The sequence below is a fragment of the Paenibacillus glycinis genome, from assembly GCF_009909185.1.
GTDB lineage: Bacteria > Bacillota > Bacilli > Paenibacillales > Paenibacillaceae > Paenibacillus_Z > Paenibacillus_Z glycinis.
The window spans coordinates 1-57,671 of sequence record NZ_JAAAMV010000033.1; the positions used below are offsets into that span (position 1 = coordinate 1).

The 57,671-nt window shown below is 59.8% G+C and carries 51 protein-coding genes and 1 other annotated feature (1 of these 52 running past the window's edge); of the genes, 18 read left to right on the plus strand and 33 right to left on the minus strand.

Translation table 11 applies throughout. The features are described 5' to 3' along the window. Window positions 1-177: 177 nt before the first annotated feature. Window positions 178-1,551 carry an FAD-dependent oxidoreductase gene (locus GT019_RS32580; protein ID WP_161746930.1) on the minus strand — a complete coding sequence of 458 codons (1,374 nt, stop codon included), beginning with the start codon at window positions 1,549-1,551 and terminating at the stop codon, window positions 178-180. Between the two features lie 253 nt (window positions 1,552-1,804). On the opposite strand from GT019_RS32580, the gene spoVB reads away from it, so the two are divergent. Beyond that, window positions 1,805-3,358 carry a stage V sporulation protein B gene (gene spoVB, locus GT019_RS28925; protein ID WP_161746931.1) on the plus strand — a complete coding sequence of 518 codons (1,554 nt, stop codon included), beginning with the start codon at window positions 1,805-1,807 and terminating at the stop codon, window positions 3,356-3,358. Between the two features lie 88 nt (window positions 3,359-3,446). Here the strand turns inward: spoVB and GT019_RS28930 are convergent, their stop codons facing one another. The 3 genes from GT019_RS28930 to GT019_RS28940 form a co-directional block, all read right to left on the minus strand. Then, window positions 3,447-4,265 (minus strand): methyl-accepting chemotaxis protein, encoded by an 819-nt coding sequence (locus GT019_RS28930; RefSeq protein WP_161746932.1) that lies wholly within the window; start codon window positions 4,263-4,265, stop codon window positions 3,447-3,449. Between the two features lie 264 nt (window positions 4,266-4,529). After that, window positions 4,530-5,735: a multidrug efflux MFS transporter gene (locus GT019_RS28935; RefSeq protein WP_161746933.1), complete on the minus strand. Its 1,206-nt coding sequence runs from the start codon at window positions 5,733-5,735 to the stop codon at window positions 4,530-4,532. A 4-nt stretch (window positions 5,736-5,739) separates the two neighbouring features. After that, complete coding sequence (locus GT019_RS28940; RefSeq protein WP_161746934.1) at window positions 5,740-6,309, minus strand: cysteine hydrolase family protein; 570 nt, start codon at window positions 6,307-6,309, stop codon at window positions 5,740-5,742. Between the two features lie 125 nt (window positions 6,310-6,434). Here GT019_RS28940 and GT019_RS28945 point away from each other — a divergent pair, with 125 nt between their 5' ends. Next, the gene (locus tag GT019_RS28945; protein ID WP_235949583.1) at window positions 6,435-7,058 is read left to right on the plus strand and encodes a TetR/AcrR family transcriptional regulator; all 624 of its coding nucleotides are present in this window, start codon (window positions 6,435-6,437) and stop codon (window positions 7,056-7,058) included. An 83-nt stretch (window positions 7,059-7,141) separates the two neighbouring features. On the opposite strand, the gene GT019_RS28950 is transcribed toward GT019_RS28945, so the two are convergent. Then, on the minus strand, window positions 7,142-7,579 hold the full coding sequence (locus GT019_RS28950; RefSeq protein WP_161746935.1) for an Lrp/AsnC family transcriptional regulator: 438 nt from the start codon (window positions 7,577-7,579) through the stop codon (window positions 7,142-7,144). 166 nt (window positions 7,580-7,745) lie between these two features. On the opposite strand from GT019_RS28950, the gene GT019_RS28955 reads away from it, so the two are divergent. The 8 genes from GT019_RS28955 (at window position 7,746) to GT019_RS28990 (ending at window position 15,094) form a co-directional block, all read left to right on the plus strand. Further along, window positions 7,746-8,378, plus strand: a complete 633-nt coding sequence (locus tag GT019_RS28955) for a YitT family protein (protein WP_161746936.1) — start codon at window positions 7,746-7,748, stop codon at window positions 8,376-8,378. Between the two features lie 389 nt (window positions 8,379-8,767). Further along, window positions 8,768-9,055: a hypothetical protein gene (locus tag GT019_RS28960; RefSeq protein ID WP_161746937.1), complete on the plus strand. Its 288-nt coding sequence runs from the start codon at window positions 8,768-8,770 to the stop codon at window positions 9,053-9,055. 31 nt (window positions 9,056-9,086) lie between these two features. Next, complete coding sequence (gene thpR, locus GT019_RS28965; RefSeq protein WP_161746938.1) at window positions 9,087-9,827, plus strand: RNA 2',3'-cyclic phosphodiesterase; 741 nt, start codon at window positions 9,087-9,089, stop codon at window positions 9,825-9,827. A 252-nt stretch (window positions 9,828-10,079) separates the two neighbouring features. After that, entirely contained in the window at window positions 10,080-10,793 is a 714-nt protein-coding gene (locus GT019_RS28970; protein WP_161746939.1) for a cytochrome c biogenesis CcdA family protein, read from the plus strand. Between the two features lie 28 nt (window positions 10,794-10,821). Continuing rightward, complete coding sequence (locus tag GT019_RS28975; RefSeq protein WP_161746940.1) at window positions 10,822-11,385, plus strand: TlpA family protein disulfide reductase; 564 nt, start codon at window positions 10,822-10,824, stop codon at window positions 11,383-11,385. Between the two features lie 44 nt (window positions 11,386-11,429). Continuing rightward, complete coding sequence (msrB, locus tag GT019_RS28980; RefSeq protein ID WP_161746941.1) at window positions 11,430-12,587, plus strand: peptide-methionine (R)-S-oxide reductase MsrB; 1,158 nt, start codon at window positions 11,430-11,432, stop codon at window positions 12,585-12,587. A gap of 21 nt (window positions 12,588-12,608) precedes the next feature. After that, entirely contained in the window at window positions 12,609-13,379 is a 771-nt protein-coding gene (locus GT019_RS28985; RefSeq protein WP_161746942.1) for a response regulator transcription factor, read from the plus strand. Next, window positions 13,376-15,094, plus strand: coding sequence for a sensor histidine kinase (locus GT019_RS28990; protein WP_161746943.1), 1,719 nt, complete (start codon window positions 13,376-13,378; stop codon window positions 15,092-15,094). The genes GT019_RS28985 and GT019_RS28990 overlap by 4 nt, the downstream gene beginning before the upstream one ends. Window positions 15,095-15,184: 90 nt before the next feature. Here the strand turns inward: GT019_RS28990 and sigJ are convergent, their stop codons facing one another. The 5 genes from sigJ to GT019_RS29015 form a co-directional block, all read right to left on the minus strand. Beyond that, entirely contained in the window at window positions 15,185-16,048 is an 864-nt protein-coding gene (sigJ, locus tag GT019_RS28995) for an RNA polymerase sigma factor SigJ (RefSeq protein WP_161746944.1), read from the minus strand. A 222-nt stretch (window positions 16,049-16,270) separates the two neighbouring features. Then, entirely contained in the window at window positions 16,271-17,032 is a 762-nt protein-coding gene (locus tag GT019_RS29000; protein ID WP_161746945.1) for an SDR family oxidoreductase, read from the minus strand. A 94-nt stretch (window positions 17,033-17,126) separates the two neighbouring features. Further along, entirely contained in the window at window positions 17,127-17,606 is a 480-nt protein-coding gene (locus tag GT019_RS29005) for a carboxymuconolactone decarboxylase family protein (protein ID WP_161746946.1), read from the minus strand. A 118-nt stretch (window positions 17,607-17,724) separates the two neighbouring features. Continuing rightward, complete coding sequence (locus GT019_RS29010) at window positions 17,725-18,204, minus strand: carboxymuconolactone decarboxylase family protein (protein ID WP_161746947.1); 480 nt, start codon at window positions 18,202-18,204, stop codon at window positions 17,725-17,727. Then, window positions 18,201-18,341, minus strand: coding sequence for a hypothetical protein (locus GT019_RS29015; RefSeq protein ID WP_161746948.1), 141 nt, complete (start codon window positions 18,339-18,341; stop codon window positions 18,201-18,203). Before GT019_RS29015 ends, GT019_RS29010 begins: the two co-directional genes overlap by 4 nt. Before the next feature lie 60 nt (window positions 18,342-18,401). On the opposite strand from GT019_RS29015, the gene GT019_RS29020 reads away from it, so the two are divergent. From GT019_RS29020 to GT019_RS29030, 3 genes are read left to right on the plus strand one after another with little or no spacing between them, the layout of a single operon-like run. Then, on the plus strand, window positions 18,402-19,850 hold the full coding sequence (locus GT019_RS29020) for a spore germination protein (protein ID WP_161746949.1): 1,449 nt from the start codon (window positions 18,402-18,404) through the stop codon (window positions 19,848-19,850). Beyond that, window positions 19,847-20,998, plus strand: coding sequence for a Ger(x)C family spore germination protein (locus tag GT019_RS29025; RefSeq protein ID WP_161746950.1), 1,152 nt, complete (start codon window positions 19,847-19,849; stop codon window positions 20,996-20,998). The genes GT019_RS29020 and GT019_RS29025 overlap by 4 nt, the downstream gene beginning before the upstream one ends. Before the next feature lie 24 nt (window positions 20,999-21,022). Continuing rightward, window positions 21,023-22,126 carry a GerAB/ArcD/ProY family transporter gene (locus GT019_RS29030; RefSeq protein WP_161746951.1) on the plus strand — a complete coding sequence of 368 codons (1,104 nt, stop codon included), beginning with the start codon at window positions 21,023-21,025 and terminating at the stop codon, window positions 22,124-22,126. 207 nt (window positions 22,127-22,333) lie between these two features. Here the strand turns inward: GT019_RS29030 and GT019_RS29035 are convergent, their stop codons facing one another. Further along, window positions 22,334-23,278, minus strand: coding sequence for a helix-turn-helix transcriptional regulator (locus GT019_RS29035; protein WP_161746952.1), 945 nt, complete (start codon window positions 23,276-23,278; stop codon window positions 22,334-22,336). A 113-nt stretch (window positions 23,279-23,391) separates the two neighbouring features. Here GT019_RS29035 and GT019_RS29040 point away from each other — a divergent pair, with 113 nt between their 5' ends. Then, entirely contained in the window at window positions 23,392-24,597 is a 1,206-nt protein-coding gene (locus GT019_RS29040; protein WP_161746953.1) for an MFS transporter, read from the plus strand. Window positions 24,598-24,690: 93 nt separating this feature from the next. Here GT019_RS29040 and GT019_RS29045 read toward each other — a convergent pair whose 3' ends face one another. The 3 genes from GT019_RS29045 to GT019_RS29055 form a co-directional block, all read right to left on the minus strand. After that, on the minus strand, window positions 24,691-26,169 hold the full coding sequence (locus GT019_RS29045) for an ABC transporter substrate-binding protein (RefSeq protein WP_161746954.1): 1,479 nt from the start codon (window positions 26,167-26,169) through the stop codon (window positions 24,691-24,693). 390 nt (window positions 26,170-26,559) lie between these two features. Beyond that, window positions 26,560-27,984, minus strand: coding sequence for an MFS transporter (locus GT019_RS29050; RefSeq protein ID WP_201755642.1), 1,425 nt, complete (start codon window positions 27,982-27,984; stop codon window positions 26,560-26,562). Between the two features lie 443 nt (window positions 27,985-28,427). Next, window positions 28,428-29,504, minus strand: a complete 1,077-nt coding sequence (locus tag GT019_RS29055; RefSeq protein WP_161746955.1) for a branched-chain amino acid aminotransferase — start codon at window positions 29,502-29,504, stop codon at window positions 28,428-28,430. A gap of 124 nt (window positions 29,505-29,628) precedes the next feature. Between GT019_RS29055 and GT019_RS29060 the strand changes: the two genes are divergently transcribed. Then, window positions 29,629-30,558, plus strand: coding sequence for a LysR family transcriptional regulator (locus tag GT019_RS29060; RefSeq protein WP_161746956.1), 930 nt, complete (start codon window positions 29,629-29,631; stop codon window positions 30,556-30,558). Here the strand turns inward: GT019_RS29060 and GT019_RS29065 are convergent. After that, window positions 30,534-31,706 (minus strand): aminotransferase class I/II-fold pyridoxal phosphate-dependent enzyme, encoded by a 1,173-nt coding sequence (locus GT019_RS29065; RefSeq protein ID WP_161746957.1) that lies wholly within the window; start codon window positions 31,704-31,706, stop codon window positions 30,534-30,536. The genes GT019_RS29060 and GT019_RS29065 overlap by 25 nt on opposite strands. Before the next feature lie 59 nt (window positions 31,707-31,765). After that, window positions 31,766-32,007 (minus strand) — a binding site (T-box leader). Between the two features lie 461 nt (window positions 32,008-32,468). Here GT019_RS29065 and GT019_RS29070 point away from each other — a divergent pair. Beyond that, on the plus strand, window positions 32,469-33,254 hold the full coding sequence (locus tag GT019_RS29070) for an SDR family NAD(P)-dependent oxidoreductase (protein ID WP_161746958.1): 786 nt from the start codon (window positions 32,469-32,471) through the stop codon (window positions 33,252-33,254). Window positions 33,255-33,348: 94 nt separating this feature from the next. Next, complete coding sequence (locus tag GT019_RS29075) at window positions 33,349-34,149, plus strand: class I SAM-dependent methyltransferase (protein WP_161746959.1); 801 nt, start codon at window positions 33,349-33,351, stop codon at window positions 34,147-34,149. A gap of 131 nt (window positions 34,150-34,280) precedes the next feature. Here GT019_RS29075 and GT019_RS29080 read toward each other — a convergent pair whose 3' ends face one another. The 7 genes from GT019_RS29080 to GT019_RS29110 all read right to left on the minus strand — a co-directional run bounded on the left by GT019_RS29080 (window position 34,281) and on the right by GT019_RS29110 (window position 40,379). After that, window positions 34,281-35,045 carry an SDR family oxidoreductase gene (locus tag GT019_RS29080; RefSeq protein WP_161746960.1) on the minus strand — a complete coding sequence of 255 codons (765 nt, stop codon included), beginning with the start codon at window positions 35,043-35,045 and terminating at the stop codon, window positions 34,281-34,283. A 191-nt stretch (window positions 35,046-35,236) separates the two neighbouring features. Then, window positions 35,237-35,587, minus strand: coding sequence for a cytochrome o ubiquinol oxidase subunit IV (gene cyoD / locus GT019_RS29085; protein WP_161746961.1), 351 nt, complete (start codon window positions 35,585-35,587; stop codon window positions 35,237-35,239). After that, a complete protein-coding gene (cyoC, locus tag GT019_RS29090) occupies window positions 35,588-36,211 on the minus strand; it encodes a cytochrome o ubiquinol oxidase subunit III (protein ID WP_161746962.1) in 624 nt (207 codons plus the stop codon). A gap of 1 nt (window position 36,212) precedes the next feature. Next, window positions 36,213-38,186, minus strand: a complete 1,974-nt coding sequence (locus GT019_RS29095) for a cbb3-type cytochrome c oxidase subunit I (protein WP_161746963.1) — start codon at window positions 38,184-38,186, stop codon at window positions 36,213-36,215. Window positions 38,187-38,207: 21 nt separating this feature from the next. Then, a complete protein-coding gene (locus tag GT019_RS29100; RefSeq protein ID WP_161746964.1) occupies window positions 38,208-39,221 on the minus strand; it encodes a ubiquinol oxidase subunit II in 1,014 nt (337 codons plus the stop codon). 330 nt (window positions 39,222-39,551) lie between these two features. After that, on the minus strand, window positions 39,552-39,857 hold the full coding sequence (locus GT019_RS29105) for a hypothetical protein (RefSeq protein WP_161746965.1): 306 nt from the start codon (window positions 39,855-39,857) through the stop codon (window positions 39,552-39,554). A 99-nt stretch (window positions 39,858-39,956) separates the two neighbouring features. Continuing rightward, entirely contained in the window at window positions 39,957-40,379 is a 423-nt protein-coding gene (locus GT019_RS29110; protein ID WP_161746966.1) for a MarR family winged helix-turn-helix transcriptional regulator, read from the minus strand. Between the two features lie 321 nt (window positions 40,380-40,700). Here GT019_RS29110 and GT019_RS29115 point away from each other — a divergent pair, with 321 nt between their 5' ends. Then, window positions 40,701-45,077 (plus strand): sulfite reductase subunit alpha, encoded by a 4,377-nt coding sequence (locus GT019_RS29115; protein WP_161746967.1) that lies wholly within the window; start codon window positions 40,701-40,703, stop codon window positions 45,075-45,077. Window positions 45,078-45,156: 79 nt separating this feature from the next. Here GT019_RS29115 and GT019_RS29120 read toward each other — a convergent pair whose 3' ends face one another. From GT019_RS29120 to GT019_RS29170, 11 genes are all read right to left on the minus strand, one after another. Further along, window positions 45,157-45,759 carry a hypothetical protein gene (locus tag GT019_RS29120; protein WP_161746968.1) on the minus strand — a complete coding sequence of 201 codons (603 nt, stop codon included), beginning with the start codon at window positions 45,757-45,759 and terminating at the stop codon, window positions 45,157-45,159. Window positions 45,760-45,774: 15 nt separating this feature from the next. Then, entirely contained in the window at window positions 45,775-46,872 is a 1,098-nt protein-coding gene (locus tag GT019_RS29125; protein WP_161746969.1) for a hypothetical protein, read from the minus strand. 255 nt (window positions 46,873-47,127) lie between these two features. Further along, a complete protein-coding gene (locus GT019_RS29130; protein ID WP_161746970.1) occupies window positions 47,128-49,050 on the minus strand; it encodes an FtsX-like permease family protein in 1,923 nt (640 codons plus the stop codon). Then, the gene (locus tag GT019_RS29135; RefSeq protein WP_161746971.1) at window positions 49,022-49,795 is read right to left on the minus strand and encodes an ABC transporter ATP-binding protein; all 774 of its coding nucleotides are present in this window, start codon (window positions 49,793-49,795) and stop codon (window positions 49,022-49,024) included. The genes GT019_RS29130 and GT019_RS29135 overlap by 29 nt, the downstream gene beginning before the upstream one ends. 82 nt (window positions 49,796-49,877) lie before the next feature. Next, complete coding sequence (locus GT019_RS29140; RefSeq protein ID WP_161746972.1) at window positions 49,878-50,870, minus strand: sensor histidine kinase; 993 nt, start codon at window positions 50,868-50,870, stop codon at window positions 49,878-49,880. After that, entirely contained in the window at window positions 50,867-51,571 is a 705-nt protein-coding gene (locus GT019_RS29145; protein ID WP_161746973.1) for a response regulator transcription factor, read from the minus strand. The genes GT019_RS29140 and GT019_RS29145 overlap by 4 nt, the downstream gene beginning before the upstream one ends. Window positions 51,572-51,583: 12 nt before the next feature. Then, the gene (vanT, locus tag GT019_RS29150; RefSeq protein ID WP_161746974.1) at window positions 51,584-53,797 is read right to left on the minus strand and encodes a serine racemase VanT catalytic subunit; all 2,214 of its coding nucleotides are present in this window, start codon (window positions 53,795-53,797) and stop codon (window positions 51,584-51,586) included. Continuing rightward, complete coding sequence (locus GT019_RS29155; protein ID WP_161746975.1) at window positions 53,787-54,671, minus strand: D-alanyl-D-alanine carboxypeptidase family protein; 885 nt, start codon at window positions 54,669-54,671, stop codon at window positions 53,787-53,789. The genes vanT and GT019_RS29155 overlap by 11 nt, the downstream gene beginning before the upstream one ends. Before the next feature lie 52 nt (window positions 54,672-54,723). After that, on the minus strand, window positions 54,724-55,830 hold the full coding sequence (gene vanG / locus GT019_RS29160; RefSeq protein WP_161746976.1) for a D-alanine--D-serine ligase VanG: 1,107 nt from the start codon (window positions 55,828-55,830) through the stop codon (window positions 54,724-54,726). 194 nt (window positions 55,831-56,024) lie between these two features. Next, the gene (locus GT019_RS29165) at window positions 56,025-56,660 is read right to left on the minus strand and encodes an FMN-dependent NADH-azoreductase (RefSeq protein WP_161746977.1); all 636 of its coding nucleotides are present in this window, start codon (window positions 56,658-56,660) and stop codon (window positions 56,025-56,027) included. Window positions 56,661-56,876: 216 nt separating this feature from the next. Continuing rightward, window positions 56,877-57,671, minus strand: the 3' portion of a protein-coding gene (locus GT019_RS29170; protein ID WP_161746978.1) for a carboxylate--amine ligase. The gene runs 393 nt beyond the window's last position; only the last 795 of its 1,188 coding nucleotides appear in the window; its start codon lies off the right edge, out of view; its stop codon occupies window positions 56,877-56,879.

Sequence of the window (57,671 nt, forward strand, 5' to 3'; positions counted from 1 at the left end):
ACGCGCACCGATTGAGTATCGATGCGCGTTGGCTGCTTAGCTTTTTTCATTTGTCTACTTGACGGGGGTATGACCACTCGGCTGCTGCCGAAGTTTGGTTTTTTCGTCCTGCCCGCGGCGGCGGCACCGCTTCCGCGATTCCGCGTTTCCCGCGCATGCGATGGATCGCGCGATCCGTCACGACATGTGAAACAAGTCGTTCAAGGCCTCGCTCATCGACGGATGGGTGAAGATGTGGTCGCGCAAGAATGAATACGGCCGATCGGTCTCCATGGCGATCTGCACGATGTTGATCATCTCGTGGGAATCCGCGCAGAACAGCGCGCAGCCGAGTATCCGATCGGTCTTCGCGTCGACGACCGCCTTCAGCATGCCCTCGGTCTCTCCCGTCAATCTGGCGCGCGGGATGGCGGCGGCGGGCAGGCGGGCGATTTTCACCTCATAGCCTTCGGCGATCGCTTTCTCTTCGGTCAATCCCACGCGGGAGAACGGCGGATCGATAAAGACCGAGTACGGCACGTGCTTGCGGTCATGCGTCGTCCGCCGGCCGTGTCCGTGCAGATGATCCAGGATGATGCGCTGATCGTCCAGCGAAATATAAGTGAATTGAAGCCCGCCGACAACGTCGCCCATCGCGAAGATATGCGGAACGGTCGTCAGCAGCCGTTCGTCGACCTGAACGGCGCCGCGCCCGGTAACGGCGACCCCTGCCCTGCCCAGCTGCAAGCCCTCGGTGTTCGGCCGTCTGCCCGCGGCGACGAGAACGGCGTCCGCGGTCTCTTCGCGTCGGTTCCCTTCGGCATCCAGATACGCTATGACGGCGCCTTGCTCCGTATCCCGCACGGCTTCGATCTCGACGCCGAGGATGAAGGCGATTCCCTTTTTCTCCAGCGAATCCTGCAGCGCTTCCGCCATGTCGCGATCTTCCCGCGCAAGCAGATCGGCGTGGGTATCCAGCACCGTGACCTCCGAGCCGAAGCCCGCGTACATCGAGGCGAACTCCAATCCGATATAGCCCGCGCCGACGATCGTCAGCCGCCTCGGGAGCGCCGTCAATTCCATCATCGTCGTGCTGGTATAGACGAGCTTGCTCTCCCGCATGCCGACGATCTCCGGCACGATCGTCGACGCTCCGGTGTTGATGAAGATGTTTTCCCCGTAGATCGTGAGCGTCTCCCGCTCCAATCGAACCTCGACTTCATGCTCGGACGCGAACGAAGCTTTGCCCGTGTAGATCGTGACCGTTTCTTTGCTGTCGAGGGCATCGAAGTTCTTCTGCCGCAGCGCCGCGATCAAATGGGTCTTCTTGGCGATCGCCTCGCGGTATTCCTCCGCCTGCTCCTCGAAGCCGATCAAGCCCTTCAGCCGCGACTGCTTGGCCAGATGAACCAGCGCCTTCGTGGGAATGCAGCCGATGTTGATGCATGTCCCGCCGTACATCATGTCGGATTGCTCGATGACCGCGACTTGCTGCCCCCGGTTCGCCAGCGCGGCGGCCAATGTCTTCCCGCCTTTTCCGAATCCGATAATAATGGCGTCATAACGCTTCACGTCCGTCACTTCCTCTCGTCTATTTGCATGCGATCGCTGCCGTCCGCCTTCGCCGTGCCGCTATCAATGCCGCATCCCGTTCCACGCTCGATTCCGCTCCCACTCGCGATCTTTCCAGATATCGTCCTAGCTATTTTGCAGGTATGCGGCCGGAATCATACATGCAGGCCCGAATATCGCCGCCATGCTCGTTCGCATGCTTTTCCGATTCATGAATACATTTAAGTATTCGATAATCGGGAGGAACCACGACATGGCTCAATCGAAGCAATCGTTCATGAGAGGGACGCTGGCCCTGTCTGTCGCTGCCTTCATCAATCGCATCCTCGGCTTCATCAGCGGCATGTTCGTCGCTCGCGTCATGGGCGCGGAAGGGATCGGCATCTTGATGATGGCGCATCCGCTCGTGCCGCTCGTCATTACGATTACGGAGCTCGGCTTGCCGGTCGCGATCTCGAAATTGGTCGCGGAAGCGTCCGCCCGCGGGGAACGGATGCGAATCCGCCGCATCCTGCACGTCTCGCTCGCGGTGACCGGCGTCCTGAGCGTGACGCTGACGACCATCTCGCTGCTCGGCTCCCACTGGATCGCCTCCCTCCTGCTGAGCGATCAGCGCGCGTATTACGCGATGCTCGCGATTACGCCGATCGCGCCGATCGTCGCCGTCTCCGCCGTGCTCAAAGGCTACTTCCGCGGCATGCAGCAGATGAAGACCATTGCCGCCTCCGACGTGCTCGAGCATACGGTCCAGATCGCCATCGTGCTGGCGCTCGTTCATTTGCTCATGCCGTACGGCGTCGCGTATGCGGCGGCGGGCGCCATGGCCGCCTCGGTCGTCAGCGAGGCGATCAGCCTCTTGTTCCTGGCGGTGAGCTACAAGGCGTACGGGGAACGGAAGGCTCCGGGCGAGACCTGGGGCAGCCATCTGAAGCAAGGGAGAAGCACGCTTTCCGAGCTGCTGAAGATCGGCTTGCCGACGACCGGGCACGGCGCGATTCAATCGGTGTACGGCGCTTTCCAGCCCTTGCTCATCGCGACCAGCCTGGCGATGGCCGGCGTCAGCACGGCGCTCGCCACGAAGCAGTTCGGCTTGTTGGCCGGCTATGCGTTCCCGCTGCTGTTCATGCCGAGCTTCATCACGCAATCGTTATCCACCGCCCTCGTTCCGGCGATCGGCGAGGCCGCCGCGAACAAGAACGGGCTGCTGATGCATGAGCGGATGAACCAAGCGCTGCGCCTCGGCCTGCTGATCGGCGCGCCGGCGACCGTCATCCTGTTCGTCTGGGCGACCCCGCTCACGACGCTGATCTACGGCTCGCCGGACGCGGGCCTGCTGCTGAAAATCCTCGCCCCGATGTTTTTCCTGCATTATTTCGACGCGCCATTGCACGCGATCCTGCTCGGCCTCGGCCGCGCGAGCGCGACGCTTTGGAATTACGTCGTGGCGACGGCGTTCAAGGCGGTCTCGATATTCGTCTTCGGCAGCCAATTCGGCATCGTCGGCGTCGCCTTCGCCATCGGCATCGGCATCGTCATACAGACGCTGCTGAACTTCTTCTCGATCTCCGGCTCGATCGGCATCTACCTGAGCATCCAGCCGTACGTCAAGGTCGGCGTCTGCATGTCCGTGATGGCGCTCGGAGGACGCACCGCCTTTGACTATTTGACCGTTCGCGGACTTCCGCCGTTATGGAGCGTGATCGTGTCGATCGCCGCCGCTCTCCTGCTCTACTTCGCCGCGCTTATGCTGACGGCCACGCTGAGATGGAGAGGCTCGCGCCCTCCGATTTCCTCGAAATTCGGTTAAGATCACTACCGATTCGCATCATCCGCCGAGGTGGCACGCGCAAAAAACCGGAGGCGGCTGCCTCCGGTTTCTTGCGCGCGTGGCCGGGCTATAATCGCTTGGCAAACTCGCCGAGCGTCGACGACAAGCGGTTGATCTCCTCGAAGAAGCTCAGCAGCTGCTGCGTGGAAGCCGCCTGCCCTTGACCGGTCTCGGCGATATAGGCGATCGACTCCGTCATCGTCTTGGTCAATTCCTTGAACACGTCCAGCGTGTCCCGCACGGTTTCCGTCGAACTGACCGTCTGCGCGGCTAATTTGCGGATCTCGGCCGCGATCACGCCGAAGCCCGCTCCCCGGTCGCCGGCATGCGCCGCCTCGATAGCCGCATTGATGCCGATCAAGTGCGTCTGATCCGCGATCCCCTTTATCAAGGAGACCACGCTGTCCGTGTTGGCGATATTGATTTCGGTTTGTTGGGAGTACCCGTGAAGCTGCTGGGCGAGGCCGGCCAATTGATCCGAACCTTCATTTAGCCGAACGATCTGTTCGTTCGCAAGCGATAACGACGTCGAGATGCGATCGGCGATTCCGACGAGCTCGGAATGGCTTCGGATCTGAATCGCCAAGCCGCCGATGACCGCCCCCGTATGATCGTGGAGAGGAAAGGCCGTGCCGATGAATTCAAACCCATAGTACTGCGCGGGCACGACATCCTGAAACCGAACATCGTCGCGAAGGGCTTTCGTTAGCGGCTCCGCCTCTTGCAGCAGCTGGCCCGGCTTGATCTTCAAATCGATGTCCTCGCCCGGCCAATAGGCGATGAATTTCTCCATATCGCATAATCCGATGGCCAAATCGACCGGAATGGCCGATTTCACGACCGGCAGCAGCGCGGCCAGATGTTCCAAAGTCGTCTCTTTCGTCATGCGTTCACCGTTCCTGTCCTTAGTCTTGCGCGCTGAATTCCGATCCTAGGCCTATCGTACAAACAAGGCCGGGAAAAAACAACTATTCGCTTCGGAGAGCGGCGTCGGCCGAACGAGCTTCCGCGCCGTGTAAGCCTCTCCGAAGCCGCGCTTACTAAAGCTTCGCCGCCGCCGGCCCGATTACCTGTTCGTCCGCTTCCCGGCGGAGCCGGCAAAAAAGCCGCCGAAACGTTATCGGCGGCTTGAAGAATAGACTACGGTCGGTCACGCGGCCGGCTTCGCTCGCAAATCGAGCTTCCGATACACCTTGAAATAGACCCAAACGGCGTTCAGCAGCAGCAGCGCGCCGGTCACGACGAATACATAGCGGACGCCGAACCATGCCGCCACTTGCCCGCCCAATACCGCGCCTCCGAAGACGCCCAGGTACCCGGCCGACATGTTGAATCCGAACACTCTGCCCGTGATGGACGGAGGCGTGATCTTCTTGACCAGAATGTTGACCGAAGGCATCAGCCCGGCTGCCGTCAAACCAAGCAGGAAGCGCAGCCCCATGAGCTCCCACGGATTACGGACGAAGGCTTGGGGAATGAAAATAATCCCGGCCGCCGCAAGCGAGATCAGCATGACCTTGTGCACGCCGATTTTGTCGGACAGCTTGCCCAGTCTCGGCGCGGCGAGGATATTCGCCAGTCCCGAGGCGGAGAAGGCAAGCCCGGCGATCAGCGCGACATGCGCGAGATTATGGGATAAGCTGCCGATGTACACCGTGATGACCGGCTCGACGGAATACAGAGCAACCGTAAGCACGAAGAAGGTCACGAACATGGTGATCGTCAGGCTCTTCTCCGGAACGAGCTGCCACAGCTCCCGGAAGCCGGGCACCTTCTTCTCCTCGCGCACGAAGGATTCCTTCACGAACGTTGCGGTCAACGCGAAGGCGACCAGCATCAGCGCGCCCGTGATGAAGAAGACGTTGCGCAAGCCGAAGGTCTCCCCGATAAAACCGCCTATCATGGGACCGAGCAGCGAACCCGCGATGCTGGCCGTCGACAGCGTGCCCAAGGCATAGCCCGAGTGCTCCTGATCCGTCTGCGTCGCGATCAAGGTCGTGCAGGCCGTGCCGTAACCCGTGATGACGCCCTGCAATAATCGCAGGCCGACCAGCACGTATACATTCGGGGCGAATCCCATGCAGCCGATCACGACCGCCATGCCGAGGCTTGCCCGCAGCAGCATCGGCTTGCGTCCGAACTTATCGGCGGCATGTCCCCATATCGGCGAGAAGATCGCAGATATGATAAAGGTGATTCCGAACGCGATCCCTGAAAGCTGGGCGATGGAAGAATCCTTCTCGACGCCGAGATGATGGATGTAAAGCGGCAGCACGGGCGCAATCTGGCTCATGCCCACGCCCGTGACGAACATCCCGAACCAGCAAACGATTAAATTCCTTTTCCAGATCGGCATGGCGTCAAGCCAAGCCGTCGATCCAGGCGTCGACGGCCATGACGTCCGCTTGACGGGGAAATACCTTCTCCACGAGCACGCGATGCACTTCCGGATCGGCATCGAGGCAAGCGTCCGCAAGCACCGTCAGCGCAAAATCCTTGTCCGCCGCCTCGCGCAGGGTCGAGAGGACGACCCCGCTCGTGGCGATGCCGCTCAAGATCAGCGTATCGATGCGGCGGGAACGGAGCACGACCTCCAGGTCGCTGCCGGCGAACGCGCTGACGCGGCGTTTCGTTACGATCGGCTCGCCCGGAAGCGGCTGCACGGATGCATGAATCTGCGTGTCTGCCTCCGCCTCCGACACGCCGCCGAATTCGGCGATTCTGCCGAAGATCTTGTTCCGCGGGCTGACCTCCGGGTACCCTTCTCGAAAGGCGACCCGCACGAAAATAACCGGGATACCGTTCCGGCGCGCGGCTTCCAGCGCGCGTTGAACTGGAAGCAGCACGTCCGTTTGCTCGGCGAATCGCGATACGATGCGATTCTGCATGTCCATGACCAGCAGCGCGGCGTGTTTGTAATGATCGTTCATGTGTTGAACACTCCCTCTTCGTATGCTACTATTAACCGGAGAACTCTCCACTTGATATTAAACGGAGACGTCTCCGTTTGTCAACAACAGCTTGCGCGACTCTGATATTAGGACGTGATCGTACTTTGGAAGATACACGGAACGCGGGGATGTCCCCGAACCGCTCCGAACGCCGGGATGCCGCGGAGAACCGCCAGCGCATCCTCGATTCGGCGCTGCGGCTGTTCGAGCAGCACGGCGTCGAGCAGGTCAGCATGAATCAAATCGCCATCGAGGCGCAGATCGGGCCGGGCACGCTCTATCGCCGTTACCGCAACAAGGGCGAACTCTGCCTGGAGCTGATGAAGGAAAACATCATCCTTCTCTTCGAGCAGATCGAGGAATACCTGAACCTGAACCGCGCCGAATCGGCGAGCGAACGGCTGAAAGGCGTCCTTGCCCTGTTTCTCCGTTTCCGGGAAAAGAAAGCCCAGCTGCTGAAAGGCGTCGAAGAGTCCGCGTCGGCGGGCCGGACGAAATCCCGCACGCAAAGCCCAATCTATCATGAATTGCATCAGCTGTTCGTCGGACTGTTCGACGAGATGGCCGCGTCGGCGGCCGAGCCGAGCCGGCTGAACGGCGTTTTTGCCGCGGATATCCTGCTGACGGCATTGAGCAGCGATTCCTATTCGTTCCAAAGGGACGTGCGCGGCCATACGCCCGAGACGATTCTAGAACAGCTCTGCCTGACGTTCATCCCGTCGCCGTAAGCTGCGACGGTAACAACGCGCAAAAAGAGGAAATCCCCCGCTCGTCGCGAGGGGATTTCCTCTTTTGCTTGCATAAAACCGAACTAATCAAGCGGCACAATCGGCCGGTGAGTCACCGGCGACGACAAAATGACGGATGTAATCAAATCCCCGAACGGCATCAGACGTTCGACGAGCAAGCTAAGCTCTTCCAGCCCCGTGACCGCCGCTTTGATCATAAAGCTGACAACGCCCGTCACGCGATGGCATTCGATGATTTCCTCGAAGCCTTTGATCCGCTGCTCGAATTCCATCAGAGGGATCTTGAGCTCGCTCAGCTGAATGATCACCTGCACGTTCCGGCCGACCGCGGCCGGGGACACCCTCGCGCCAAAGCCGAGAATCACGCCTTTTTCCTGCAGGCGCAGCATCCGCTCCGCCGTGCTCGGCCGGCTTAACGACAACCTTTTGGAGAGCTCGCTTACGGTCATGCGTCCGTCTTCCTGAAGCAATTCGAGGAGCGTTCTGTCTAGTTTATCCATCGTTAGTCGACCATCCTTCAATTTGAAGCGTCTGCCGCTTGAATTCATTCAATGTTAACTATTCTTACATCAAAAAGATTCAGTTTATTATATATCGTCTTTTCATTGAAGTCTATCATGGAAATACAAGATTTATCCATGACACAACTCAAAGGTGAGACGCATAATGAAAGCTGAAACGAAGGATGTTTTCCGACAATGGCTGCAGATTATCGTCGGTTGCATGATCACCGCCGCAGGTCTGATCCTGCTCGGGCATGCCCATGTCGTAACAGGCGGCACGGCGGGACTCGCCCTCAGTCTCTCCTATCTCTTGCCGATCGGCTATCAGAACCTGTTCATGTTGCTGAACGTCCCGTTCTTCGTCTTCTCATACATGAAAATGGGCCCATCGTTCACGCTGCGAACGGCGATCGCGATCTCGCTGCTCTTCCTCTTCACGTCCGCCGATCACTGGCTCGGAGAGTTCTCGCTGCCAGCTCTCGGAGGCTCGTTCGCAGGCGGATCGATCGTCGGCTTCGGCGTCTGCGTCTTGATCAAGAACGGCGCGTCGCTCGGCGGCTCCTCGATTCTTGCGCTGTACCTGCAGCGCAGGTACAGCATGGATCCCGGCCAAATGCTCTTCGCGTTCGACTGCGCGGTCCTGCTGACGGGATTATCCAGCCTATCCCTCGCCGATTGCCTGATCTCCGGCGTCTCCATCGTCATGACCTCGGGCATCGTTTCCCTCTACAAGGGCAAGCTGACCTTCGTCCGGCGCTTCAGGGAGAAGCAAAAACCGGCAACCACCGCTGCCTAGCGCTCTAATACAAGCAGAAATCGAAGCTGCCCCTCCGCAATGGCGAACTTCGCGAACGACCGCCGCAATGTCCTTTTTCTTCCTCGAATGAATCATGCGATAAAGCCGAACGGCTTGCGCACGCGATCATCTCCTTGCCGGTTCTCATTTCGTCATCGCACGGGCGTATTTGGCGAAGCCGCGCGCTTCTTCGGCGATACGCCCCTTCATGCCGCCTCCCGCGCCGTTCTCGTTGCGCTAACGTTCTCGCCTAAGCACGGAGATTATAGTAAAATGAGGACTTGTAGCATCAGGTCTTGCAGCATCAGGACTTCAAGAATGAGAACATGCGGAATGCGCGCATAATAAATCGTGGTTTCGGCAACGCGAAACGAATATGAGGTGTCGGAGTGTCCATTAATTTCACGAAGGCGATCGTCGGCCAGCTGCAGCGGGATATCGCCGATCTCGAAAGCCAAAGCCTAAGCTTGAAGAACAAGCAGGATAAGGCGGCGTCCAAGATCAAGCAAGTGCAGCGCGACATGAAATTAAGCCAATCGCACGGCGACCTGAGCGGCAAGATGTCGCGCGTCAGCAAGCTGAACGAGGAGATCAAAACCGCGGCCCGCGCGCAAGCCGAGCTTGCCAAGCAGCTGACCGCGAAGCGCGCGCTGCTGAAGCAGCATCAGTCCGGCTAAGCGCGATTCGCCCAAGGAGGCATGAAGCCGGATGACCAACCGCACGCCCGAAGCGTCCGCTCCTGCGACGGCATGCACCACGGAAAGGCAGCACATGTTCATCGCCGTGCCGCTGCCGGATGCCTTGAAACGAATGCTCGGCTTGCGGCTCTCGGAGCTCCGCGGCAAGCTTGACTTCCGCAAATGGACGAACGAGGCCGATCTGCATGTCACGCTGCAGTTTCTAGGCGTTGCGGCCGCGGACCGGCTACCGGAGCTAAAGTCGGCGCTGGCAGCGGTGGCCGCTCGGCAGCAGCCGTTCGGCCTGTCGATCGTTGGCGCTGGTACCTACGGCCTGCCCGAACGGCCGAGGGTGCTTTGGGCCGGGATCGGCGGCGAGCTGGATCGGCTGCGCGAACTGCAGCGCGAGATCGTCGAAGCGACCGCCCCGCTCGGCTTTGCCGCGGAAGATCGGCCGTACAGCCCGCATCTGACGCTCGCCCGCAGGTATGCGGGCGAAGAAGCGTTCGCGCTCCCGGAGCTGCTTGTTCGGAGCCTCGGCGCCGGCATCTTCACGTCTGACGGAGCGGCCGAGCGTCAGGAGGACGGCGCGGAGCGCGCGCGATCCGCTTGCGATGCCCGAGAGCGCGATGCCGGCCCATTGCGGGAAGCTTCGCGCCGCTCGGCCGACTTCGCCTCGTTACGCTGGCAGGTCGGCGGGATCGTCTTGTACCGCACCTGCCTGCATCGCGTTCCGATGTACGATACGGAGGCCCGTTTCGATTTCGGCTGACGCGCCGGAGGCACGGCGGTCCCTCTGGGGACCTGCCGCTGCGACGTCCTTCGACCGGAGGCAAAGCCGCAAAATCGAATGCCTGGTATCGCTTGCTCTCCCGACTCCCGGTCCCCGTCTTGGGGTCGGGGGTTTTTATGTATGTCGAACGCATAAATAGGCATCATCATTTCATAGAAACTGATCATCAGAGTACATACCAATTTCGGCCGAATCCCCGTAAACTTAACGGTAGTAAGGGAGGTCGACGCCATGCTGTCGGAGCAGGTTTTCATTGGAAGCGTATTTATTGCCGGTTTGCTTTCGTTCTTCTCGCCATGCATCCTGCCGATGCTGCCCGTGTATATCGCCCAGCTCGGCGGCGCGGCCCCGGGAACCGGGACGTCTGCGGTCAAATGGGGCAAGCTGCGGCTTCACCCCTCCCTGATCGGCAACACGCTGTTTTTCACGCTCGGCATCTCGTTCGTGTTCGTGCTGCTCGGATTCGGGGCCGGCGGGCTCGGGAGCGTCATCAACAGCTCCTGGTTCATCGTCGTCTGCGGCATCGTCGTCATCGCGTTCGGCGTTTTCCAGACGGGAGTCTTCACGCTGCTCTTCATGCAGCGCGAGAAGAAGCTGGCCGTTGCGTGGGAAGGCAAGAAAGGATTCGCCGCGTCGCTGCTGCTGGGCTTCACGTTCAGCTTCGGCTGGACGCCGTGCATCGGCCCGATACTCGCCGCGGTGCTCAGTCTCTCGGCCAGCGAAGGATCCGCTTGGCAAGGGGGAGGCTACATGCTGGTCTATGCGCTTGGCCTGGCCATTCCGTTCCTCGTCCTGGCGCTCTTCTCGGACCTGTTGATCGGTCGGCTGCGGACGCTCAACAAGCATATGCCGAAGCTGAAGCTCGTATCGGGATTGCTGCTCATCGTCATGGGCGTCCTGCTCATGACCAACAAATTGAACATGCTCACGACGCTGTTCAGCTAAGTGACTTCCAGACAAGAGGAGGATTCGCATGAAAAAAGGAACATGGCCGCTGTCCCTCGTCGCTTTGCTCGCCCTGCTGCTCGTCTTGTCGGCGTGCGGGAATCAATCCGCCTCGGATAAGGCGTCCGCCGCGCAAGCATCGACCGCCGCGCTCAACAAAGGATCGGCCGCCCCGAATTTCGACCTGAAGGATCTGGACGGCAACGAGGTTACGCTCGCCAGCCTGGCCGGCAAGAAGGTTTACGTGAAATACTGGGCGTCCTGGTGCCCGATTTGCCTCGCGGGGATGGACGAATTGAACGCGCTGGCCGGTCAGCGCAACGATTTCCAGGTCATCACGATCGTCAACCCCAACTACAACGGGGAACAATCCGCGGATGATTTCACGCAGTGGTTCAAGGGGCTTCAAGCCGAGAATACGGGCAAAAACATCCGCGTGCTGCTGGACGAGGACGGCAAATGGGCCAAGAAATTCGGCATACGCGGCTATCCGACCTCGCTCTACATCGGCTCGGACGGCGTGCTCGTCAAGACGGCGCCGGGACAAAATTCCAACGAGGCGATCACGGCCGCCTTTCAAACCATTTCTTAAGCATCGCGATTCACGCCAGGCCATTATGAACGGGAGGGATTCACATGAAACGACTTATGAGCGCAGGCGCCTTGCTGCTGCTGCTGTTCACCGCGGCCTGCGGCCAGCGCATGGGCGTCGAAGGCTCCGCATCGGCGGCATCCGACGCGCCCGTCACGACGGCCGGGGCATCGGCCGAGGGGAGCGCCGGGCCGACGACGACGCGGTCGCCCAATCCGAACGACAAGGTCGATTATTCGAACAGCAAGCTGGACACGATCTATTTGGCCGGGGGCTGTTTCTGGGGCATCGAAGCCTACGTGGAGCGCATCTACGGCGTCCAGGACGTGACCGTCGGCTATGCCAACGGAACCGGAGCCGATCCGACCTACGAGGATGTCGTGCGCGGAGACCGCGGATTCGCGGAGACGGCCGAGGTGAAGTACGATCCGGCGCGGCTGCCGCTAACGGATCTGCTGACCGATTTCTTCAAGGTCATCAATCCGACGAGCGTGAATAAGCAGGGCAACGATGCGGGCATCAATTACAGAACGGGCGTTTATTATACCCAGAGCAGCGATCTTCCCGTCATCAATGCGGTCGTAGCCAAGGAGCAGGCGAAGTACACCAAGAAGATCGTCACGGAAGTGCTGCCGCTCGAAAATTACTATTTGGCCGAGGACTACCACCAGGATTACCTGGAGAAGAACCCGGACGGTTACTGCCACGTCGATCTGTCGATTCTGGACACGCTGGACAAAACGGTCAAGGTGGACCCGAGCAAGTACAGCCGTCCGAGCAACGAGGAATTGAAGAAGACGCTGACGGATATCCAATACAAAGTGGCGGTGTTGAACGACACCGAAACCGCGTATTCCAACGAATACTGGAACACCTTCGACCCGGGAATCTACGTCGACGTCGCGACGGGCGAGCCGCTGTTCTCGAGCCGCGACAAGTACGACGCGGGCTGCGGATGGCCCAGCTTCACCAAGCCGATCGACCCCGCCGTCGTGACGAATCACGAGGATACGAGTTACAATATGGTGCGTACCGAAGTCCGGAGCCGCGTGGGCGATATCCACCTGGGCCACGTGTTCGACGACGGTCCGAAGGAAGCCGGCGGCAAACGCTATTGCATCGACAGCGCCTCCATCCGCTTCGTTCCGCTCGCCGACATGGAGAAGGACGGCTACGGCGACCTCCGCGCTGCCGTCGAATAACGCGTTAAGGAGTCTGAGCCGATGTATACGCTATTGATCGTGGAGGACGAGGAATTAGTCAGGAACGGGATCAAGCGGCTCGTGCCGTTCGAGGAATTCAATATCTCGGAGATCCTGGAAGCGGGCAACGGCGAGGAAGGGCTCAGGCTCTTTCTCGCCCATCTCCCGGATATCGTGCTGCTGGACATTAACATCCCGAAGCTGAACGGCCTCGAATTCGCCAAGAAAGCCAAGGAAGCGAAGCCCGGAGTCAAGATCGCCGTCATCACCGGCTACGATTATTACGAGTATGCGGTGACCGCCCTCAAGATCGGCATCGACGACTACGTGCTCAAGCCCGTCTCCAAGACGGACGTCTACGAGGTGCTGCGCAAATTAGCGGAGAAGCTCCGAAGCGAGCAGCAGCAGTCGCAGCTGCAGCATCTCGTCAGCGCGTACAAAACGACGCTGCAGGTGCCGGACGATTCGGGCAGCAAAGCCTCGATCGCCCAGATCATCGAAGACAACGTGGCGAATCCGGATTTCTCGCTGGCGATCCTGGCGAACCGGATCGGATTCTCCGCCGGCTACATGAGCGTCTTGTTCAAGCGGTTGTTCGCGATCTCGTTCCAGGACTACTTGATGGCCACGCGCTTGGAGCGTTCCAAGCTGCAGCTGCTCGCGTCCGACGCGAAAATCTATGAAATCTCATCGGCCGTAGGCTTCGACAACCCGAATTATTTCAGCGCCGCCTTCAAGAAGAAATTCGGGCTCTCTCCCCTGCAATACCGGGAAAGGACCAAACACTCGTGAGACTGCTCCCCCGCTCCCTCCGATACCGGATATCGGGGATCTACCTGCTGATCAGCGTCGTCACCATCGGCATCTTCGGCGCCGTGCTCTACGTCGGCATTTCCCGGGCGGTCCTGAACGACTCGATTCAGTCCGCCAATATGGCGATATCCAAGAGCGGCTCCCTGGTCGAGATGTACATCGACCGGCTGAAGGTGCTGACCACCATGCTCGCCCACAACCCGCAGACGATCCGGACTCTCTCCGCGCCCTCCGCTGCCGGGGAGAAGGACGAGCTGCAATTCATCGACAACGTGCTGATGTCGGATTCGCACATCAAGTCCGTCGTCGTCATCGGCAAGGACGGCTACGTGCTGTCCAACGAGAAGAAGCTGAACATGCGGCGTTCCTCCAACATGATGAACGAGCCGTGGTACGTGGCCGCGATCAACAGCACGAACCCGGTGCTGACCTCCGCCCGCATGCAGAAATTTTCGATGGACAAGAACAACTGGGTCATCTCGATGAGCCAGGAGATCAAGGACGAGAACGGCCGCAATCTCGGCGTCGTCCTGCTCGACATCGAGTACAAGGGCATCGAAGCGTATTTGAACGATCTCGATCTCGGCGACAAGGGATATGCCTTCATCATCAATAGTCAGGGCGGCATCGTCTATCATCAGGATCCGGCTTACTTCACGGACGCCGCCAAGCAGGCGCAGTTAAGGCAGGTCAGCACGTCGGAGCAGGGCTACGACGCGTCGGACGATACGCTCGTGTACAAAACGCGGCTGCAAAATTCCGATTGGACGCTCGTCGGCGTCAGCTCCCTCGACCGGCTGCGGGAGGTCCGCGGCCAGCTGCTCGGCGCGTTCGTCCTGGTCGGCCTGGGACTGCTGCTGCTCATCATCGTCGTGTCCCCGTTCATCGCGAAGAGCATGACCCGGCCGATCCACCGGCTGGAGCAGGCGATGCAGCAGGTGAAGTCGGGGACGCTGGAAGTGAGCGTGCCGGAGACCGGAGTGACGGAAGTGCAGGGGCTCGCGCTGCATTTCAATACGATGGTGGCGGAGATGCGTCGATTGATGCTGGAGATCGAGACGAAGGAGAAGACGCTGCACGGGTACGAGCTCAGCGTGCTGCACAGCCAGATCAATCCGCACTTTCTGTACAATACGCTGGATACGATCGTCTGGATGGCGGAGTTCAACGAGAGCGACCGCGTCATCTCCACGACCAAGGCGCTGGCCAAATTCTTTCAGCTGTCGCTCAGCGGCGGCAGCGAGCTGACGACGGTCGAGAACGAGATGAACCACGTCGCCCAGTATTTGTTCATTCAGAAGGAGCGGTACGGCGACAAGCTGCATTACCGGCTGCATTTCGATCCGGCGCTGGCCGACAAGGCGATTCCGAAAATCATCCTGCAGCCGCTCGTCGAGAACGCGATCTATCACGGCATTCGGGAGAAGGACGGTCCCGGCTTGCTGGAGATTACATGCGAACGGGCGGACGAAGGCCATGCGGTATTCGTCGTGAAGGATGACGGCGTCGGCTTCGATCCCGAGGCGCGCAAGCAAGGAGACGAAGCGGACGCGTCGCCCTCCCTGCCCAAGCTGGGCGGCGTCGGCATCAACAACGTGGATGATCGGTTGAAGCTGTATTACGGCAAGGAATACGGCATCGCCATCCAATCGCGTCCGGGCGAAGGCACGACCGTCACCATCGTCATCCCGTAATTCGAGCTCCATCAACGAAGGCTGCCGGTCGATTGACCGGCAGCCTTCGCGTTTAGGAACAGGGATTTCACAAGCTATTTCAAGGCAGCGTCACTGCCCGATATGCGACATTTTATCGGGATTGCGAACGAGATACAGATTGCGAATCAGGTTCCCCTCAAGATGAATCATGCAAACGGTATGAACGCCTTCGCGCGAACGGAAAACAATGGCGGGCTGCCCGTTCAATCGAACGACATCGATGGCGGCGACGCCATCCACCATCGACCCGTCGCGAACGCCTCCGAGAAGCAAACGCGCCACGCGATCCGGCGTGATGATCGGATTCAGGACGGAGCTTACCTTGCCGCCGCCATCGGCGACGAGGACGACGTCTTGGTCCAGCATCGACAAAATTTGCTTCATGTTGCCTTGCTTCAGCGCCGCTTGGAAGCCGTACACCCATTCGAGATTGGCCGATTCGGGCTGAACCAGCTCGTCGGGCGCGATCCCCATCTTGGCGCTGGCGCGGCTGAACAGCTTGCGGCAGTTCACTTCGCTCTTCTCGATCAGCCCGGCGATCTCGTGGTAGTCGAAGCCGAGCGCCTCGCGCAGAACGAACACCGTCCGCTCGGTCTGCGTCAGCCGCTCCAGCAGCACGACCATGGCATAGGACAAGAGATCGTCGCGTTCGACCGAGGCCATCGCGTCGTCGTTCGAACTCGCGAACGGCTCCGGGAGCCATTCGCCGAAATATTGCTCCCGCTTCATGCGCGCCGATTTGTGCAAATCGCGGCAGCGGTTCGTGACCATTTTGCATAGGTAAGCCTTCGGCTCGGCCAGTTTCTCCGGCGGCACGTCGTAGATTTTCAGAAACACGTCCTGGACGGCATCCTCCGCATCGGAGACCGACCCGGTCAGTTGATAGGCAAGCTTAAACAACAACCCTTTGTACTGCTCGTACAACTCTTGCATTCTTCCACGTCCATTCTTCGGCTTTGCTCTGTCCTGCTTCCCGGATGCGCCGTTCTTACTATGCATAGCCACGGCGAACGATATGCAGGTTACGCCCCCGGAAGGGCGCGCTTGCGCGCGGGAATGAAACGACAAACAAAGAACCCCGGACAGGGTTCTTTGTTATCGAGGCGCGATTCGATGCGCGTAAGATTGCTCAATTCCATTGCTTGCTGCCGATGCTTATGCCTTCGACAAAGATTGCTTATTCAGCCAATCCTCGAATCGCGTCGTAGCGATGCGCGGGTTGTCGTACCACGGAACCAGGGAAAACTCGTCCAGCTCGGAGCCGTAATAGAGCGCCTTGGGATCCGCCACGACTTGACGGTCGTCCTTCGTCGCGCTCAAGTAACGGGATACGAGATCGCTGATGCGAATGCGTTCCGGACCGGCGAGCTCGACGGTGCCGTTTACGGGCCTCCCCGCCGCGAATTCCGCCACCGTGGCGGCAACTTCGTCCGACACGATCGGCTGCATGTAAGCGGAGGATACGCGGACGGTCTGCCCTTCGGCCCCGTACTCGGCGATCGCCCCGACGAACTCGAAGAATTGCGTCGCGCGAACGATCGTATACGGAATCTTCGAAGCTTTGATCAACGCTTCTTGGGCCACCTTCGCGCGGAAGTAGCCGTTCTTCGGCAGTTTATCCGTACCGACGATCGACAGCGCGACATGATGCTTTACGCCGGCGGCCGCTTCCGCGGCAGCAAGATTGCGGGAGGATTTCTCGAAGAACGCGAGGACCGCTTCGTCTTCGAAGGAAGGCGAGTTCGCGACGTCGACCACGACCTCGGCGCCGTTCAGCGCTTCGGCCAGTCCCTCGCCGGTGACGGCGTTGATGCCCTTGGAGGGCGAGGCCGGCACGACCTCGTGTCCGAGCGCGCGAAGGTTATTCACGACTTTGGATCCGATAAGTCCCGTGCCGCCGATAACAACGATTTTCATATAGGTACCTCCTGAATGAATGCCCTTCGATCAAGGGCTCTTGGTTGATGGTTTCGAATGATGGGCGCTGGCAGGTCGATGGCAGCGGGCTGGCTTAGTTCAACCCGGCTTTCGTCAAACCGAATGCGGCATCTGCCGAACCCGGCGCCGACTTGAAGGCGATGCTGGCGCGGTTCCAAGCATTGATCGTCATGACCGAGAAGGTCAAGTCCGAAAGTTCTTTCTCGGACAAATGTTCAAGCACGCGGCTATACACCTCGTCAGGCACGCCATGCTCGGGCAGCTTGGTCAGAATCTCGGTCCAAGCCAGCGCCGCGCGTTCGCGCGGGCTGAACAGGTTCGATTCCCGCCAAATCGAGAGATGATAGAGACGAAGCTCGCGCTCGCCGTGGATTTTGGCTTCCTTCATGTGCATATCCAGGCAGAAGCCGCAGCCGTTCATCTGCGATGCACGGATGTGAACCAGGTCGACGATGCTCTGCTCGACCGAGCTATTCTTCTCGGCGCCGCTAAGCTCCATCAGCTTTTTGACGAACTCCGGCGATTGCTGCATATAATTCAAACGTTGTGTCATACGTATATCCCTTCCTTTTCCTTCGATTTTCGTTATGCTTCAGCGTTTTGCGCTGTCGGATATATAACGAGACAGCCTCTCCTTCTGTGACAAAGGCGCGATTGCGGCGTTTTCCCGGTTAGCTCAGTCCGGCTTTCGTCAGTCCGAATGCCGCGTCGGCCGAACCCGGCGCCGACTTGAAGGCGATGCTGGCGCGGTTCCACGCGTTGATCGTCATGACCGAGAAGGTCAGGTCCGACAGCTCTTTCTCGGACAAATGTTCAAGCACGCGGCTATACGCCTCGTCAGACACGCCGTGCTCGGGCAGCTTGGTCAAAATCTCGGTCCAAGCCAGCGCCGCGCGTTCGCGCGGGCTGAACAGGTTCGATTCCCGCCATATCGACAGGTGATAAAGACGAAGCTCGCGCTCGCCGTGGATTTTGGCTTCCTTCATGTGCATATCCAGGCAGAAGCCGCAGCCGTTCATCTGCGATGCACGGATGTGAACCAGGTCGACGATGCTCTGCTCGACCGAGCTATTCTTTTCGGCGCCGCTGAGCTCCATCAGCTTTTTGACGAACTCGGGCGACTGCTGCATATAATTCAAACGTTGCGTCATACGTAAATCACGCTCTCTTCCGTTGAATTTTTTTCTCCAGCGCTTTGCGCTTCGGATATATAACGAGGCAGCGATTCATTCTGTGACAATGGCGCGATGATGCCTTGACCGGCATCGGCGATATCCAGAATCTGCATAGCCGGCACCGCCGCGGTCCATAATAGCCAAGTGATATTCGACCATCGGGGTGATCGTCCATGCGTTCCATCAGCACGTCCATCGAAGCGAACGAAGCTTATCTTAGCGAGCAATTCAACCGATGTTCGGATATTATATTGCGCTCCTTTGCGTTAAAAGATGATACGGTCATGCTGCTGATTTATTTGGACGGCATGACGCACATGCAGGGCGTGGAAGATAACGTGCTGAAGCCGTTGCTTTTCGGCGGGCTGCCGCAGGGCTTGGACCGGATGCAGTCGCTCGCCGAGACGCTCAGGCGCGAATGGCTGCCGATGACGAATATCAAGACGGACGAATCCATGGAGGAGCTCGTGCATCATATCCTGCTGGGCGGCTTGGGGATCTTGGTGGAAGGGGAAGCGTCCGCGCTCATCGCACAGGTTCAGGGCTATGAGACGAGGGGCATTCAGGAACCGCTCAAGGAATCCACCCTGCGCGGCTCCAAGGAAGGCTTCGTCGAGAGCATCCGGACGAATATGACGATGATCCGGCGCCGGATCGTTCACCGGCAGTTGAAGATGGAGTCGTACACGATCGGGAAGTACACGCAGACCGCGGTCGTCCTTGCCTATATGGAAGGCATCGCGGACGAGAACGTCCTGACGGAAGTCAGGAAAAGGCTCGATGGGATCGAGACCGACGGCATCATCGATTCCGCTTATATCGAGGAATGGATCGAGAACAATTCCTTCTCCATCTTCCCGCAGATCCAAAATACCGAGCGGCCGGATATCGTGGCCGCCAGCCTGCTGGAGGGAAAGGTCGCGCTCCTCACGAACGGAACCCCCTTCGCCCTGCTGCTTCCCGTTACCTTCTGGTCGGGCCTTCAATCGGCGGACGACTATTTCGAGCGGTTCGTCTTTGTCGTGCTGACGCGTTTTATCCGCTATATCATGACGTTCATTTCGTTTGCCTTGCCCGCCATCTACGTCGCGCTGTCGACCTTCCACCCGGAGATGATTCCGAGCAATCTCATGATCGGCATCGCGACCGCGAGAGAGAACTCTCCCTTTCCGACCGTCATCGAGGTATTTCTCATGATGATCGTCTTCGACAGCCTGCAGGAAGCCGGCGTGCATCTGCCGAACCAGCTGGGCCCGGTCGTCAGCATCATCGGGGCGCTCGTCATCGGACAAGCCGCCGTCGAAGCCGGCATCATCTCCACGCCGATCATCATCGTCATCTCATTGACCGGCATCGCGACGTATACGATTCCCAGATACAGCGCCACCCTTCCTTTCCGGATCGTCCGCTACCTCATGCTGTTCATCTCCGGATGGCTCGGCTTCGTCGGCTTCGCGTTCGGCATGATGTTCCTGCTGATCCATCTGGTGATGCTGGAATCCTTCGGAACGCCGTACTTGAGCCCCGTGGCTCCATTCGACGGAAAACGGATCAAGGACCTGATCATCCGGTATCCCGTCTGGGTCAAGAACGGCCGCGTTAAAAAAGGACGCGCGCGATGATCCGGTTGGCGCTTGCAGTCGTCGTCGTTATCGTGCTGACGTTATCCGCTTCCGGCTGCAGCGATTTCGTCGAACCGAACCAATTGGCCTTCGTCATGGCATCGGGACTGGATCATGCCGAGAACGGAATGATCGAAATCAGCCATCAGATCGTCATCCCTTCGCAGCTGAAGAAAGGAAGCCCCGGGAAATCGGACAGCTACTTCGTCATGTCGGCCAAAGGCAAGGACATCTTCGATGCCCAGCAAAAAATCCAGCGAAAGCTTTCCCGCCGTATGCTCACGAGCCATCGCATCCTGCTCTTGGTCGGCGAGGAATTCATGAAGCATAACCAAGTCAGCGTGATGTTCGATAAACTAGGCCGCGATCCCGCGAACAATCTCAGGGACGCCATTGTCATGGTTCGAGGCGGCAGCGCGAAGGATATCCTCATGCTGACGCATCCCATGGAGTACCTTTCCAGCGTTGCCGCCGGCAAAGAGCTCCAAATCAACGGCATGAAAAGCTTCTCTTCCAGGAAGCTGGTAATCGACAGCCTCGCCGAAGGAAGCAGGCCGATCATCCCGTTCTTCCAGATCGAAAAGATCGAGCTAAGCCGTGCCAAGAAGAGTCCGGTTGCCGTTTTGTCCGGATTCGCCGTCTTGGACAAGCAGCTCAAAGTCAAAGGGTACCTGAGCGACGCCGAAGGCGCCAAAGCCTTATGGATGATCGGGAGAGGATCGTCCGACGGGATCACCATTCCGTGGAAAGACGGCAATGGCGCCTTGTCGTTTCGCATGACCCATATGAACCGGCGGATTCATGTCCTTCGCGGCCAAGATCCGAAACGGGTCGAATTGACCGTCGCGGCGCAGGTTTATTTGCTTGAAAACACGGCCTCGCTCGACATGTCCGAAGTGGACACGATGGTGATGGCCCAGCATTACCTGAACGACTACGTTCAAAAGGATCTTCAGGGGACGTTCGACAAAATGCAGCGATGGGGACCTGACGTATTCGGCATCGGCGAGTACCTGCATCGCAAGGATCCGGCCTGGTGGAGGTCGCAAAAAAACGACTGGGACGAAAACTTCAAGAAACTCGACGTGACGGTCAAGGCGAAGATTCAACTGCGGTCCTCCGGCATCATCGGAGACCAGTTAAAATAATCCATGAAGGCGTGGCAACGTGGCATGAAAGTAAGCGGCTATCAGATCTTCTGGCTGGTCAATATTTCTTCCTTGATCGTGTTTTCCTATTTGCCCATTCATCTGGCCGCCGAGGAGTCGCGGCAGGACTGCTGGATTTCCATCGGGCTCGGGTGCGCGATCATGATGGCGATCACCTGGCTCATGCTCCGGATTTGCATGCAAAACAAGGACAAAACGCTGGTCGGCTTTCTCAATGACCTGCTCGGGACCGTGCTCGGCAAGCTGTTCGCGGCGGTCTATTTCCTGCAATGGTTCCTGCAAATGTCCGCGATCATGAAAGGCTCGCTCGAATTTCACAATTTAATCCTGCTCCATAACACGCCGATGCTCGTCATCTTGTTGTTCGTGCTGTTTCTCGTGACGTACGCGGTGCTCAGAGGGGGCATTATCGCGATCAGCCGATGCGCGGAGATTATCGGCCCTTTCTTCCTCTTCATGTTAACTTCGCAGCTCTTGCTGAATCCGCAGGATATGGATGCAAAACGAATATTGCCTGTCTACGTCGACACCGGCTGGTTCCACATTCTGAAAGGCACCTTCTATTCGCTCAACTACATGGTGGATCCGTCGATCATTCTCATGCTGTTCTTCTTCGCCGCGAACAAGCGGACCGCCTCGCGCGCGATCTTCTGGGGAACGGCGGTCTCGATGCTGTGGGGCTTGTTAGCCTCGCTGGTGCTTTTGTTCGTTACGGGACCGAACGTAGCGTCCGAATTGGTGTTTCCCGTCTACTCGCTCACCAAGTTCGTATCCATCCTGAACTTCATTCAAAATATCGATGCGTTTTACATTCCGATGTGGCTGCTCGGCTCCTTGATTAAATTGTCCGTGTACTTGTTCATCCTGAGCTACGGGTTATCCGAGTGGACCGGCTTCAAGAACTGGAAGCTGATCGCCAGCCTGATCTCTTGCGCATGGCTGGCGTGGACGCTCTACTCCAGTCACTATCTTCGGCTTTCTTATACGACGAAAAGCCCGTTTCTGATCGGCTTCTTTTACCCTTTCGTATACGCGGTCCTTCCTTTGCTGCTATGGTTGATCGGCAGCATACGGCGCCGGAGAGCATTGGGGGCGCATGAAGCTTGATTCCCGTTGAGCCGCTCCGTCGCGATCGCGGAGGAGCAGGAAGGGCGCATATCGATCGTTCCACCCATGCAAGAAGCCTCCGACCTCGCGAAAAGCGCAGGCATCGGAGGCTTCTTCCGTTATGCCGAAGTCGAGCTGGTCATGGCGAACGATTTGCGCGAACGCAGATGCAGCGGTACGGGTACCTTCGTTCCCAAGCCGAACCGCTCATCGGTACCTATGCAGCAGCTCGGACAATCTGCTCCGGATGGCCTCCCTCAGCTCCGCCGGCTCCTCCGCAACGGCTTCGTTCCCCAGCCCGATGAAAAAATCGGCATAGAAAAACAAGTCGCCGCGGGACACGTCGTGATCGATCGTGCCGCTGCCGTCTTCGCGCACGCGCAGCATCGGCGCGAGCCACAATTCGGACTCGCAGCGCTGGACGCCCGTTCGCGTCAGCTCCGCGCGCAGGCGAACCGGCTCCCTCGGCTCGGCGGCTTCCCGCCGGCTGAGGCTGACGTCGCCTAGCTCGATCGGCAGCGCGCCGGATTCGTCGAGCTTCGCCTCGCGGATCCGGTCGCAGCGAAACACGCGGTAGCCCTCCCGCAGGAAGCAGTACGCCGTGCAGTACCAGAACCCGTTGTTCGCATAGATGCAGACCGGTTGGATCCGGCGGCTCTCCGTCCCTTCCTCCTTCGACGCGTAAGAGATGTCCAGCACCTTCCGGCGAACGGCCGCGTCGAGCAAAATGGCCAGGCAAGGCGCATTCCCCCGCCTCGTCGGCGTGACGAAATCGACGCGATCCTTCATGCCGTCGATCCGCTCCCGGACGTCGCCCGGCATATGCAGGTAAAACTTGCTGAGCGCCGAGGCGGATTCCGCTTCGAACGGCAGCGAGGAATAATGGCGCAAGGCATGCACCGCGAAGAACATCGCGACCGCCTCTTCCTCCGTGAACGCGATCGGCGGCAGTACCCGCTCCCGGACGACCTGGTAGCCGCCATGCGGACCTACCTCCGAGTAAAGCGGAACCCCCAGCTCGCTCAGCTCCTGCAAATCCCGGAGGATCGTGCGCGTCGAGACGCCGAATTCGTCGGCAAGCTCCTGCACTTTGAACCGCCGCTTCCGGTTGACGGTCATCATCAGCTCCATTAAACGTTTGGATTTTGGCATGGTGATCAGCCTCTTTTTTCGAATGTAAACGAGTTTATGACAGAACTTGTCACCATTATACCTTACGCTGGGTATCGAACGAAACCATACGCATTCCAAAGGAGTGATCGACCATGCGCAAGCATACCGCCCTATTCTTCGTCATCATGTTTCTGATCGGCACCGATACGTTTCTCATCTCGCCCCTGCTCCCGACGCTGCAGACGCAATTCGGCGTATCGACGGGGCACGCCGGGTGGATGCTCGGCGCCTACACGCTGGGCTCGGCCGTATTCGCCTTGATCGCCGGCCCGCTGTCGGACGGGTGGAATCGCAGGACCGTGCTCGTCTGCGGCTTGCTCGGATTCGCCGTGTCGACGGCGTTATGCGGCTTTGCCGGCGGCTTCTGGGCGATGTGCCTGTTCCGCCTCTTGGCCGGCATCAGCGCGGCATTCACGGCCCCCCAGGTATGGGCGTCCATTCCGGTCGTGATGCCTCCGGCCCGCATCGGCAAGACGATGGGCGTCGCCTTCGGGGGACTGGCCGCCGCCCAAGCCTTCGGCGTGCCGATCGGAAGCTGGCTCGCGACCGCCGATTGGTCCGTTCCGTTCTGGACGATCGGCATCGCCGCGCTGGTGCTCGCGGCCGTCGCCTTCTTCGCGCTGCCCGATATCAAGCCCGCCGCGTCCGCCGGCGAACGAACGGCGATTCTGCGCCGGTACGTCCCGCTGATCGCAAGCGGCAAAGCGAGAAGCGGCTTCCTCGGCTACCTGTTTCTCCACTTGGGAAGCGGGACCGCCTTCGCCTTCGCCGGCAAATGGATGGCCGATCGCTTCGCGCTGCCGCTCGGCCAGATCGGCACCGTGATGATGTTTCTCGGCTTCGGCACGCTGCTCGGCAGCATGATCAGCTCCTATGCGGCGCGCAAGCTGGGCACGGCGACGACCGCCGTCGCGGTCAGCATGTCGATGGTCGCGGCGCTCTATGCGGTTATGCCCCATTTGACGAGCCTCCCGGCCGTCACGATCGCCTACTTGATCATTTTCGCGACGCTCGGCATCGTCTTTCCGATCGTCATGGGCGCGCTGACCTCGCTGAACGCCTCCATCCGGGGAACGATCTCCAGCTTGGCCAACTCGACGATGAACGGCGCGAACACGCTCGGCGCATGGGCCGCCGGCTTGCTCTACGTCCAGTTCGGCGGTTATGCCTCGATCGGCATCTTCTCGGCAGCGTGCTTGGCGCTCTCGCTTGGGACATTCTTGTTCGGAGGCGTCTTAAGCCCGAACGCGGACCGCGCGGGCCGAGAATCGGCCTCCGCCCCTCAAGCGCCGTCCTAGCATCCGGATTCATGCGATAAGTCTGGGAACTTTCATGCCTAACGGAACCTCCAGCTCCCGCTCTGCGGCGGAGATGGAGGTTTTCGGGCTCGCTTACCCTCCCCAACCGCCCCAATAATAATCGCCGTTATCGTAGGCGGCCGGATTCCGCTTGATTTCCTGCATCAACGCATCCCCCGTTGTCTGCCATTCCCGGAGCGCTTCCTTCGCCGTTTTCTTGCCGTCGATCACGTCCTGGAACAGCGGCCGGCCGAGCTCTAACGCCGGGGACAGGTTCGGGGTGTTCCAGTACAGCTCTTCCCTCTCTTCGGACGGGGGGACGGGCTTGAGCGCGTAGAAGGCGCCTAGGTTATAGCTCATGCCGCCCTGCGGCTGCACCAGCGACCGGCGGACCGGAAGCTTGCCGCTGCTGCGCGATTTCAGCTTCGCCATTCGCTCGCTGTTGTTGTACTGGACGAAATCCCAGGCGATTTCCTTGTTCTGCGCTTTCGCGCCGATCGCCATCAAATTGGTTAATGCCATGCTTCCCCCGATCCCCGGCGCCTCGGCAAAGGACGGCAGAGACACGACGTCCCAATCAAGCGACTTGATCGCGGGATCGGCGGCATAAGTGCGCGCCGCGGACAATTCATTGACGTAATCGTGGCCTCCGATTACCATGGCAAGGCGTCCGTTCAGGAACAGATCGCCGTTCTCCATCCCGTTGCCGCCTTCCATATCGGATCGCGAAGGAACGATCTTCTCTGCGTACAGCTCGGCGATATCGGACCACGCGCGGCTCCATTGCGGCGTATCCACGGTCATCTTCCACGCTTTCTTGTCGAATAGCTTCAATTGAAGCGGAGCGGAATAAGCAAGCGCGTCGCTGAAGCCGTCCGCGCCCCAACGGTCGAAGGAAAAGCCGAATTTGCGGGATTTGCCTTCGCCGGAGGCGACGCGCTTCGCGAGCCGCAAAACGTCCGGCCACAGCATGCCGTCGGTCGGAGGAGCGACGCCCGCATCGGCGAACAGCCGCTTATTGTAATAAAGCGCGGTGCCCGCGAACGTCGAGGTCAGGGCATAGACGGATGGATCGCCGGCACCGCGGAGACCGTCGACGGCGTTCGGCAAGAAATCGTCCAAGCCGAAGCCGCTCGCCTGCATCAAGGGATCGAGCGGCGCGAGCAGATTGTCCTGCGTCAGCCGGCGCAGGTACGCGGCGTCTTCCAATTCCACCACGTCCACCGGATCGCTGCCGCTCAGCAGCTGCTTCAGCGCCTCGTACAGCGCGGGGCGGTCGCGGTTGCCGGCCAGCGCTTCGCTGCGCCGATCGTCCAGATCGATCGCCCCGGCCAGCTCGATGTCGACGTTTGGATGCGTTAGTTCGTAATCGTCCGTAAATGCCTGGCGCTGCCTGGATTCGTCGGCTGCGCTGGCATACAGGACGCCGACGCGCAACACCTGGCGCTTGCCGCCGTCGTCGTCGGCACCTTCCGAACAAGCGGCAAGCAGGCTTGTCGCGAGCGTTAACGACAGTCCCAGCGAGACGCCGCGGAGGATGGTGTGTCGGTCTTTCGTTCTTCTTGTTCGCATCATGATCGGCTCCTTGAAAGCGGCATTTCAGGGGATGAACGGTCGGCTTGGATCCGCGTTCGTCGCTCCTGTTTCTATAGTCAGCTTGAGTATATAGCAGGCCTCCCCGGCGAAGTATCGCCTTTCCTTTCATGGGGGTTACAACCTTGTAAGGAATCGCCTTCCACGAAAGAAGCGCGCCGTAAACGCAAAAATAACGAAAGACCCCGAATCATCCAGGATGATTCGGGGCCTTTCGCTTGCCAGAAAGTCTCGACTGCCTCAGCAAGCCGATTCAGGTCGTCCGGCTTCGCGTCGTTGTTATGACGTTGATAATTGGCGGCGCGCAAGGAAATTCTAATCCCTATTCACGGTCTCGAGCGCATTCGCATTACAACGAATGTGTTGCGGTTACGCCGCGTCGCGATCGGGCTCCAGTCCCGGTCGGCGAACCTTCTGGCGCGCCGGACGAAACCAGACGAGCACGACGACGAGCGCCGCCGTCAAGAAGATCGCCGAGCCCGTCAACGAAACGGAAGCCGAGTGGGCGAAATCCGCTTTGGACGTGCCGCCCGACCGGTTCGCCGCGTCGAAGACGGTGATCAGAATCGCCAATCCCAGCGAGCCGCCGGTCTGATGGGCCACGTTGACCAGTCCCGACGCGGCGCCAGCGTCGCGCGGTTCCACGCCGGCGAGACCGAACGTCGTGAACGGCGAGAACACCATGCCGGCGCCGATGCCCATAACGATGAGCGGGAAGAACATTTGCGGGTAATAATGCGCGTCGACCGAGATGCGGCTCAGCAGGGCCGTGCCGATAATCGCGATCGCGATACCGGCGAGCAGCACCTTCAGTTGGCCGAACCTCGCGAACAGCCAGGGCATCGCGTACATCATGCCGAACATGACGGTCGTGAAGGGCAGGAACGCGATTCCCGCCTCGAGCGAGCTGAAGCCGAGCACGTTTTGCAGAAATTGCGGCACGAAGAAAAAGATCGCGAAGTTCCCGCCGACGAACAGAAATCTGCCGAGATACGCGCCGGAGCGCTGCCGGTTGCCGAATAGCCGCAGCGGCGTAATCGGCTGTTTCGCGCGGGCTTCGATCAAGACGAACGCGACGAGCATGGCTGCGCCAAGCGCAAGCGAGATCAAGGTTACGGGCGCATCCCATCCGCTGGACGCGGCCTGAACGAAACCGAACACCAGGGACGTCATGCCGATCACGGAGGTCAGCGCGCCCATGACGTCGAACTGCCCTTGGTTCTTGTTCGTCTCCGGCAGGTAACGCGGCACCATCAGAAGCAGGGCGATCCCGATCGGCACGTTGATGAACATGCCGACGCGCCAAGAGATAAAGTCGGTCAGCAGGCCGCCGAGAATAAGGCCCACGCTGCCGCCGGCTCCGGCGACGGCGCTGTACAACGCGATCGCCTTCGAGCGCTCCTTGGCTTCCACGAAGCTAACCGACAGCAGCGCCAGCGTGGAAGGCGTGGCGATCGCGGCCGCCAGGCCTTGCAATGCGCGCGACAACAGCAGGAATTCCGATGATTGCGCCACGCCGACCATAATGGATGCCAGCGTGAATATCGCGATGCCTACGCTGAACATGCGCCTTCTGCCCAGAATATCGCCGGCGCGGGCGCCGAGCAGCAGCAGGCCGCCGAAAGCGAGGGTATAGGCGTTCTGCACCCAAGTCAGCTGCGTCGTGGTCATATGCAGCGTGCGGCCGATCTCGGGCAGCGCCGTGACCATGACGGACGCGTCCAGGATGACCATGAGCTGACAAGCGATAATGATCGTTAAAATGATTGTTTTTGACGGATTAATGATAATCATCCCTTCCATGATTGTCGTATTGGCTTATATGAAATCCCGGCATCCCGTCTCTCCATGAATGACCGGACATGAATAGTACGGCTCGATATCCACCGCCAAATACGGGCTAACGCATCCGCGTTCACTCCTCTTCTCAAGTCGATGAACGAATCATAGCACAGGAATTATCCGATGTAAACAAAAAATATGTTTTTTGTCTATTTAGCACTTATTGTCGACAACGTAAGCCCATTGCATCGCGTCTGAACGCACGTCTTCCTCGCAGACAAGCAACGCTGCTCCTATAGGCGGACAACAAAAAACCGCGCCATATGCGCGGTGGAGACCGTCAAAAAAAAGCGATCGCACTCCGGAATACCAAAGCGCGATCGCCGTTTATAATGCTTTATCGAGGGTCTTCCCACCGGGCGATGGCCGCGTCTCCGCCATCCCGAGTCGAAGAACTACTTAACCTCGACCATCCAATTAAATTCGTCTTCCAGCTTGCCGTATTGAATGCCCGTCAAGTTGTTGTACAGCTTCTCGGACAACCCGCCCGTCGCGCCGCCGTTGATGACGAGCTTCACGCCGAGCCAATTCAACTCGCCGACCGGCGAGATGACGGCCGCCGTCCCGGTGCCGAACGCTTCCTCCAGCTTGCCGTTCTTGCCGGCTTCGTAGATTTCCTCGATCGAGAGCTGACGTTCCACGACGGGAACTTGCCAGTGCCGCAGGAGTTGGATGACCGAATTGCGCGTGATGCCGTCGAGGATGCTGCCGTTCAGCGAAGGCGTATAGACGGTGCCGTCGATTTTGAAGAACACGTTCATGCTGCCGACTTCTTCGATGTATTTGTGCTCAGCTCCGTCCAGCCACAGCACCTGCGTGTAGCCCTGCTCCTTCGCCGCATCCTGCGCCTTGAGGCCCGCCGCGTAGTTGCCCGCCGTTTTCGCTTCCCCTACCCCGCCGATCATGGCGCGGACATAATGGGATTCGACGAAGATTTTGACCGGATTGATGCCTTCCGGATAGTAGGCGCCGACCGGCGACATGATGATCATGAACGTATAAGCCTGCGAAGGCTGCACGCCGAGCAGCGCTTCCGTGGCGATGATGAACGGCCGGATATAGAGCGAGTTGCCCTCGCCGTCCGGAATCCAGTCCTGGTCGATATGCGTCAAGCCTTTGATCGCGTCCAGCACCAAGTCCGTCGGGATTTCCGGCATGCTCATGCGGTCGTTGGAGAGATTCATCCGTCTCATGTTCGCGTCCGGCCGGAAGACCTGCACGCGGCCGTCGGCGGTTTTGTACGCTTTCAATCCTTCGAAGACGGTTTGGCCGTAGTGGAACACTTTCGCGGCCGGGTCCAGCGTGATCGGCTGGTACGGCACGATGCGCGACTGGTGCCAGCCTTCGTCCGCCGTATAATTCATGATGAACATGTGGTCCGTGAAATAAATCCCGAAGCCGAGCTTATCCTGCGGCGGCTTGGCTTTGGGCGTGGTCGTGCGTTCGATGTGAATCGATGTCGATGCGATCATGCTGAGATCCCTTCCCTCGTGCGTATTGTGAACTAATTGCATTTTACTATGCCTGTAGCTATATTAATAATATCTATTTTATCCATTTTGCATACCTTGAAGGTATATGAAGAGGCGAAGCCGATTGGACTTGAAACAATTGAAATATTTCCTCGCCATCGCCGAGGAGCGGCAGATCACGCGCGCCGCCAAATTGCTGCACATGGAACAGCCTCCGCTGAGCCGGCAGCTGATGCTTATGGAAGAGGAGCTCGGCGCGAAGCTGTTCGTGCGCGGCCGGAAGCAGCTGACGCTCACCGCCGCCGGCGAGCTGCTGCGGTCCAAGGCCGAGTCGCTGCTCGCGCAGCTCGACGAGACCATGCTGGAAGTCAGGGAGCTGGAAGAGGGCGTCCGCGGGACGCTCTCGATCGGCGCCGTCGTCTCCTGCGTGTCGATCCTGCCGGATCCGATCCGGCAGCTGCGTGCCGCCTATCCTCAAATTACGTTCAAAATCACGGAAGGTGACCATTTCTTGCTTGGCGAAATGCTGGAAAAACGCGCGATCGAGCTCGTCGTGTCCCGCCTGCCGTTCGAAACCGGCATTTTGCCCGCGAAGCTGTCGACCCTGCCGCTTCCCTCCGATCCGTACGTGACGGTGTTCCCCAGCTCTTGGGTGCCGCAGCCGCGCGATGACGGGGAGCAGAGCATCGGCATGCGCGAGCTCGCGGATTATCCGCTGCTGACGCTCAAGACGGACAAGACGATCCGCATGCACGAGCAGGTCGTGAACGAATTCAGGCGCCACGGCTTGGAGCCGAACATCATCTGCGAATGCTCCAGCGTCACCGTCATCATGTCCTTGATCGCGTCCGGCATCGGGGCGACCGTTTTCCCGAAGTCGATCCTCGCTTCCTTCCCTTACGGCGACGTGACCATGCTGCCGATCCGGGATGCCAATTTTCAGTCGGATATCGGCATCCTGTGGCTGAAGGACCATCTGCTATCGAAGCGGGCGCAGCATTTTATCGATTATTTCCAAGCGCCGGAGGCTCACAACGTTCGCACGAACGAGTAGATCCGCTCGAGCGCCGCTTCCAGCTGGGACTGAGCGGCGGCGTAGCAGCAGCGGATGAAGCCTTCTCCGCCGAGGCCGAAGACATGCCCGGGCACCGTGACGACGCCCGCTTCGTCCAGCAACCTCGTCACGAATTCATCCGAGCCGAGACCCGTATCCGCGATCGAGGGAAAGGCGTAGAACGAACCGAGCGGCTCATGGCACGGCAGGCCGATCTCCCGCAGGCCGGACACGAAGAATCGACGTCGCCGGTCGTACGATTCCACCATGCGGTCCTTCTCGTCCAAGCCGTTCACGAGCGACTCCAACCCGGCGATTTGACCGATGATCGGCGCGCACGTTGCGGTATATTGGTGTATCTTAAGCATCACCGCGATCAGCTCGCCCGGACCGCACGCGTAACCGACCCGCCAGCCCGTCATGGCAAATGCTTTCGAAAAACCGCTGATGAGCAGCGTGCGTTCCCGCATGCCGGGAAGCTCGGCGATGCTCTCATGCTTGCTTCCGAAGGTCAGCTCCGCGTAAATCTCGTCCGAGATGACGACCAGATTGTGCGCGATGGCCAGCTCCGCGATCGGGATCCAGTCTTCCCGCGTCATGATGCCGCCGGTCGGATTGTTGGGATAGCTCACGACCAGGAGCTTCGAACGCGGCGTCAGCTTGGCCCGCAGCGACTCGGCCGTCAGCTTGAACCGGTTATCGGCGGTCGTCTCGATCGGCACCGTCACCCCGCCGAGCAATGCCGCGATGGGAGAATACGCGATGAAGCACGGCTCCGGGAACAGAATTTCGTCGCCCGGCGAGATCAGCGCCCGCAGCGCGAGATCGATCGCTTCGCTGCTGCCGTTCGTGACCAACACTTCGTCCGCGGGATCATACTTCAGCCCGAAGGACGCGTCCAGGTATCCGGCGATGGCTTCGCGCAGTTCCGGCAGGCCGGCATTCGGCGTGTACGTCGTCCGTCCTTGCTCGATCGCCGCGATGCATGCATCCCTCACGACTTTCGGCGTGACGAAATCCGGTTCCCCGACGCCGAGCGAGATGACGTCCTTCCGGCCCGCCGCGTAATCAAAATACCTCCGTATGCCCGATGGCTGCATAGTGCGAGCCGCCGGCGACAAAAAATCCGTTAACGTTGTTCCGCTCATCCGTTTCTCCTCCTTATGCTTGGTTGTTGGCGATGAAAACGCAAAAAGACCCGTCCCCCGAAAGGGACGGGTCTATACCCGTGTTACCACCCTAGTTCCGCGATCCCTCAAGGAAAGCGGCACTCATTCACGTATCCAACAATACGCGTCCCGTTAACGCTGGACCTGCGGCATCGCTTACTATCGTTTCGGCTAGCTTCTCGGAGACGGCTTCGGCCAGCGCCTGATTGTTGGTTTGCACCTGTCCCAACTCTCTGTGAATCAGACGGCCTGACGTACTCTCTCTCGTCGATGAATTTAAGGTTCGTTTGAAGTTTGTAGTCATTATAGCCATAGGTTTCCTGGTCCGTCAATAGACAATTCCGAAATCGGGCGAAAACCGGCTGCTCTCCGCTTGGCGCCAAGCTTGCAAACCCGGACCGATCATCTGCGAATGCAGGGCTGAACGTGCTTGCGGGACCGGATTCGCCGTGCCGCCGGGCAGCGTTGTAGTCCGGTCTCGATTGACGGTCTCGCCGGCTCGATCCATGGATTTATCGCCCTACCCGCCGCGACCGGCCCGAATCCGCAGGCCTGCATCGAGCGCCTCGTTTCCATGGACGGCCGTGTCCCATCCGCCGAAGCAAATTAGGATTGACGGTCCACCCGGCGTCCATTATTGTTGGACATAGAACGGACTTCAGGGACAATTCAACGCCTATCCATGCTTGAACGCGAATCGCGCGAAACCGCGGCGGGCCGCGAAAGAAGGAGTGAAAGCGCATGCAAAATCAACTTCAAGGCCGCGTCGCGCTCGTGACGGGATCGGCGAAAGGAATCGGCGCCGGCATCGCCCGCGAATTGGCGTCGCAGGGCGCCGCCGTATGCGTGAACTACGCCACCAGCGCGGAAGCCGCCGAGCGGCTTGTACGGGAACTGTCCGACCGCGGCTGCCGGGCCTTCGCCTGCCAAGCGGACATCGGCGTCCCGGCCCGGGCCGCCGCTCTCGTCGAGACGGTCGCGAACCGATACGGCCGCCTCGATATCCTGGTCAACAATGCCGCGATCGACCCCGTCGTCCACTGGGAATCGGTTACGGAGGAGCTCTGGGACCGCATCATGAACGCCAATCTGAAGGGCGCGTTCTTCACGGCGCAGGCCGCCGCCAAGCAGATGCGCGCGCAAGGCTTCGGCCGCATCGTCAACATCAGCTCCGTGCACGGAAACGCCACGATGCACGGCTACGCCGCGTACGCCGCTTCCAAAGGCGGCATGAACGCGCTGACCCGTCAGCTGGCGCTCGATCTGGCGCCGCTCGGCATCACGGTCAACGCCGTCGCGCCCGGTCTCGTGGAAGTCGAGAAGCACGGCTACGACACGCCTGAAGCGCGCGGGCTGGATGCCGTCCAGATCCCGGTCGGCCGCGTCGGCGTTCCCGGCGACATCGGACCGCTCGTCGCTTTTCTCGCGTCGGAGAGCGCCGCTTACGTCAACGGGCAGGTCTTCACCGTCGACGGCGGCTCCAGCGCGCGGTTCTTCCTGAAGCAGGATCCGGTCGACCCCGGCTGAACGAAGCGGCGCCGGCGGACTTGCCGTTCAACTGCTTCGCCTCTCGATACGGCCAATCGCTTCGAATTCCCCACCCCGAAAGGAGCCGAGAGACATGAACGATCCTTCTGCAATCGTGAGAGACAGCTGGAACCAATGGTCCGAAACCTGGTATCGGCGTTACCGGACCGATGACGTCATCGCCCGGTTGATCCGCGAGCCGGAATCGGCCTTTCATCCCGCCGCGTTCGCGCTGATCCGGAGAGCGATGCCCGAGTTGCGCGGCAAACGGGTATGCGTGCCGTCCAGCGGCGACAATCATGCGGTCTTCGCCTTCCATCTGATGGGCGCCCGGGTCACCTCCTGCGACATCTCGGAGAATCAGTTGGCCAACAGCCTCAAAATCGCGCAGCAGTACGGCTGGGACATCGATTTCGTCTGCGAGGACACGATGAAGCTGGACAGCCTGCCGGCAGGCGAATTCGATTTCGTCTATACGTCGAACGGCGTCCATGTGTGGATACCCGATCTGCACGGCATGTACGGCAGCATTCATCGCGTGCTCCGGGACGGCGGCTCTTACGTCATGTTCGATATCCATCCGTTCATGCGCCCGTTCGGCGACAATGCCGACGGGAAGCTGAACGTCGCGAATCCTTACGATGCGACGGGACCCTACGGCGAGATCCCCACGTACCGGTGGCGCATGCAAGACATCGCGAACGCCATGGCGGCCTCGTCCCTGCGCATCGCCGGCATCGAAGAAACGTATGCGGAGGACGGCTCCTTCTGGGTCGATGAATCGGTCGAGGACGGCGAACCGCTTACGCCGCAGGAGCTCGAAGACCTATGCGATTGGCGGAAAAATCCGAAAGCCGCGCTGCCGCAATGGCTGTTGATCCATGCCGTCAAATAACGACGGGCGCACTCCTATCTCGACAGTGATCCTTATCAGGTTTTGAATTTACCACCGAATCAGGCTCGTCAAAGCCGCAAGGTGAAAAAAGCCTAGCCCCAAGGGCTACGCTTTTTCGTGCGTTCCGTCGCTCACAATCGGGAACCGCCGCTTGCATCGATCAATTGGCCGGTAATCCACCGGCTCGCCTCCGAGGCCAGGAAAAGCGCGATGTCGGCCACGTCCTCCGGCTCTCCCCACCGGCCGAAGGCCGAGAGGCCGGACGCGAACCGGCGTCCTTCCGGATCGGACAGCGTGTCCGCGTTCATGTCGGTATTGATCAGACCGGGCAATATCGCGTTGACCGTGATGCCGCGGGCGCCGAGTTCCTGCGCCAGGACGAAGGTCAGCGTATTGATCGCGCCTTTCGAGATGCTGTAGCCGAACAGATTCGGGAAGGCGATGCGCGTCGCGGCAGACGAAATGTTGATGATGCGGCCGCCGTCCCGCAGCCGCGGCAGCGCTTGCTGGATGACGAACACCGGCGCCTTGACGTAGATGCCCATTACGTCGTCGAACGATTCCTCCGTCGTCTCGCGGATCGTGGCGTACTGGCCGATGCCGGCGTTGTTCACGAGAATATCCAGCTGCTTCGCGCCGGTCAACCGCTGCAGCGCGTCGTCCAACGCGGCATACAGCTCGGTTATGCCGCCCGATGCGGCGAGATCGGCGCCGATCGCGAAGGCTTCACCGCCGCCGCTTTCGATCGCGCGGACGACCTCCTCCGCCTCCTGCCGGCGCGTTCCGTAATGCACGGCGACCATGGCGCCTTCCCGCGCAAGCGCCAATGCGATGCCGCGGCCGATACCTCGGCTCGCTCCCGTCACCAATGCGATTTTCTTCTTCAGCTTGCCCATGCGATCATCTCCCAATGTCGATTTCACACTAGTTATATCACAGGGCGATTTTGCAAATGTTGCGCTCTCATTCGGCCTGACGATGCGGCACGCCGTGCAAACGACGAGCTCCGCGACAAAAAACGCGCGGCTCCTCCCCTGTTCGGGAACGGAGCCGCGCGCATGAACATTTCGATGCCGAATGCCGGCGATTATTGCACGACCGAGTTGAAGGACATGATCCAGACGGAGCTTGCAACGATCACGACGACGATGAACAGGCCCAGGATCAACGTCATGACGTTGTACTTCGGTCCTTCGCCTTCGCGGATATGCATGAAGAACAGCAGTTGCACGAGCAGTTGAATCACGGCCATCGTCACGATGGTAATGATGATGCCGTTTTTGCTCATGTTCGTTTGGAAGACGACGAGCAGCGGAATGACGGTCAGCACGATCGACAGAATGAACCCAATGACGTAGGCTTTGAGAGATCCGTGATTCTCGTGCTCGTCGTGATGGCCGTGGCCGTGATCGGCCGCGCCCGCAGGATGTTGGCTCATCTACATCACCCCCATGAGATAAACGATCGTGAAGAGGAAGATCCACACCACGTCGAGAAAATGCCAGTACAAGCTGATAACGGTGATTTTCCGCCGGGTCACCGAGGTAATGCCGCGCATCTTGAGCTGAACCATCAGACCGATCATCCAAATCAATCCGACCGACACGTGAAGTCCGTGCGTGCCGACCAGCGTGAAGAAGGCGGTCAGGAACGCGCTCGTCGAGATCGTCGCGCCTTCGTGAACCATGTTCACGAACTCGTTGATCTCGAGACCGACGAAGGAGGCGCCGAGCACCGCGGTCACGATCAACCAACCGATCAGCTGGTTGACCTTCCCTTTGTTCATCGCCAGAACGGCCAGACCGCTCGTGAAGCTGCTCGTGAGCAAGATAAACGTTTCCGCGACGAAGCCCGGAATTTCGAACAGCTCTTTCCCCGTCGGACCGCCGTCCACATGCCCTTTAAGCACGATGTACGTGGCGAAGAGCGTACCGAAGAGCAGACAGTCGGTCACGAGGAAGATCCAGAAGCCGAGCACCTTCATCGATTCTTGATCGTGATGGCCGTGGTCATGCGAATCGGCTGCGTGCTTCGAATGGTTGTGTTCTATCGCATGCTGCATCTTAAACCGCCCTCCCTGCTGCCTTTTCGGTCTCGATAACTTCCTCGAGCGGCACATAATAATCGGTATCGTACGTGAACGAACGGACAAGCAGCGAGATGCCTACGCCGGCAAGTCCCGAGAACGCCATCCATTTCCAGTCGAACACGAAGCCGAAGCCGGCGATGAACCAGCAGGCGGCGAAGATGATCGGAACGCCGGAGTTTTTCGGCATATGGATGGATTCCAGCTTCGAGACGGGCACCGGCGGAGCCGGGGCGAAGTCGCGGCGTTCCTTGTCTTCCCAGAACGAATCGCGCTCGTCGACGACCGGCACGACCGCGAAGTTGTACATCGGCGGCGGCGACGGAATCGACCATTCCAGCGTGCGCGCGTTCCACGGATCGCCCGTCGTGTCGCGCTCGCCGTATTTGACGCTATACAGAATCTGCCAGACCTGGAACACGAAACCGATACCCATGAGGAACGCGCCGATCGTCGAGACGAGGTTAAGCGGTCCCCAACCCATGTCCCAGCCGTACGTGTACACGCGGCGCGTCATGCCCATGAAGCCAAGCGCGTATTGCGGCATGAAGCACACATAGAATCCGATATTCCACAGCCAGAACGCGTATTTGCCCAGTCGCTCGTTCAGCTTGAAGCCGAACAGCTTCGGCCACCAGTAATAGATCCCGGCGAGGTAACCGAACACGACGCCGCCGATCAGCACCTGATGGAAATGCGCGATCAGGAAGTAGCTGTTGTGATACTGGTAATCCGCCGGCGCCACCGCGAGCATGACGCCCGTCGCGCCCCCGACGACGAAGCACGGGATGAATGCGAGGGTCCACATCATCGGCTGCTCGAGGCGGATCCGCCCTCGGAACATCGTGAAGAGCCAGTTGAACACCTTAGCCCCCGTCGGTATCCCGATCGCCATGGTCGCGATCGCGAAGGCGACGTTGACGTCGGCGCCCGAACCCATCGTGAAGAAGTGATGGACCCAGGTGAAGAAGGACAGGATGCTGATGCTCAGCAGCGCGAATACCATCGACTTGTACCCGAATATCCGCTTGCGCGAGAACGTGGCGACGATTTCCGAGAAGATCCCGAACGCCGGCAAGACGACGATATATACCTCGGGGTGACCCCACATCCAGATCAAGTTGATGTACATCATCGGGAACCCGCCCCCGTCCATCGTGAACAGGTGGCCGCCCATGTACCGGTCGATGAAAAGCAAGGCCAGCGTTACCGTCAAGATCGGGAACGCGAAAATAATGATGATGCTGCTGGAGAATACCGACCACGTAAACATCGGCATTTTCATGAATTTCATGCCCGGCGCGCGCATCTTGAGAATCGTGACGATGAAGTTGATCCCCGTCGCGAGCGACCCGATCCCGGAGATCTGGATGCCCCAGATATAGAAGTTCTCCCCGACCCCCGGACTGCCCGACATCTCCGAGAGCGGCGGATAGCTGAGCCAGCCCGCATCCGGCGATCCGCCGATGACGAAGCTGAGGTTGAACAGCATGGCGCCGAAGAAGAACAGCCAGAAGCTGACGGAGTTCAAGAACGGATACGCGACGTCGCGAGCGCCGATCTGCAGCGGCACGACCATGTTGAACAGCCCGAACATCATCGGCATCGCCATGAACAGAATCATAATCGTGCCGTGCGTGGTAAATACTGCGTTATAGTGATCCGCCTGCAGGAACTGCACGTTCGGCAGCGCGAGCTGCGTCCGCATGAGCAGCGCATCCACCCCGCCCCGGAAAAGCATGAGCAATGAGGCGAATAGATACATAATCCCGATTTTTTTGTGATCGACGGTCGTTAGCCATTCCCGCCACAGCCAGCCCCACTTCTTGAAATAGAAGAGGACGAACAGCACGGCGATGGAAGTCAGGACGATCGAGACGTCCGCGCCGTAAATCAGCGGATCGCCCGTCACGAAAAACGAGGAGGCGAATGATTTTATACTGGCATACATAAGTTGTGCTCCTCCTTCATCCTACTTGTGGTTCATTTCGCTTGAATTCATGTTGCTCATATCCATATCGCCCATGTCGTCCATGTTATCCATGTCGTGAGCGCCCTTCGTATCGGACTTTTCCTCGTCCGTGTCGACCTTATCGTCGTTGTCCTTGTCCATATCCATGTCCATGTGATGGCCGCCGTTCTTCTTCACGATGGAATCGAACAGCTCGGGCGGATAGGAAGAGAACGATTGCTCGTCGGATTTGCCCGGCGTTGCCAGCACTTCGTAGCCGGCCTCGGTCAGCGCGTTCGACGAGGACTTCACGGAATCGACCCATTTATTGAAATCGGCCTGCGATTCGGCGACGACGTTGAAGCGCATATGCGCGAATTCCTCGCCGCTGAAGTTAGCCCCGGTTCCGTAAAATTCGCCTGTCTTGTCGGCCTGCAGCCACAACGACATGGCCATGCCCGGCATCGTGTATTCCTGACCGCCGAGCTGCGGAATCCAGAACGAATTCATCGGCGCGTCGCTCGTCAGTTCGAAATGCACCTGCACGCCCGCGGGGATATGAACGTAATTGACGGTGGCGATGTTTTGGTCCGGATATTGGAACAGCCATTTCCAGTCCAGCGAGGTAACCTGGATCTCGACCGGCTTGACGTCCGTGACCGCGGTCTTCGGCGTTCTCGCCAAAGCGTACGTATCTCTGGCCGTGTACCCGCCCAGGATGATGATGATGATGATCGGAATTCCCCACCACAGGATTTCCAGCACCTTGCTGTCGTCCCAGTGCGGTTTGTAGGGTGCCGTGTTGCCCGGTTTATCGCGGTAGCGCACCACGATGAACACCGTAATGGCAAGAACCGGTATGACGACGATGGCACACAAGATCGCCGACAAAATAATGAGCTTGTACTGCGTTTGCGCGACGGGTCCCTGCGGGTCGAACACGACGAATTTGCCGTCGCATCCGGACAGGAGCACGGTCGTCAGCAAGCCGGTTATCAGCAGCAGCAAGCCGCGGATCGTGGAACGTTTCTTCATTTGCTACTCATCTCCTTACACATGCAAGCGTCCTTGAATGGCCCTTTGACGCTAGCATAGCAGATGACGAAGCAATTGGAACCGCCGTTAACAAAACCGTCAAGGTTCTGTTTCTTTTCAGACACTTTTCGTTCATGAGTCGTTCACGAATGGCGTAGTTAAGGGCTTTCATGGGCGCGGACCGGGAAAATAAGGAAGTATGCCCTGCAAATGCTTTTTCCGTTTTGAAGGATTTTCGGAGGTTTGCCTTCATCGTTCGGGGCGGGTTTTCGGCATGCAAAAAAGAGGCGGCGACGAATCGCTGCCTCTTGCCATGTAAGCGCTGTTATATTAGGTGCGGATATGATCGAGCTGTTGGTTCGCGGCCGGTTCCTGCGGCTTGACGAATTTCGGCTGAAGCGCATGAAACAACGATCCGAGCAGCATGACCTGAATGCCCCCGATAATGAAACCGAAGCCGACCATCAGACCCAAATTCGTATCTTTGAAATTGTAGGCGAAGGCGGCGCTCATGATAATGCCGATGATCATCAAGCCTACGCCGATTCTCGGCAGCAGCGACGTCCAATACGATATTTTTTCCGCTTGCGTTGGGATACGCGTGTCCGTACCTGTTGCTTGTTGGTTGTCCTTCATGTGTGCAACACTCCCGTTGGCATATTGTGAATTTATTATATCACAAATTTGTCACCGGGCGTTCACTTTTTGTTCAATTATTAAAAATTGTTTTCCTGCCTACGCTTGGCTGAAATCGAGATGGGCATAATCTTTGAATTCCAGCAGGCCGGCCCGCTTCAATTCTTCCATATGGATCTCCGACAGCTCCTCCAATATTCCCTTCGCATTCTCCGTCAAGCGGATGAAAATGCTCCGGCGGTCGCTCGGGTTCGGAAAACGCTGCACGAGGTTCAAATCCTCGCAGCGCTGGATCAGTTCGATGCACGCGTTCGGCGTGATTTGCAAGCGTTCCGCCAACTCCTTGGGCGTGGCGTGCTCGCGGCCCGGGAAACCCATGATGGACAGCATCAGCTGATGGTACTGCGGCGTGAGTCCCTTGCTGCGCGCGGCCTCCTCGCTGAAACGAATAAACTTCCGAATCTGATAACGGAAGAAAGCGAGCTGCTCGTAAATATGTTTAGGCAAACGTTCCTTGCTCATGTTCTTGGCCCCTTCCTGAAGTCGAGTCGATCCTCGGGACGACGAATGCGCGCGACGGTTGATTCCCCATGCATGCTTCATATCCGATCTTCGATCGTATACGAAAACCAATCATCTTCTAGATGAATGCTTCATATCCGATCTCCGATCGTACACGAAAACCAATCATCTTAGATGTTATATTAAATAACATAAACCATCCAAACATGATTGACAAGAATTATTGTGTTATATAAACTAACATTAATACTCCGTTTGTTCGTATTACGATATACTTTCTTTCGCTCGGCAAGGACAATTTACCCGGCAAGGTGATGCTGCATGACAACCAAGCAAGTCAAAAGCGTATGTCCCTACTGCGGCGTCGGGTGCGGCATCGTGATGGAAGTTTCCGGCAACCGCGTGGTCAAAGTTTCCGGCGACAAGACGCATCCCGCGAATTTCGGGCGTTTATGCACGAAGGGCAGCACCAGCGGGGCGGCGATCGCCGTATCCGGACGGATGGAATACGCCTATAAGCGTTCCTCCCGGGCGGAAGCCCCGGCGCCGCTCGGCGTGCAGCAGGCCATTCGCGAAACCGCGGGCAAGCTGCGCGCCATTCTTGACGAGCACGGCCCCGACGCGCTCAGCTTCTACGTATCGGGCCAAATGTCGCTCGAAGCGCAATACCTCATTAATAAGCTTGCCAAGGGGTATGTAAGAACAAATAACATCGAATCGAATTCCCGGCTGTGCATGGCGAGCGCCGGCAGCGGCTACAAGCTGTCGCTCGGGGCGGACGGCCCTCCGGGATCGTACCGGGACATGGACCGGACGGATTTATTTTTCGTCATCGGCGCCAACATGGCCGACTGCCATCCGATCCTCTATCTGCGCATGATGGATCGGGTCAAAGCCGGCGCGAAGCTCGTCGTCGTCGATCCCCGCCGCACCGCGACGGCGGACAAAGCCTCGCTGTTCCTGCAAATCAAGCCGGGGACCGATCTCGCGCTGCTGAACGGCTTGCTGCACCTGCTCGCGAAGAACGGCGCCGTCGACCGGGCCTTCATCGCGGAATGCACGACCGGCTGGGACGACATGCCGGCGTTCCTGGACAGCTATGACCCCGAGAACGTCGCGCGCATCACCGGCATTCCGGAAGCCGACATCAGGCTGGCGGCTCAATGGATCGGCGAGGCGCCGGAATGGATCAGCTGCTGGACGATGGGGCTGAACCAGAGCACGCACGGAACCTGGCATACCAACGCGATCTGTAACTTGCACCTCGCGACGGGCGCCATCTGCCGGCCCGGCAGCGGCCCCTTCTCCCTGACGGGACAGCCGAATGCCATGGGCGGCCGCGAGATGGGCTATATGGGCCCGGGCCTTCCCGGACAGCGTTCCGTGCTCGCGGATCATGACCGCGGCTTCATCGAGGATATGTGGAAGATTCCGCGCGGCACGCTGCGGACGGAGCTTGGAACGGGCACCGTCTCGATGTTCCAAAGCATGGCGGCCGGCAATATCAAAGCCTGCTGGATCATCTGCACCAATCCCGTCGCGACCGTGCCCAACCGCAAACAGGTCATCGCCGGGCTGCAGGCGGCGGAGCTCGTCATCGCGCAGGACGCGTTCCTCGAGACGGAGACGAACGCTTACGCGGACTACTTGCTGCCCGGCGCGCTCTGGTCGGAAGCCGAAGGCGTCATGATCAACTCCGAGCGCAATCTCACGTTGATGCGCAAAGCGGTCGAACCGCCCGGCGAAGCGATGCCGGACTGGATGATCATCGCGCGGATCGCCTGCGAGATGGGCTTCGCCGACGCGTTCGCGTACGCCTCGTCCGCCGAAGTCTACGAGGAGCTGCAGCAGGCCTGGAATCCCAAGACCGGCTACGATATCCGCGGCGCCTCCTACGACCGGTTGAGAGAAACGCCGGTCCAATGGCCTTCGGCGGCGACGGACGGAAACGACCGCAATCCGATCCGTTACCTGAACGACGGCGTCGGCCGTAAACTGACCGTTCTCGGCGACGGAAGCGTCCCGCGGCTGGCGTTCCCCACGGAAAGCGGCAAAGCGGCTTTCTTGGCCCGCCCCTTCCTCCCGCCCGCCGAAATGCCGGACGGCGCGTATCCGTTCATCCTGAATACCGGCCGCGTCCAGCACCAGTGGCATACGCTGACCAAGACCGGCAAGATCGGCACTTTGAACAAGCTGAATCCGGGGCCGTTCGTCGAGCTTCATCCCGAGGACGCGGCTCAGCTCGGCATTCGCGACCAAGACCGCGTCGAGATCGCCTCGCGCCGGGGCAGCGCCGTGCTCCCGGCCATCGTGACGGACCGGGTCATGCCGGGGAACTGCTTCGCGCCGTTTCATTGGAACGATCTGTTCGGAAGCAACTTGGCGATCAACGAGCTGACGAGCGACGCGGTGGACCCGATCTCCTATCAGCCCGAGCTGAAATTTTGCGCGGTATCGCTCACCCGGGCGGCGGTGCCGCAAGAAGACGATGCGGCGATGCCCGATGCCGCGGCATCGATTACTGAAGCTTCGGAAGCCGAGAGTTCGTTATACAAGGAGGAGATGTTTATGGCCAAAGTGGATACGCTGGCGAGCATGCTGGGGATCGAAGCTTCGTCGACGATGACGCTGGACGTGCACGAGAAGATGTACGTGGCCGGATTCATCGCCAGCCTGCGGACCGACGAATCGAAGTCGGCCGCCGGGATACCCGTGCTGCCTCCGACGGCGCCGCTCGAGCAAGCCAAGCGGTTCTGGCTCGACGGCATTCTCGCCGGCATGTTCTCGCGAACGTACCTGCCCGAGCCGCCGTCCGCGCTACCGGTCTTGGCGGCGGCTTCCGCCGGAACGACGATCGCACCTTCGCAGGGAGAAACGACGCGGCATGCCGCCGTCGGCTATGCGAATTCAGAAACGGCCGCCTCCGCAGACGTTGCAGACGGCTCCGCGAGCTCCAAAGCGGTCGTCTACGCAGACATCGCGACTGAATCCGGGATTTCAATGGCGCTCGTCCATGCAGACGTCGCATCCACATCCGCGAATTCCAAAGCGGATGTGTATGCGACCGCCTTGCCCGCATACGGCTCGAACCGGCCGCTCGCGCCGAGAACCGGCATCACCGTCTTGTGGGCTTCGCAGACCGGCACGTCGGAAGGCGCCGCGATCGATTGCGCCAAGCGGCTCCAAGCGGCAGGCAACGACGTACGGCTCATGAACATGGACGCCTACGACCTGACCGAGCTCACTTCCGAACGGCTGCTCGTCCTCGTCGCCAGCACCTTCGGCGACGGGGAACCGCCGGATAACGGCACGCGGTTCTGGCAAGCCCTCCAAGCCGGCGGCGTCCCCGGCCTGCCGGAGCTAAATTATGCCGTCCTGGCCTTCGGCGACTCCAGCTACGGCGAGTTTTGCGGCTTCGGCAGGAGCTTGGACGCGCGGCTCGGTCAGCTCGGCGCCAAACGGCTGATTGACCGAACGGATTGCGACGCGGACCACGAAGCCGACTCTAGCCGTTGGCAGCAGCGTCTGGAATCGGCGGTCAACGCATTCCGCGAGAAGCCGTCCGCCGCCAACGCTCGCCGTTACGACCGCGGCAACCCGCTCCCCGCGAAGCTCGCGGCCAAGCGCTCTCTCAACCGGGAAGGCTCGGAGAAAGACACCCGCCATTATATTTTCGACTTAACGAATACGGGGCTGGTTTACGAGACCGGCGACGCGCTCGGCGTATGGCCGACGAACGATCCGGCGGCGGTCGACGAGATCATCGCCGCGGCGAAGCAATCCCCCTCCGCCGTCGTACGCGTCAAAGGCCAAGAAATGAGCTTGCGTACGGCGCTGGGCAGCCATTTCGACATCACGCGGATTACGCCGGGCGTGCTGCAGTTTGTCCAACTCCGCTCCGGCAGCGACATGCTTGCCGGCCTGATGCAGGAGGATCGCAAACCGGAGCTGAAGAAGTGGCTTTGGGGCCGGCAATTGGCCGATTTGCTTCAGGAGTTTCCCATCGACGCCGACGCCGGGGAACTGGTCGCGGCGCTGAAGCCGCTGCAGCCGCGTCTGTATTCCATCTCTTCGGGCGCGAGCCATAATCCCGACGAAGTGCACATCACCGTATCGACGGTCAGATATCAAGCGAACGGCAAGCTCCGCAAAGGCGTCTGTTCCGCCTTCCTTGCCGAGCGCGCGGACGAAGCTTCCGAGGTGCCGATCTTCGTTCAGAAGGCGCCGCATTTCCGTCCGCCCGCCGATCCGGAGGCGGCGATGATCATGGTCGGCGCGGGAACGGGCATCGGACCGTTTCGCGGGTTCCTGCAAGAACGCCGGGCCGTCTCGGCGGCAGGGAAAAACTGGCTGATCTTCGGCGAACAGCGCGAAGCCTGCGACTTCTACTTCAAGGACGAGTTGGACGAGATGCGGGAGTCCGGGCTGCTGACGCGGTTGACGACGGCATTCTCGCGGGACCAGCGGGAGAAGATATACGTGCAGCACCGCATGCTGGAGCATGGCGCCGAGTTGTGGCAGTGGATTCGGGGAGGCGCCTGCTTCTACGTCTGCGGCGACGCGGGCATGATGGCGAAGGAAGTGGAGGCTGCCTTGAAGAAGCTCATCGCGCAGCACGGCGGCCTGACCGCGGAGGAAGCGGATGCCTACGTCAAGGAGATGTCGCGCGGTAAGCGGTATGCCAAGGATGTCTACTAATCGGATCAACGCGGCTAGCGAGGATAACAAAAAGCAGTCCGACCGGATCGTCCGGCCGGACTGCTTTCTTCATGCCGCCCTAAGGCTGCGCCTTCCGTTCGCGAAGCAGCTTCGCGATTTCCGCGTCGAGGGCGTCCGGCTCGCCGGCCTGCCGCAGCTCGGACAGCGCTTCGGCCGCCAGCGTTTCCTGCGAGAGCCGCTCGAGCTCCTCCCGCTGCCGATTCGCGGCGATCGCGCGGCCCGTCTCGACTTCCGCGGACGCGGCCAAATTGCGCATCGAGAGCATATCGTGCTTGGCGCCCGCTTCGTCCACGGCCTGCTTGAAAGCGGCATACCGTTCCTTCGTCAGCCGGATCCCTTCTTCCATGCCGCCGGCCGTCTGCCGCTGCGATTCGAGCTGCTTCTTGCACTCGAATTCGCGCTGCAGGCAGCTCCTCGCGCCGTCCGCGTCGTTGCGTCCAGCCGCCTGCTCGGCCTGGCTGCGGAAGCCGGCGGCCTGCCGCTCCAATCCCCGCATGCGTTCTTTGACGGTGAGCAGCTCCGATTCCAGCCTGCTGACGGCGACGGCAAATTCGCGAAGCTTCTCGCCCGCGGCTTCCAGATACGCTTCGAACGAGGATTCGCCGCGGCTGGACGACGCTTCGGATTGAAACCATCCTTTTACCCGGCCCAGTAAACCCATATGATCGCTCCTGCCTTAATCTTCGCAATATTTGCGGGAATCCGCCGTTTGGAACGACGCTTGCGTGATGAACCTCCCCGGTTCGCCGTCGTCGCCGTATTCGAAGACGAACACGTGGCCCCGCGGGATTTGTTTGTCCAGCACGTTGACGTACGGGGCTACCACCCGGTACACCGAAGGGAACGGGCAGCAGTACCAGTACGAATCTTCCTTGATCATCCCCTGCGCCGCCAGCTGCTCGACCGTCGTCTCGTACTCGCGCTCGACCGGCGTTTCCACGAACAGCTCCCAGTGCTCGTTCAAGTCCTCGATCGCCTGCGCGCGTTCGCCGGAACGGTTGATGTCGCGGATCGCGAGCTCCGAGGTGACCTTCCAGATATCCTTGGAATCGAGCTTGCAGGCTTTGAATGCCGCGCCGCTCCGGTTAAAGTTCGCCGGAACCCGCTTCAACAGCCCGGGATCCTTCAGCCCCTGCGCGATCAAGATGAAGTTGGACAACGCGATCCAGTACTGCTCTTCCGCTTCCTCGTGACTCTCCGGGGAGACGCGGCGGCCGTTCGAGATCGTGCCGACGATGGCGTCGCCCGACTGCCTGCGCGTGCGCGCTTCTTCGTACAGCAGGATCGCTTCCTTGTAGCGGTCCCCTTCGTTCCGCGCGAGATCGACGTCGAGCTTCAGCAGCTCCTCCATGTCTCCGGCGGCCCGGCGAAGGCCGGCCAGATGCTGCTCCGGACAAGGCTTCGGTCCCTCGATCTGCCGGCCGAGCGTCACGGGCAGCTCCAGCTTCGCGGAATTGGCGAAGGCCGCCTCTTGCCTCGCGGCCACCATGATGTTCGGAAGAGCGCCGTACCATTCGTCCGCTTGGTCATGCGTGACGATCGGGACCGGCTTCGGTTCCCCTTCGCCGAAGGCGTCGCCGATCAGCGCGTCGGCCATGGTTTGAAGGCTTCTGGCCGCCTGCACGAATGCAAGCGCCCGCGGCGAGTCGTTGCCGGCGAATTCGACGTGCAGCGAGTAAACCTGCTCGCCCAGCCGTTTGTAAGCTTCCAAATGCTCGATCGGGCAGATCTTCTGACCGGTGATGCCTTCCCTGATCCAATCCATCAATCCCATATCAATACCTCCAGTAACGATGTAATGAATTGTACGCTTTAAGATCTGCCATGTTTCATAATTATTGTAAAACGACTCCTCCATCATACCACAGAACAGCGTTCCGATTAGGCGGAAAATCGGTCGGCGCGTCAGCAGCCCAGTGCTTGGGCAGGACAGTCCACGGCCGCGAAAACATAAATCCCCACAAAAAAAAATCCCCCGAAATAGGGGGATGCGGGCGAAGGTCCGCGACCCGCCAGGACGACGCCGCGTTCAGCTGATCTTCCGCTTCAAATGCTCGACCGTCCTCCAACGCGCCACGAGGAAATACGCCAATTGAATGGCCGCGAACGCGCCGAAGATTTTGAGCGAGTTGGCCAGGATGGAATACCCGACCAGCCGCTGAAGCGCGACGAAGGCCACCGTGCTGTGCACGAACGCCATCGCCAACGGGACGAAGAACATCAGGAACAGCTGCCGGGTCATGATCCGGCTCAGCTCCTTGCCGCTCAGCCCGACCTTGGCGATCATCCCGTACTGCTTCTCGTCGCGGTCCATATCCGCGTAGAGCCGAAAGTAGATGGTGCTGGCGGCGAACGTGAAGAAGACGATGCCGACCAGGCCGCTGACGATGAACAGGATGCCGTTCTTTTGCTTGGACGAGAGCCACTCGAGCGACAGCGAGCGCAAGTAATCGCCGTTCTGCCCGTCGTTGTTGATGCTCTCCATCAGTTCCCGCGACACCCCGACGGCCTTATGCCAATCCGGCACGGTGAACAGGTAAGTCTTATACAACGGATCGGCATACCCCTGCTTTAATTTATCGAACAACCGGTCCGTGATGACCGCCGTTCCCGCGTAGCCGATGTCCGGCAGCACGATACGCGGCGCGTATTTGACGAAGTGCGGGCTCGCTTTCTGGTTCCCGATGATCAATTCCACAGGTCCCGGAGGATATCCGGCTTGATCCATATCCTCCTTCTGCCAGACATAGGACGGCGTAAGAAACATCTCGTCGTCGCCGCCAAGCGTTTCCGCGCGATAGCCGAGATCCGCCGCCAGTTGATTGTATTCGCTCAAGCGCACCACCGTATAACCGCCTTCGGTACTGAGCGGAAGCATCGCATGCGCCTTGTACGAATACCCCGCTGCGGTCAGCTCGTCGCCGATTTTCTTGACCTGCTGCGCGCCGAACGATTGGTCCTCGCCGGCGGAGTAGCTGTACGCGTAGGGATTGACCATGGACGCGAGCCCGGGATCCCCCAGCGCGAGCGTCGTGCCGATGCCGGTAAACGCGACCGCGGATACGACCGCGACGATGAAGAACGTCGCCGCGTTGTCCTTCATCCGATAGGTCAGCTCCGAGATCGTCAGCAAGTTCGTCCTGCGGAGGAACAGCTTGCTCCCCCGCAGCGCACGAAGCAGGTAAACGCTGGTTTGCGTAAACAGGAGATACGTCCCCGCGATCGCCAGGACGACGCCGCCGAGCAGCTGCTGGAACGAGGTGTGCCGCCGGTTGATCGCGAAATCGAACACGATGACGTAACCGGCGACGAGCAGCAGCACCGCGAGCACGGACAACCCCGCCGATGCGGCCGGTTCCGGCTTCGGTTTGTCTTCCGAGCGTATAAGCTCGGCGACCCTTTCCTTGCCCGCCATGATTGAGGTGAGCGACGCGATCAGCAGGAAGAGCACGCCGAACGCGATCGCCGTCAGCAGCACGGCCTTCAGCGGCACGTAGAAGCGGAGGCCTTCCTGAATCGAGAGCAGCCGCGCGCTGGCCAGCAGGATCAGCTTCGAGAAGATCAAGCCGATGCCGATGCCGAACGCGAGCGCGGCGAAGCCGATCCACGCGTTCTCGACGAAAAGCATCCGGTTCAGCTGGTTCCGCGACATGCCGAGCAGGATCAGGATGCCGAATTCCTTCTTGCGCAGCTTCAGGAACGCGCCGACCGAATACAGCAGGAAGAAGAACGAGAAGACGAAGATGATGACCTCCGACACCTGCATGCCGATCGTGCCGAGCCGGCTGAGCGTTCCGCTCGAGGATACCAGCTCCCCTTGCAGATCGGGATGGAAGAGCAGCAGCGCATACGTGAAGAAAATCATGACCGAGAACGCGCTGCTGAGGAAATGCGCCATGTAGATCCGCTTGTTGCGCAGGACGTTATGAACGGCGAACTGGCGAAAATTCATGGTCCATCCCTCCCATCATCGACAGCAGATCGATGATTCGCTGATAGAACGCGGCGCGGCTGTCCCCGCAATGAATCTCGTTGTACAGGCGGCCGTCCTTGATGAAAATCACGCGGTTGCAATAGCTGGCCGCAGCCGGATCATGCGTTACGAGCAGCATGGTCGTGCGGTCTTCGTCGTTTCGCTTCTCCAGGATCTCCATCACGTCGCGCGCGGCGCGCGAATCCAGATTGCCGGTCGGTTCGTCCGCCAGCACCAGCTTGGGGCGATGGATGAGCGCCCGGGCGATCGCCGTGCGCTGCGCCTGCCCGCCGGATATCTCGTACGTGCGTTTGTCCATGATCGGCGCGATGCCGAGCTTCTCCGCGATCTCCTCCGCGCGGCGGTTCATCTCGCCGACCGAGATGCCGTCGAGCACGAGCGGCAGCACGATGTTCTCCTTGACGCTCAGCGTCTGAAGCAAATTGTACGCCTGAAAAACGAAGCCCAGTTCCCGCCTTCTGAACAGCGCCAGCTGGTCGTACGTCAGCTTGTACGGATCTTCGCCCGCGATCCGCACTTCGCCGGAGGTCGGCCGGTCGATCGTGGACACCATGTTGAGCAGCGTCGTTTTCCCGCTCCCGGACGGTCCCATGATCCCGACGAACTCGCCTTCGCCGACGGTAAGGTCGATATTCACGAGCGCTTCGTAAGAGACGGCGCCGGTATAGATCTTGCCTAAGCTGCGGACGGTCAACAAATCCATCTCTGATCCCCCTTGAATGTTTCATGTCGCCAGTGTAACCCCTGCCGGCCCGGCAAACCTATTGATTGGCCTTTCAGGCGGCTTACAACGTTGTAAGCTGCCGTCCGAACACGATGCGGACCGCCGTGCCGGCGCCGACCTCGGATTCCAGCTCCAGCCGCAGATCCAGCTTGGCGCCGACCTCGCTCGCAAGGTACAGCCCCATGCCGGTCGATTCCTTGAACGACCTGCCGTTCTCCCCCGTGTAGAAGGCTTGGAACACGCGCTTCAGGTCGGACTTCGGAATGCCGACGCCCCGGTCGCGGATCTCGAGCACGACGCCGCCGGGCCGCTCGAAAGCGGAGATGGACACCGTCTGCCCGCTGCCGGCCGAATATTTGATCGCGTTCGAGAGCAGCTGCATGACAATAAACCGAAGCCATTTGGCGTCGGTTTGCACGACGTGACCTTCGTCCACCTTCACGTCGGGATAGACATGGCTGCGGATGAACAAGCGTTTGTATTCGTGCACGGCTTCGTTCACCGTTTGCCGCAGCGAGACGGGCTCGACGCTGAAATCCTGCTCGAACGTCTCGAGTCTGGCCGTGTACAGCACCATCTCGATGCTGTGCCGCATCCGGTCGAGCTCTTCCGAAATGCTCTTGAAGCGCTCGTCCTCTTCGTCCTGCGTGATCATCTCGATGACCGACAGCGGCGTCTTCATCTGATGCGCCCATTGGTTGATGAACGTGAGGTGGTCGTTCTGCCTGCGTTCCCAAGCCTGGAGCTCGTTGCGGTAATGGCTGTACTGGGTTTCCAGCAGACTCCCGAGCGCGGCCGGAAGCGGCGCGGTCTCCCGGCGTTCCACGGAGCGGCCGAGCGAATCGAGCCGGTTCGTCAACCGGGCATAGAAGCCGCGATGCGTCGCGTAGCGGATGATCAGGTAGCAGCTGAACAGCACGGCGCTCAAGAAGACGGCATAGCTCGCGGTCGACAAACGGTTGAACCCGTCCAGGCGATAGACGAGCAGCACGATCGCCCATTGCAGGACCGACCAAAATGCAAGCGGCAGGTGCTCGCGCAAAAACAGCTTCATCGTGCGGACTCATCCTTCCATACCAGGTTCAGGCGGTACCCGGAGCCGCGGACGGTCTCGAGCGCATGCTCGATCCCGAGCTCGGCCAGCCGTTTGCGGATACGCGTAATGTTGACGCTGAGCGTATTGTCGTCGACGAACGCGTCGTCCCACAGCTTATCGAGGATCGTTTCCCGGCTGACGACGCGCGGACAGCGCTCCAGCAGCGTTTCCATCAGCACGGTCTCCTTCCTGCTGAGCGCGACCGACTTGTCGTTCAGGTGCAGCTCCATCCGTTCCGGGTAAAGCAGCAGCCCGGACTGGCTGACCACGCGTTCCTCCGACTTGGCCGCGTAATCGCCGTAGGCGCGGCGCAGCTGGTTGCGAATCTTGGCCATGACGATCTCGTAATGGAACGGCTTGGTCATGTAATCGTCCGCCCCGTTCTCGAGCGCCATCAGCTGGTCCATTTTGCCGCTGCGGGCCGAGATGACGATGATCGGGCACGTGGAGAAGGACCGGATTTGGCGGCACCAATAATAACCGTCGTAACTGGGCAAATTGATGTCGAGCAGCACCATATGGGGCTCGATCTCCTTGAACCGGTCCAGCACGCGTTCGAAATCCTCGACGATCACGCCGTTGTAGCCGTATTTTCGAATATGGGACTGCAGCATCGCGGCGATCTTGCCGTCGTCTTCCACGATCATGATGTCGTACATCCGTTCACTCCTTTACCTTGAGGCATGAATCCCGGGGACGAGCTTCTTGCCCGGACGCTTCCGCTGCTCGGTCTGGTACTGCTTCGACGCCCGCGTTCCGAGCGCGCAGACGATCTCGTTCGTGATCGTGCCGGTGCGCTTGGCCATCTCCCCGGCCGTGATCCGCTCGCCGCCGTCTTCCCCGATGATGGTCACCGTGTCTCCCTGCCGCACGCGGTCGATGCCGCTGACGTCGACCGTCAGCTGATCCATGCAGATTCGGCCCACGATCGGGGCCCGTTTCCCGTGAATCAGCACGCTTCCGCCGCGTTCCGACAGCTCCCTCGGGATCCCGTCGGCATAACCGATGGCGACCGTCGCGATCCGCGTATCCGCGGAAGCCGTAAAGCTGCGGCCGTAGCCCACGGACTCCCCGGCCTCCACGACATGCACGCGCGACACGCTGGCCCGGAGCGACAGCACCGGCCGCAGCTCGATCTTCGTCCGCGTCGCGTCGCTTTCCGAGGACAGCAATCCGTACAGCGCGATGCCGGGACGAGCCAGGTCCATCGCAAGCTCCGGGAAGTTCAGAATGCCGTAGCTGCTCTGCAGATGAAGCATGCCCGGGCGAAGTCCGGCCCCCCATACGAGCGACACGACATGCTGAAAACGGTCGATCTGTTTCCGGCTGAAGGCGATATCGTGCGGATCCAGGCTGTCCGCTTCCGCCAAATGGCTGAACGTTCCCGTCACCTGCAGCCGGCTGTGCCGGTACATCGACAAAATCTCGTCGTCGTGATCGCTTTGCTCGCCCAGACGGTTCATGCCGGTATCGATCTTGACGTGCACCTTGAATTTGCCGCCGTGCGCTTGCAGGCGCCGGGCATCGTCGGCATGGATGACCGTTTGCGTCAGCTTCCATCGGACAAGCTCGGCCAGCCGGTCCGTCGGCGTGTAGCCGAGAACGAGAATGTCTCCCTTCACGCCGCGTTTCCGCAGCTCGATGCCTTCCCCGATCTCCGCGACCGCGAAATGGCGAATGCCCGAACCGTACAAGCGCTTGGCGATCTGGACGCTGCCGTGGCCGTACGCGTTCGCCTTGACGACCGCCATCAGGCTTGTCCCGGAAGGCAGCGCGCTTTGCAAAACCGCGGCATTGTGATCCAAATGCGCCAGGTTGATATCCACCCATGCCCGCTGCCCGCCGGCCTTCGGCGAGGATTTGCGTAACGCGAGTATAGCAATCGCGGAGGCGAACAGCAACGACAAGACCGTAACGGCCGCGAAAAACACGATGCTGTTGCCGACCGCGATCGATTGGAGCCCCGTCATCTTGGCGAACCCGCGAACCGCTATGATAACCAGAGGATGAATCAGATACACCGTCGTGCTCATGTACCTGATTCGGGGATGCGATTTTCCGCCGAAGGCCAGGAGCAGCGCGAACAGGAAGATTTCCGCGGGAACGGCCGCGAGATACATGGCATCGTGCAATGGCGTCGCGTATCGGTGCAGCGCGATGCCTTCCGCGAGCAGCGCGCAGAACGAGACGGCGAACAGGGCCGCGTACCGCTTCTTGCCGCCGAGCGACGGCGCGATGCGCGAACCGCCCGCCGCCGCCGAACCGAATGCCGCGCCGAGCGCGATGTAGAGCGGCGCGAAGAAGAGCCCGTTGCGCGTCTGGCCGAACGCGTCGAACAGCTGGCCGTAGAAACCGGCGAATTGGGCGCTATGCGTCGTTACCCCGTAGTAGCTGTCCCCGAACAGCCCGACGGCATACAGCGCGCCTGCGGCGGCCAGGACGAACCGGTTCGGCAGCCAAGTCCGCAAACCGAACACGATCAACGTGCCGATAATGAGCGCCGGAAGGTACCACAAGTGATAGAACGTGCCGCCGAAGAAAATATCCTTCGTTATCGAGGCGGCGGTCGAATCGCTGCCGAAGCGGCCGTTATACAAATTCACCGGCAGGTACAGCAGGATGCCCACGCCGTAAAGCGTCCCGATGCGGCTCAAGAAACGCTTGACCGGCGGTTTGCCCGCTCCGCCTTCCCGCCTCGGCCGGAAGAAGAAGAAACCCGAGGTCATGAAGAAGTACGGAACGGTAAGGCGAGAAATGATGTCCGTCAGCACGAAGTCCGCCTTGGGGCTTAAGGAAGCGAGCGGTCCCGTATGATTGGCGATCACGAGCATGGCCGCGAACAGCTTGAACAGATCCAAACTGCCGTAGCTTCGGTTAGCGGACATGGCGGATCGGCTCCTTGTCGTAGACGGCCGCGACGACGTAACCGTCCCGGTTGTTGCCGGATAATTCCCAGCCCGCGGATTCGCCGGCGCCCGGTACCGGGACGTCCGTTCCGCCGGGAAGCGCGGCGACGTAGTAGATTTCGTACGTGCGGACGCCGTCCGTGAACAGCAGATGCGCTTTCCCGAAAGCATACTGCTTCAGATAGGACGTGTATTCTTCGAGGCACAGGTTCTCGCGCGTCATGATCGCCGCATGCGGGCGGCCCACGTAGCGATAATGCCATGGCTCGCAGGCAATCCCCGTGATCTCCGTCTTGCTCTCCTGATAGCGCTGAACGAAGCCGTATTCCGGCGCCAAGCGCCGAAACGCCGCGCTTGGCCCTTCGTCCTCGGGGAAGGAAGGCGCGATATAGTCCAGGCCGCGGCCGGCCAAGCCGACATCGACGGCAAGACCGGTCTGATGCTCGCTCGCGCCCGGAAGCGCCACGTAGCTTTCCGTATACGCCCGTCCGCGTTCCCGCAGCTTGTCCGCGTAGATGTCCCGCTGCGTTTGCTTCGAGCGATACCCGCTCACGACGGCGATGCGGTCCCCGCCCTCGCAGGCATCCAATAAAGCGGACAGCTGCGCGAGACATTCGGCATCCAGCCTAATGCGGGGCTCCTCTCGACCGGCCGCCTGCAGCATGCCGTTCGTCACGTCCTCGAGCCGCAGCGTGCATGTCGCGACGGGATGCGCTTTGTTGACAAGGATCAGCGAACCGTCGTGCAGCTCGTCCTCGCTTAAGCGCGAACTTGCATACCTGCCCGCTTGCGGCAATCCGCGCCCCAGCGTCCATGCCGGCGCATCTATAGGTTTTCTCGTTATCGATTTCATATGCGACACTCCTCGCTCAAGCTTGTTTAACCTTAAGCCGAGTGTAGCCGCTTCAGCGCGTTTCTCCTATTGATCCGGCTTTCAACTCCCTTACAACGTCGTAAGGTGATCCCGGCCGGAGCGCTTCCGCGATCAGCCGATCCAGCAGTTCGGGAAACGCGATGCCCGCCTCCCGCATCATGTTGGGGTAACGGCTCGCCGCCGTAAAGCCCGGGATCGTGTTCACCTCGTTGAAATAGAGGCCGCCGTCCCGCGACAGGAACAAGTCGACCCGCGCAAAGCCCGCGCAGCCGAGCGCGCGGTAGATGCGCAGCGCCGTTTCCCGCGCTTGCGCCGCTTGAACCGCGTCGATCCTGGCCGGAAGATGGATCGCGGACGTGCGCAGCGAATATTTCTCGTCCAGGTCGAAGAAGCCGCCGGCCAGCTCGATTTCGTCGAGCGCTCCCGTCACGGGCTCGGAGCCGCCAAGCACCGCGCAGCCGATTTCGAAGCCTTCGATATGCGTTTCGATGATGATTTTGTCGTCGTGCAGCAGCGCCGTCGCGATGCCCGCTTCCAGCTCCGCCGGATCATGCGCCTTCGTAATGCCGATCGATGATCCCGACCGGGCGGGCTTGACGTAGAGCGGGTAAGTCAGCGCGTCCAAGCCGCTTCGCTTCCCGGCCTCCCACTCTTCCCGCATCAGCGTCACGGAAGGCGGAACCCGGATGCCTGCCGCTTCCACGAGGGTTTTCGCGACCGTCTTGTCCATGCAGACGGCCGAGGACAACGAGCCGCAGCCCACGAACGGCAGGTCCGCCAATTCGAGGAGCCCTTGCACCGTGCCGTCTTCGCCGTTCTTGCCGTGAAGCACGGGAAAGACGACGTCGAGCGGCGTGAACCGGTACTCCGTGCCGGCCAGCTCGAACAAGCCTTTCGCCGCCCGGTTCGGCGACAGGAAGGCCGGCACGCAGCTGGGATGCGCCAGCCAGCGGTCCGCCTTGACGTCCTCCGCGCCGCCGCCGTATCGGAACCAATGCCCATCCCTCGTGATGCCGATCATGACGATGTCGTACTTCTCGTTATCTAAATGCTTCAGGACGGCCGATGCGGACGAAAGCGATACCTCGTGCTCCGTCGAAGCGCCGCCGAACAGCACGCCAAGCGTTATTTTCTGCATGTTATCCGCTCCTTTGTTTCGGCCTTCTGCGAGAACGGCCTATCCCGAGTGTAATCCGCCTCGTCCGGTTCTCCTATTGATTCGGCTTTCAGCTACCTTACAGCTTTGAAAGACAAAAAAATCGGGCAAGAGGGAACGATGCCCCTCTTGCCCGATGTATGCTTGCGGTTGAAGCCCGCGATGCGAATGATCGATTAGAACGTTTTTGCGATTTCTTTCGCTTTCACGATAGCGTCGGCTTTGATTTGCGGCGCTGCAGCCGGGTTAGCGGCTACGCCTTCGACGAACAGCGGTTCGAAGGAAGGAATGCCGAAGAACATGGAGATTTTTTTCAGGTAGCTAAAGCCGCTTTCGAAGCCTGCGGCAGGACCTTCGGAGTAAACGCCGCCGCTCGCTTGGATGTGCAGGCCTTTTTTCTCCGTCAGCAGGCCGACTGGACCTTCGGACGTGTATTTGAACGTTTTGCCGGCTACGGCGACCGAATCGACGTATGCTTTCAGAACCGGCGGGAACGAGAAGTTCCACATTGGCGATACGAATACGTATTTGTCGGCAGCGACGAATTGATCCACGAGTTGGCCAAGACGAGCGACTTTCGCTTTTTCGGCGTCGGACAGTTGGTCGAATCCGGAACCGGATTGGAGTTTGCCCCAGCCTGCGAATACGTCGGCGTCGATTTGCGGGATGTCTTCTTTGAACAGATCTAGGTGAACGACTTCGTCAGCCGGGTGCGATTCGCGGTATGCGTCGATGAATTCTTTGCCTACGGCCATGCTGAACGAAGCTTGGTGATCATGCGGGTGGGCAGTGATATACAGTACAGTTGCCATTTTCTTTATAACTTCCCTTCGGTTTGGTTTAAATTTAAGACTTTCTCATTATGATCTGTTTTCGCATCCTTGGGAAGAAGGCACATCAAAGTGTTCAAGTATCCGTGGGGATACCATCAGAAATTTCCATCGTTTACAAAATATTATTCCACCCGCTATTCTCGTACGCCTGGCCCGGGTTAGCCTCCGTACGCGTCGATCGCCAATGGCATCGGCCTAGCCGGTCAGCCTGCGCTTCGCTTTCCGCAGCAGCATCAGCAGAAAATGAAAGCCCGGCGCCGGATCGCGCACGCTCCATATCGCGGGAGCCTGGCGAACGAAGTACGAGCGCAGCACCTGCCCGCGGCTCAGCTGCTTCGCGCGGATATAAGCCCTGGCCGACAGGATATCCTCGTACAAATAGTTGAATACGATGCCGGTATCCCGCGTCACCGCGTTCGTCCCGATCTCGCCGCCGGTCAGCTCCGCGTACGCCAGCATGGGGAAATTGATGCCGCATTTCCGGAGCAGCACGTTCAGCGTCGTCGTCCTGGCGTTCACCTCGATCAAGTAGAACCGCCCGTTCCCCGCATCCCGCTTGAACTCGATCTCGGCGAAGCCCCGGTAGCCGATCGCTTCCAGGAAAGGAGCGCCGATGGCGTTCAGCTCCGGCACGTGCTGCTGCCGGGTAAACGTCGATGCCCCGAAGTTGATGGGATACTGGCGCAGCTTCCGGCAGGTCATCCAATGCGTGACCTTGCCCGATTGGTTCACGTAGGCGTCGTACGTGTACATCTGGTCGTCGAAGCCCGGAACGATCCGCTGCGCGACCACGTCCATGCCGGCCTCTTCGGCCTTCGCGATGCTCGCGCGGAGCTCGGCGAGATCGAAGCATTTAAACATTTTGACCCTGAATATCGACACGAACGACGCGGAGTCCGCAGGCTTCACGATGCAAGGGAAGCCGATGCGATCCGCGACCGTCGCTTCGAAATCCGGTTCCGAAGGATGCGCCGTCTCCGGCACCAGGAC

Coding starts and splice junctions, on each gene's coding strand:
- vanT (WP_161746974.1), bottom strand. CDS start 53,797: ATGTCCGCTAACCGAAGCTACGGCAGTTTGGATCTGTTCAAGCTGTTC.
- GT019_RS29040 (WP_161746953.1), top strand. CDS start 23,392: ATGCGCAAGCATACCGCCCTATTCTTCGTCATCATGTTTCTGATCGGC.
- GT019_RS29065 (WP_161746957.1), bottom strand. CDS start 31,706: ATGAGCGGAACAACGTTAACGGATTTTTTGTCGCCGGCGGCTCGCACT.
- GT019_RS28950 (WP_161746935.1), bottom strand. CDS start 7,579: ATGGATAAACTAGACAGAACGCTCCTCGAATTGCTTCAGGAAGACGGA.
- GT019_RS29010 (WP_161746947.1), bottom strand. CDS start 18,204: ATGACGCAACGTTTGAATTATATGCAGCAGTCGCCCGAGTTCGTCAAA.
- GT019_RS29115 (WP_161746967.1), top strand. CDS start 40,701: ATGACAACCAAGCAAGTCAAAAGCGTATGTCCCTACTGCGGCGTCGGG.
- GT019_RS29165 (WP_161746977.1), bottom strand. CDS start 56,660: ATGGCAACTGTACTGTATATCACTGCCCACCCGCATGATCACCAAGCT.
- thpR (WP_161746938.1), top strand. CDS start 9,087: ATGACCAACCGCACGCCCGAAGCGTCCGCTCCTGCGACGGCATGCACC.
- sigJ (WP_161746944.1), bottom strand. CDS start 16,048: ATGCAAGAGTTGTACGAGCAGTACAAAGGGTTGTTGTTTAAGCTTGCC.
- GT019_RS29155 (WP_161746975.1), bottom strand. CDS start 54,671: ATGAAATCGATAACGAGAAAACCTATAGATGCGCCGGCATGGACGCTG.
- cyoD (WP_161746961.1), bottom strand. CDS start 35,587: ATGAGCCAACATCCTGCGGGCGCGGCCGATCACGGCCACGGCCATCAC.
- GT019_RS29015 (WP_161746948.1), bottom strand. CDS start 18,341: ATGCAGATTCTGGATATCGCCGATGCCGGTCAAGGCATCATCGCGCCA.
- GT019_RS29035 (WP_161746952.1), bottom strand. CDS start 23,278: ATGCCAAAATCCAAACGTTTAATGGAGCTGATGATGACCGTCAACCGG.
- msrB (WP_161746941.1), top strand. CDS start 11,430: ATGAAACGACTTATGAGCGCAGGCGCCTTGCTGCTGCTGCTGTTCACC.
- GT019_RS28955 (WP_161746936.1), top strand. CDS start 7,746: ATGAAAGCTGAAACGAAGGATGTTTTCCGACAATGGCTGCAGATTATC.
- GT019_RS29120 (WP_161746968.1), bottom strand. CDS start 45,759: ATGGGTTTACTGGGCCGGGTAAAAGGATGGTTTCAATCCGAAGCGTCG.
- GT019_RS29000 (WP_161746945.1), bottom strand. CDS start 17,032: ATGAAAATCGTTGTTATCGGCGGCACGGGACTTATCGGATCCAAAGTC.
- GT019_RS29145 (WP_161746973.1), bottom strand. CDS start 51,571: ATGTACGACATCATGATCGTGGAAGACGACGGCAAGATCGCCGCGATG.
- GT019_RS29125 (WP_161746969.1), bottom strand. CDS start 46,872: ATGGGATTGATGGATTGGATCAGGGAAGGCATCACCGGTCAGAAGATC.
- GT019_RS29055 (WP_161746955.1), bottom strand. CDS start 29,504: ATGATCGCATCGACATCGATTCACATCGAACGCACGACCACGCCCAAA.
- GT019_RS28940 (WP_161746934.1), bottom strand. CDS start 6,309: ATGAACGATCATTACAAACACGCCGCGCTGCTGGTCATGGACATGCAG.
- GT019_RS29080 (WP_161746960.1), bottom strand. CDS start 35,045: ATGGGCAAGCTGAAGAAGAAAATCGCATTGGTGACGGGAGCGAGCCGA.
- GT019_RS29135 (WP_161746971.1), bottom strand. CDS start 49,795: ATGGATTTGTTGACCGTCCGCAGCTTAGGCAAGATCTATACCGGCGCC.
- GT019_RS29140 (WP_161746972.1), bottom strand. CDS start 50,870: ATGAAGCTGTTTTTGCGCGAGCACCTGCCGCTTGCATTTTGGTCGGTC.
- GT019_RS29020 (WP_161746949.1), top strand. CDS start 18,402: ATGCGTTCCATCAGCACGTCCATCGAAGCGAACGAAGCTTATCTTAGC.
- GT019_RS29075 (WP_161746959.1), top strand. CDS start 33,349: ATGAACGATCCTTCTGCAATCGTGAGAGACAGCTGGAACCAATGGTCC.
- cyoC (WP_161746962.1), bottom strand. CDS start 36,211: ATGCAGCATGCGATAGAACACAACCATTCGAAGCACGCAGCCGATTCG.
- GT019_RS29050 (WP_201755642.1), bottom strand. CDS start 27,984: ATGATTATCATTAATCCGTCAAAAACAATCATTTTAACGATCATTATC.
- GT019_RS29100 (WP_161746964.1), bottom strand. CDS start 39,221: ATGAAGAAACGTTCCACGATCCGCGGCTTGCTGCTGCTGATAACCGGC.
- GT019_RS29110 (WP_161746966.1), bottom strand. CDS start 40,379: ATGAGCAAGGAACGTTTGCCTAAACATATTTACGAGCAGCTCGCTTTC.
- GT019_RS28975 (WP_161746940.1), top strand. CDS start 10,822: ATGAAAAAAGGAACATGGCCGCTGTCCCTCGTCGCTTTGCTCGCCCTG.
- vanG (WP_161746976.1), bottom strand. CDS start 55,830: ATGCAGAAAATAACGCTTGGCGTGCTGTTCGGCGGCGCTTCGACGGAG.
- GT019_RS28935 (WP_161746933.1), bottom strand. CDS start 5,735: ATGCCGATCTGGAAAAGGAATTTAATCGTTTGCTGGTTCGGGATGTTC.
- spoVB (WP_161746931.1), top strand. CDS start 1,805: ATGGCTCAATCGAAGCAATCGTTCATGAGAGGGACGCTGGCCCTGTCT.
- GT019_RS29045 (WP_161746954.1), bottom strand. CDS start 26,169: ATGCGAACAAGAAGAACGAAAGACCGACACACCATCCTCCGCGGCGTC.
- GT019_RS28985 (WP_161746942.1), top strand. CDS start 12,609: ATGTATACGCTATTGATCGTGGAGGACGAGGAATTAGTCAGGAACGGG.
- GT019_RS28970 (WP_161746939.1), top strand. CDS start 10,080: ATGCTGTCGGAGCAGGTTTTCATTGGAAGCGTATTTATTGCCGGTTTG.
- GT019_RS29105 (WP_161746965.1), bottom strand. CDS start 39,857: ATGAAGGACAACCAACAAGCAACAGGTACGGACACGCGTATCCCAACG.
- GT019_RS29030 (WP_161746951.1), top strand. CDS start 21,023: ATGAAAGTAAGCGGCTATCAGATCTTCTGGCTGGTCAATATTTCTTCC.
- GT019_RS29070 (WP_161746958.1), top strand. CDS start 32,469: ATGCAAAATCAACTTCAAGGCCGCGTCGCGCTCGTGACGGGATCGGCG.
- GT019_RS28930 (WP_161746932.1), bottom strand. CDS start 4,265: ATGACGAAAGAGACGACTTTGGAACATCTGGCCGCGCTGCTGCCGGTC.
- GT019_RS29025 (WP_161746950.1), top strand. CDS start 19,847: ATGATCCGGTTGGCGCTTGCAGTCGTCGTCGTTATCGTGCTGACGTTA.
- GT019_RS29130 (WP_161746970.1), bottom strand. CDS start 49,050: ATGAATTTTCGCCAGTTCGCCGTTCATAACGTCCTGCGCAACAAGCGG.
- GT019_RS29095 (WP_161746963.1), bottom strand. CDS start 38,186: ATGTATGCCAGTATAAAATCATTCGCCTCCTCGTTTTTCGTGACGGGC.
- GT019_RS29005 (WP_161746946.1), bottom strand. CDS start 17,606: ATGACACAACGTTTGAATTATATGCAGCAATCGCCGGAGTTCGTCAAA.